At 67.9% G+C, this 57,022-nt stretch carries 47 protein-coding genes and 1 riboswitch (1 of these 48 cut by a window edge); of the genes, 15 read left to right on the forward strand and 32 right to left on the reverse strand.

Translation table 11 applies throughout. The annotated features are described in order from the left end of the window. Nucleotides 1-500: 500 nt before the first annotated feature. Nucleotides 501-1,586: an acyltransferase family protein gene (locus tag ABB34_RS00355; protein WP_057639253.1), complete on the forward strand. Its 1,086-nt coding sequence runs from the start codon at nt 501-503 to the stop codon at nt 1,584-1,586. Nucleotides 1,587-1,777: 191 nt separating this feature from the next. After that, nucleotides 1,778-2,575 carry an AfsR/SARP family transcriptional regulator gene (locus tag ABB34_RS00360; RefSeq protein WP_057639254.1) on the forward strand — a complete coding sequence of 266 codons (798 nt, stop codon included), beginning with the start codon at nt 1,778-1,780 and terminating at the stop codon, nt 2,573-2,575. A gap of 22 nt (nt 2,576-2,597) precedes the next feature. Here the strand turns inward: ABB34_RS00360 and ABB34_RS00365 are convergent, their stop codons facing one another. The 16 genes from ABB34_RS00365 to ABB34_RS00440 all read right to left on the reverse strand — a co-directional run bounded on the left by ABB34_RS00365 (nt 2,598) and on the right by ABB34_RS00440 (nt 22,808). Next, a complete protein-coding gene (locus tag ABB34_RS00365) occupies nt 2,598-3,899 on the reverse strand; it encodes a type II secretion system protein (protein WP_057639255.1) in 1,302 nt (433 codons plus the stop codon). Next, a complete protein-coding gene (locus tag ABB34_RS00370; protein ID WP_083489998.1) occupies nt 3,896-4,990 on the reverse strand; it encodes a prepilin-type N-terminal cleavage/methylation domain-containing protein in 1,095 nt (364 codons plus the stop codon). The genes ABB34_RS00365 and ABB34_RS00370 overlap by 4 nt, the downstream gene beginning before the upstream one ends. Next, entirely contained in the window at nt 4,987-8,373 is a 3,387-nt protein-coding gene (locus ABB34_RS00375; protein ID WP_152979451.1) for a hypothetical protein, read from the reverse strand. Before ABB34_RS00375 ends, ABB34_RS00370 begins: the two co-directional genes overlap by 4 nt. 44 nt (nt 8,374-8,417) lie before the next feature. Further along, nucleotides 8,418-9,143, reverse strand: a complete 726-nt coding sequence (locus ABB34_RS00380) for a type II secretion system protein (RefSeq protein ID WP_083490002.1) — start codon at nt 9,141-9,143, stop codon at nt 8,418-8,420. Nucleotides 9,144-9,157: 14 nt separating this feature from the next. Next, on the reverse strand, nt 9,158-10,411 hold the full coding sequence (locus ABB34_RS00385) for a type II secretion system F family protein (protein WP_057639259.1): 1,254 nt from the start codon (nt 10,409-10,411) through the stop codon (nt 9,158-9,160). Continuing rightward, a complete protein-coding gene (locus ABB34_RS00390) occupies nt 10,408-12,117 on the reverse strand; it encodes a GspE/PulE family protein (protein WP_211258128.1) in 1,710 nt (569 codons plus the stop codon). Before ABB34_RS00390 ends, ABB34_RS00385 begins: the two co-directional genes overlap by 4 nt. Further along, nucleotides 12,104-13,522 carry an ExeA family protein gene (locus ABB34_RS00395; RefSeq protein WP_057639315.1) on the reverse strand — a complete coding sequence of 473 codons (1,419 nt, stop codon included), beginning with the start codon at nt 13,520-13,522 and terminating at the stop codon, nt 12,104-12,106. The genes ABB34_RS00390 and ABB34_RS00395 overlap by 14 nt, the downstream gene beginning before the upstream one ends. A gap of 8 nt (nt 13,523-13,530) precedes the next feature. After that, nucleotides 13,531-14,421, reverse strand: coding sequence for a tetratricopeptide repeat protein (locus ABB34_RS00400; protein ID WP_057639261.1), 891 nt, complete (start codon nt 14,419-14,421; stop codon nt 13,531-13,533). Beyond that, nucleotides 14,421-16,172, reverse strand: coding sequence for a pilus (MSHA type) biogenesis protein MshL (gene mshL / locus ABB34_RS00405; protein WP_057639262.1), 1,752 nt, complete (start codon nt 16,170-16,172; stop codon nt 14,421-14,423). The genes ABB34_RS00400 and mshL overlap by 1 nt, the downstream gene beginning before the upstream one ends. A gap of 49 nt (nt 16,173-16,221) precedes the next feature. Beyond that, the gene (locus ABB34_RS00410) at nt 16,222-17,001 is read right to left on the reverse strand and encodes a type II secretion system protein (RefSeq protein WP_083489999.1); all 780 of its coding nucleotides are present in this window, start codon (nt 16,999-17,001) and stop codon (nt 16,222-16,224) included. Nucleotide 17,002: 1 nt separating this feature from the next. Next, entirely contained in the window at nt 17,003-17,587 is a 585-nt protein-coding gene (locus tag ABB34_RS15095; protein WP_152979452.1) for a hypothetical protein, read from the reverse strand. Next, on the reverse strand, nt 17,584-18,111 hold the full coding sequence (locus ABB34_RS00420; protein ID WP_152979453.1) for a hypothetical protein: 528 nt from the start codon (nt 18,109-18,111) through the stop codon (nt 17,584-17,586). The genes ABB34_RS15095 and ABB34_RS00420 overlap by 4 nt, the downstream gene beginning before the upstream one ends. Then, nucleotides 18,108-19,520, reverse strand: a complete 1,413-nt coding sequence (locus tag ABB34_RS00425) for a hypothetical protein (RefSeq protein WP_057639266.1) — start codon at nt 19,518-19,520, stop codon at nt 18,108-18,110. Before ABB34_RS00425 ends, ABB34_RS00420 begins: the two co-directional genes overlap by 4 nt. Then, nucleotides 19,517-20,062 (reverse strand): hypothetical protein, encoded by a 546-nt coding sequence (locus ABB34_RS00430; protein WP_152979454.1) that lies wholly within the window; start codon nt 20,060-20,062, stop codon nt 19,517-19,519. The genes ABB34_RS00425 and ABB34_RS00430 overlap by 4 nt, the downstream gene beginning before the upstream one ends. Before the next feature lie 6 nt (nt 20,063-20,068). Next, a complete protein-coding gene (locus ABB34_RS00435) occupies nt 20,069-20,890 on the reverse strand; it encodes a prepilin-type N-terminal cleavage/methylation domain-containing protein (RefSeq protein WP_083490000.1) in 822 nt (273 codons plus the stop codon). 352 nt (nt 20,891-21,242) lie between these two features. Continuing rightward, nucleotides 21,243-22,808, reverse strand: coding sequence for a BCCT family transporter (locus tag ABB34_RS00440; protein WP_057639268.1), 1,566 nt, complete (start codon nt 22,806-22,808; stop codon nt 21,243-21,245). 256 nt (nt 22,809-23,064) lie between these two features. Further along, nucleotides 23,065-23,166, forward strand: a riboswitch (TPP riboswitch). 102 nt (nt 23,167-23,268) lie between these two features. Between ABB34_RS00440 and thiC the strand changes: the two genes are divergently transcribed. The 4 genes from thiC (at nt 23,269) to ABB34_RS00460 (ending at nt 31,991) form a co-directional block, all read left to right on the forward strand. Further along, nucleotides 23,269-25,146, forward strand: a complete 1,878-nt coding sequence (gene thiC, locus ABB34_RS00445) for a phosphomethylpyrimidine synthase ThiC (RefSeq protein ID WP_057639269.1) — start codon at nt 23,269-23,271, stop codon at nt 25,144-25,146. 618 nt (nt 25,147-25,764) lie between these two features. Then, on the forward strand, nt 25,765-28,080 hold the full coding sequence (locus ABB34_RS00450) for a winged helix-turn-helix domain-containing protein (protein ID WP_057639270.1): 2,316 nt from the start codon (nt 25,765-25,767) through the stop codon (nt 28,078-28,080). Nucleotides 28,081-28,193: 113 nt separating this feature from the next. Then, nucleotides 28,194-29,096: a helix-turn-helix transcriptional regulator gene (locus ABB34_RS00455; protein WP_057639271.1), complete on the forward strand. Its 903-nt coding sequence runs from the start codon at nt 28,194-28,196 to the stop codon at nt 29,094-29,096. 45 nt (nt 29,097-29,141) lie between these two features. Further along, the gene (locus ABB34_RS00460; RefSeq protein ID WP_211258129.1) at nt 29,142-31,991 is read left to right on the forward strand and encodes a TonB-dependent receptor plug domain-containing protein; all 2,850 of its coding nucleotides are present in this window, start codon (nt 29,142-29,144) and stop codon (nt 31,989-31,991) included. A 289-nt stretch (nt 31,992-32,280) separates the two neighbouring features. On the opposite strand, the gene ABB34_RS00465 is transcribed toward ABB34_RS00460, so the two are convergent. From ABB34_RS00465 to ABB34_RS00475, 3 genes are all read right to left on the reverse strand, one after another. Then, nucleotides 32,281-33,396, reverse strand: a complete 1,116-nt coding sequence (locus ABB34_RS00465; RefSeq protein ID WP_057639273.1) for an HDOD domain-containing protein — start codon at nt 33,394-33,396, stop codon at nt 32,281-32,283. 157 nt (nt 33,397-33,553) lie between these two features. Next, nucleotides 33,554-34,090 (reverse strand): inorganic diphosphatase, encoded by a 537-nt coding sequence (gene ppa, locus ABB34_RS00470; RefSeq protein ID WP_057639274.1) that lies wholly within the window; start codon nt 34,088-34,090, stop codon nt 33,554-33,556. 151 nt (nt 34,091-34,241) lie between these two features. Then, nucleotides 34,242-36,272 (reverse strand): sodium-translocating pyrophosphatase, encoded by a 2,031-nt coding sequence (locus tag ABB34_RS00475; protein WP_057639275.1) that lies wholly within the window; start codon nt 36,270-36,272, stop codon nt 34,242-34,244. 247 nt (nt 36,273-36,519) lie between these two features. Here ABB34_RS00475 and ABB34_RS00480 point away from each other — a divergent pair, with 247 nt between their 5' ends. After that, the gene (locus ABB34_RS00480) at nt 36,520-37,020 is read left to right on the forward strand and encodes a hypothetical protein (protein ID WP_057639276.1); all 501 of its coding nucleotides are present in this window, start codon (nt 36,520-36,522) and stop codon (nt 37,018-37,020) included. 121 nt (nt 37,021-37,141) lie between these two features. On the opposite strand, the gene ABB34_RS00485 is transcribed toward ABB34_RS00480, so the two are convergent. Both ABB34_RS00485 and ABB34_RS00490 read right to left on the reverse strand, forming a co-directional pair. Then, a complete protein-coding gene (locus ABB34_RS00485) occupies nt 37,142-37,780 on the reverse strand; it encodes an RcnB family protein (protein ID WP_083490001.1) in 639 nt (212 codons plus the stop codon). Between the two features lie 98 nt (nt 37,781-37,878). Beyond that, on the reverse strand, nt 37,879-39,135 hold the full coding sequence (locus ABB34_RS00490; protein ID WP_057639278.1) for a 6-phosphofructokinase: 1,257 nt from the start codon (nt 39,133-39,135) through the stop codon (nt 37,879-37,881). Between the two features lie 150 nt (nt 39,136-39,285). Here ABB34_RS00490 and ABB34_RS00495 point away from each other — a divergent pair, with 150 nt between their 5' ends. The 3 genes from ABB34_RS00495 (at nt 39,286) to ABB34_RS00505 (ending at nt 42,199) form a co-directional block, all read left to right on the forward strand. Beyond that, nucleotides 39,286-39,849: an adenylate kinase gene (locus ABB34_RS00495; RefSeq protein WP_057639279.1), complete on the forward strand. Its 564-nt coding sequence runs from the start codon at nt 39,286-39,288 to the stop codon at nt 39,847-39,849. A 299-nt stretch (nt 39,850-40,148) separates the two neighbouring features. After that, nucleotides 40,149-41,597 (forward strand): UDP-N-acetylmuramate:L-alanyl-gamma-D-glutamyl-meso-diaminopimelate ligase, encoded by a 1,449-nt coding sequence (gene mpl, locus ABB34_RS00500; RefSeq protein WP_057639280.1) that lies wholly within the window; start codon nt 40,149-40,151, stop codon nt 41,595-41,597. Then, the gene (locus ABB34_RS00505; RefSeq protein WP_057639281.1) at nt 41,594-42,199 is read left to right on the forward strand and encodes an LON peptidase substrate-binding domain-containing protein; all 606 of its coding nucleotides are present in this window, start codon (nt 41,594-41,596) and stop codon (nt 42,197-42,199) included. Before mpl ends, ABB34_RS00505 begins: the two co-directional genes overlap by 4 nt. 256 nt (nt 42,200-42,455) lie before the next feature. Here ABB34_RS00505 and ABB34_RS00510 read toward each other — a convergent pair whose 3' ends face one another. Beyond that, nucleotides 42,456-44,450, reverse strand: a complete 1,995-nt coding sequence (locus ABB34_RS00510) for a bifunctional DedA family/phosphatase PAP2 family protein (protein WP_057639282.1) — start codon at nt 44,448-44,450, stop codon at nt 42,456-42,458. Nucleotides 44,451-44,536: 86 nt separating this feature from the next. On the opposite strand from ABB34_RS00510, the gene ABB34_RS00515 reads away from it, so the two are divergent. Further along, the gene (locus tag ABB34_RS00515; RefSeq protein ID WP_057639283.1) at nt 44,537-45,193 is read left to right on the forward strand and encodes a protein kinase family protein; all 657 of its coding nucleotides are present in this window, start codon (nt 44,537-44,539) and stop codon (nt 45,191-45,193) included. 222 nt (nt 45,194-45,415) lie between these two features. After that, nucleotides 45,416-46,231, forward strand: coding sequence for an SDR family oxidoreductase (locus ABB34_RS00520; RefSeq protein ID WP_057639284.1), 816 nt, complete (start codon nt 45,416-45,418; stop codon nt 46,229-46,231). A 20-nt stretch (nt 46,232-46,251) separates the two neighbouring features. Here the strand turns inward: ABB34_RS00520 and ABB34_RS00525 are convergent, their stop codons facing one another. Next, a complete protein-coding gene (locus tag ABB34_RS00525; RefSeq protein ID WP_057639317.1) occupies nt 46,252-47,133 on the reverse strand; it encodes an ion transporter in 882 nt (293 codons plus the stop codon). 73 nt (nt 47,134-47,206) lie between these two features. Between ABB34_RS00525 and ABB34_RS00530 the strand changes: the two genes are divergently transcribed. Continuing rightward, nucleotides 47,207-48,433, forward strand: coding sequence for an acetylornithine transaminase (locus ABB34_RS00530; protein ID WP_057639285.1), 1,227 nt, complete (start codon nt 47,207-47,209; stop codon nt 48,431-48,433). 136 nt (nt 48,434-48,569) lie between these two features. On the opposite strand, the gene ABB34_RS00535 is transcribed toward ABB34_RS00530, so the two are convergent. Both ABB34_RS00535 and hemL read right to left on the reverse strand, forming a co-directional pair. Then, entirely contained in the window at nt 48,570-49,166 is a 597-nt protein-coding gene (locus ABB34_RS00535; protein WP_057639286.1) for an HAD-IA family hydrolase, read from the reverse strand. Nucleotides 49,167-49,244: 78 nt separating this feature from the next. Further along, a complete protein-coding gene (gene hemL / locus ABB34_RS00540; protein ID WP_057639287.1) occupies nt 49,245-50,549 on the reverse strand; it encodes a glutamate-1-semialdehyde 2,1-aminomutase in 1,305 nt (434 codons plus the stop codon). 147 nt (nt 50,550-50,696) lie between these two features. Here hemL and ABB34_RS00545 point away from each other — a divergent pair, with 147 nt between their 5' ends. Further along, nucleotides 50,697-51,971 (forward strand): dipeptidase, encoded by a 1,275-nt coding sequence (locus ABB34_RS00545; RefSeq protein WP_057639288.1) that lies wholly within the window; start codon nt 50,697-50,699, stop codon nt 51,969-51,971. 90 nt (nt 51,972-52,061) lie between these two features. Here ABB34_RS00545 and thiE read toward each other — a convergent pair whose 3' ends face one another. After that, complete coding sequence (gene thiE, locus ABB34_RS00550) at nt 52,062-52,685, reverse strand: thiamine phosphate synthase (RefSeq protein ID WP_057639289.1); 624 nt, start codon at nt 52,683-52,685, stop codon at nt 52,062-52,064. Between the two features lie 69 nt (nt 52,686-52,754). On the opposite strand from thiE, the gene ABB34_RS00555 reads away from it, so the two are divergent. Then, nucleotides 52,755-52,946, forward strand: coding sequence for a rubredoxin (locus ABB34_RS00555; protein ID WP_057639290.1), 192 nt, complete (start codon nt 52,755-52,757; stop codon nt 52,944-52,946). Nucleotides 52,947-53,199: 253 nt separating this feature from the next. Here ABB34_RS00555 and thiL read toward each other — a convergent pair whose 3' ends face one another. The 6 genes from thiL to ABB34_RS00585 form a co-directional block, all read right to left on the reverse strand. Further along, on the reverse strand, nt 53,200-54,171 hold the full coding sequence (thiL, locus tag ABB34_RS00560; RefSeq protein ID WP_057639291.1) for a thiamine-phosphate kinase: 972 nt from the start codon (nt 54,169-54,171) through the stop codon (nt 53,200-53,202). A gap of 52 nt (nt 54,172-54,223) precedes the next feature. Then, nucleotides 54,224-54,703: a transcription antitermination factor NusB gene (gene nusB / locus ABB34_RS00565; protein ID WP_057639292.1), complete on the reverse strand. Its 480-nt coding sequence runs from the start codon at nt 54,701-54,703 to the stop codon at nt 54,224-54,226. Next, nucleotides 54,700-55,167, reverse strand: a complete 468-nt coding sequence (gene ribH / locus ABB34_RS00570; RefSeq protein ID WP_057639293.1) for a 6,7-dimethyl-8-ribityllumazine synthase — start codon at nt 55,165-55,167, stop codon at nt 54,700-54,702. The genes nusB and ribH overlap by 4 nt, the downstream gene beginning before the upstream one ends. Nucleotides 55,168-55,376: 209 nt before the next feature. Continuing rightward, on the reverse strand, nt 55,377-56,225 hold the full coding sequence (locus tag ABB34_RS00575) for a SirB1 family protein (protein ID WP_057639294.1): 849 nt from the start codon (nt 56,223-56,225) through the stop codon (nt 55,377-55,379). 65 nt (nt 56,226-56,290) lie between these two features. Further along, nucleotides 56,291-56,743, reverse strand: a complete 453-nt coding sequence (locus tag ABB34_RS00580) for a DUF192 domain-containing protein (protein WP_057639295.1) — start codon at nt 56,741-56,743, stop codon at nt 56,291-56,293. Nucleotides 56,744-56,802: 59 nt separating this feature from the next. Beyond that, a protein-coding gene (locus ABB34_RS00585; protein ID WP_057639296.1) for a hypothetical protein crosses the window boundary here: on the reverse strand, nt 56,803-57,022 show its 3' portion. Its footprint extends 290 nt past the window's final position; the window shows 220 of its 510 coding nt (coding positions 291-510); its start codon lies beyond the right edge, outside the window; it ends in the stop codon at nt 56,803-56,805.

Here is a 57,022-nt window from a genome sequence, read left to right on the forward strand (position 1 = left end):
AGCGGGGGTTGGGGTGAGGGACGGCGAAGTCCCGATGTTCCTGTTGCTGGTTGGAAGTAGGTAAGAGCAAAGGCTTTCACTCCTGCTGCGCAGGAGCGAGCCACCTTTCTTTGCTCGTGCAAAGAAAGGTGGCCCAAAGAAAGCACGGCCGGACGCGAGCCGATGCGGCTGCGCCGCATCGGTTCCCTGCGCTCCTCGCGGAACGAGGGGACGGCGCACAACTCGCTTCGCTCAAACACGTGCGCCTCTTCGCCCCTCGTTCCACTGCGGTGCTCGGCTCGCTCTACGGCAGGGAAGTCAAAAGCCGAAAGGCAAAATCACTGGCAACAGCAACAGCAACAGCAACAGCAACAGCATGCTTTTGCTCGACATGACCGGACATGCGTCCGTTGAATGCCACGCGAAGGCGGGAATCGCTTCACAACAGCCGCAGGCTGGTAATCGCTCTTCGATGGATTGCTAGAAAGCCTCCTGACACTTGATTGCACGGGACACCACCCATGACCAGCTCCCAATCCGGCCAAACACCCACTCGCTACGCCTCGGTCGATGCGCTGCGCGGCATCACCGTCGCGGCGATGCTGCTGGTCAACAACCCCGGCACCTGGAGCCACGTATTCGCGCCGCTGGAGCATGCGCAGTGGAACGGCTGCACGCCCACCGACCTGATCTTCCCGTTCTTCCTGGTGATCGTCGGCGTGTCGATCGGGCTCGGCGTGGTGCCGCGGGTCGAGCAGGGGGGCGACCGCGCCGCGCTCACCCGTACCGTGTTGGTGCGGGCCCTGCGCATCCTCGGCCTCGGGCTGTTGCTGCACCTGCTGGCATGGTGGTGGCTGGACCTGCCGCATTACCGGCCGTGGGGCGTGCTGCAGCGCATCGGCCTGTGCTTCGCCATCGCCGGCATGGCGGCCATCTGGTTGTCCGCACGCATGCAGTGGCTGTGCATCGGCCTGCTGCTGGGCGACTACGCCGCCCTGCTGATGGCCGGTGGCACGCCGCCGTGGCACAACCTGCCCAGCCGCGTGGACACCGTCCTGCTCGGCCCGTTGCTCTACCAGTACGATGCCGCCACCGGGCTGGGGCATGACCCGGAAGGCCTGTTGTCCACGCTGGGGGCGCTGGCCTCTACCCTGCTCGGCTTGCATGCCGCCGCGCTGTTGCGCAGCGGCCGTCCGCTGCGACTGCTGGCGGCAGCCATCGTGCTGCTGGTCGCCGGCGGCGTGTGGTCGCACTGGCTGCCGATCAACAAGAACCTGTGGACGCCGTCCTACGTGCTGTGGACGGCCGGCTGGGCGTATGCCGCGCTATGGCTGGCGCATCGGCTGGTAGACCGCAATGGCTGGCCGGCGCTGGGCCGGCGCTTCGGCGTCAACGCCATCACCGCCTATGCCGGCTCCGGCGTCATGGTGCTGGCGATGCTGGGCACCGGTAGTTGGGGCTGGCTGTACGCGCAGGTGTTCGACCGCTGGATCACCCCGCTGGCCGGCGCCGAAACCGCCTCGTTGGCGATGGCGCTGGCTTTCGTCGCGTTGTGGTGGCTGCCGATGGCCTGGCTGGACCGGCGGCGGATCTACCTGAAGATCTGAATGCGGCGCGTTTGAAAGAAAGTGTGATCGGGTGATCGGATTCGGCCGCTTTTCACGATTGGGTAGGTAAGCGCCGGGGAATCAGGGGCGCCGTCCATCCATCTGCCGGGGAAATGCATGAGCCGTCGTCCTGTCTGCCTGCCGCGGACCGAAAACACGCACCGTCCCGCCCATCTGCCGGAGAAGCGGCAATGAGCGCCTGGATCGGCAACCGGCCGCCGCTGATCCGCCTGCTGGGCGAATGCCGCATCGGCGACGACGACCGGCCGCAGCGGCTTGCCTATCGCAAGGGCTGGGCCCTGCTGGCCTACCTGGCGGTGGAGCGCACGCGCACCCACCGGCGCAGCCAGATCGCGGCCATGCTGTGGCCCGAGCTGGAGCAGCAGGCGGCATTGACCAACCTGCGGCAGGTGCTGCGCGACCTGAACCAGGCGCTGCACGCCGCGGTGGGCGAGGGCGTGCTGCTGGTGGACCGCGAAACCGTGCGGCTGTGCCCGCAGGCATCGCAGGGGCTGCTGGACATCGACCTGCTGGAAAGCGGCGGCGCCGACACCGACTGGCTGCTCGATGCCGGCGAATTGCTGGACGGCATCGTGCTGGACCATTGCGACGATTTCGGCGAATGGTTGCTGGGCGTCCGCTCGTGGACGTGGCGGCGCCTGCTGGGGGCATTGGAACGCCGCCGCGACGACGCGGCCGCCGCCGGCGACTTGGGGCTGGCCGTGCGCCTGGCCCGCCGGCAGGTATCGCTGGACCGCTGGGACGAGGCCGGGCAGCGCGGGCTGATGCGTCTGTACCAGCAGATGGGCAAGCCCGGCATGGCGCTGGAGTGCTACCGCATGCTGGAGGAGCATCTGCGGCGCGAACTGGACGTGGAGCCGCAGGCGGCGACGCGCGCGCTGGCCGCGGAGATCGAAGGGAGTTCTCGGCGAGTGCATCCGCTTGCCAAGCGGGAATGGCAGTGGCCCGTGCCTGCGTGGGCATTCTGACTCACACGCCAGCTGCAGTGCGTCACGGTCCTGTGTAGCGGAAGTCATTGGCAGCCTGGCGTACTTCGTCATCGGGAAAACCACCAAGCATGTCTGCGCGGCGGGCGTTGGTGACGATTTCGGCTTCCAGACGCGTGGCCTCAGCGGGGAAGCGCGCGGCGAATTGGTCGCGGTATTTTTCCGCATTGGCCAGATAGCTGTCGGCAGCACCCTTGGCAACACCAGCCGCGATGGTGCTGCCAACGGCGGTGCCGATGCTGCCGGCGGCAATGGCCACACGCCAGTTCCAGCCGCCATAGGTATCGAACATTTCGGCGATGGTGTCCAGAGTTCCGGCAGTGGTGTTTATCAGTTCGGCGCTGGCATCGATGATCGCGACGGTGGCGTTCATGCTTTCGGCCTTGCCCAGTTCGACCATTATGTCCAGCTGAGTTTTGTGGTTGTGCATGACCGGCGTGGTCAGGCGCGCGGCTGCAGCCACGTTGGCATGGGCGAACAGGGCTGGGCTGTAATGCTCGCCGCAGCGCAGCCGGGTCCACAACTGGTCGATGCCCACCGCGATCACCTTGTCGCGGTAGTCGCCACTGCCGGGCCTGCGTGGTGACTGGAAGGCTGGCGAGCCATCGTCGTGAGTGGGTGTGAGCAGGTCGATGGCGGCCAGTGCGTAGGCGACGTTGCCGGTGTTTCTGGTCAGGTCGTGTTCGTGACGGGTATGCACGTGGCCATCGCTGGCGGGCAATTGGCTTGCATTGCGTAGTGCATCGCAAAAATCCATGCTGTTGTGGTTGAGCCTTGGCAATGCGGTGCAGTCCACATAAGTGCAGTGGTCCCATGCTTGCACCCGGCTGATGACGAAGCTGTCCGCAGCGTTGGCGGTGACTTGCAGTGGCATGGCCTGATCAGGCGGCATGGCCAGATCGGCATCCAGTACGGTCGGTTGTGGCGTTGCCTGCTGGCTGTCGGTGCTCCAGCGTTGGATCATGGCGCTATCACCGGTGCGGCGTAGTACGCCGTAGCGCAGGTGGCCGCTGCGAGCATCGGGTAGGCCCACGGTAATGTAGGGCAGCTTGCCAACCTCGCCGCCGCCGCAGTCTTCGCGGCCATCGTGGTTGGTATCCGGGCAGGGCAGGCGCGACTGGCTGGTGACGAAGCCCATCACCGCGTCGTCGGCGCGTTGCAGCAGGTCGCGCCGCACTGCCTGGCTGCGTTCCTCGGACATGGTGCCGAGCCAACGTGTGAGCAGGATGCCGATGATGCCGAGGATGACCAAGGCCACGGTCAGTTCGATCAGCGAGAAGCCACGTGAGCGGGAGCGGTGATTCATGGGTTCAGTCCGGCACGGTCAAGGCCAATGGTGGTGTCGCGGGCATCGTCGTGCAGGGCTTTGATGCGGTCGCGGAAGATGCTGACCAGATCACGCCGGTGCTCGGCGTCCTTCACGCCGGAGAGAGCGTCGTCGTAGGTTTCCTGTGCCTCGACCAGGCTTTTACTGGCGTCGTAGATGCCTTGCACTGATTGGGCCAGTTGCTTCACGCCGGCACCGATGCTGGCACCGTCAGGCGGCCAGCCCGACGCGATCAGCGTGAGAGCAATGGCCTCGTTGGTGATGGATTCGGCCAAAGCGTAGATGGCGAGATCACGGGCCACCTTGGCCTGGTCGCGGATGGTTTCGGCGATGTGAATGTCGAAACTGCGGAACTCGAGATTGAATTCGGTCATGAGTAGGGCGCTATGGGCAGCATAGGCGCTTTGCGCGCTGCCTTGTGTGCGCGCCAGCCGGTCCGGGCAGGACAGCCGCGTTGCCAGTTCGCCGGGGCCGGTGGCTACGACGGCCAGTGCGCCTGCAGCATCTGCAGTACCCGGCAGAGTTTGTGCCGATGGCTGCCATTGCGCGGCGGCGTCAAGGTGGCCGTGCCCGCTCACGCCGCTATGCCCCAGGTAGTAGGCCAGCGGCAGGTTCAGCCCGGCCATGCCGATGTTGCTGCGCTGGTTCAACAACAGGCGCATGCACAGGTCCAGCCCGTTACTGTTGGGTGCGGGTTGGTCGGCGGGCGGCAGCGCGGGGTCGAACAGATCGTCAGGTAGCGTGGTGGTCAGGTTGGACTGGGCTTGGTAGTACAGGCGCATGCGCGAGGGCAGGCCGAGGTCGGTTACCGGTAGCCAGCCGCTGGCCGCACCGTCGGCGCGGCCGTTGCCGTCGGTATCGGCACTGGGCAGGTGGCCGTGGCTGCGCATGTAGCCGAGCAACGCTTGCTCGGCCTGCGCCAATTCCTGTTGCTGGCGATCGGCGTCCAGTATCTGGTTGCCCAGAGGTAGCAGGTTGAACAACAACACGGTGAGCAGGGCGGCGATGGCCAGTGCCACCGCCAGTTCCACCAGTGAAAACCCACGTTGGCGAAGGTGGCGTGCGGTCATGGCAGTATCGGGGCTTGCGGACCGGTGGAGCCGCGACTATCGGCGTGTTCCAGCGTAGCTTCGGCACCGAAGCTCATCTGCGTGGTGGGGCCACCGCCGGAGCCACCGTCGTCGTTCATGTTGTCCAGTTCCTCTTTCAATTTTTCGAACTGGGCCTTGGTGTCGTTGTAGTTCTTGCGGGCGTTTTCCGCACCCAGTTTGGCGCGCAGCCAGTCCTCGTAAGCACGGCTGTAGGGGTAGCGCTGACAGTACACGCCGAATTTGTAGGTGTCCTTGTTCCACCAATCCACGCTGCTGGCGGATGGCCACCACCAATAGTTGCCGTTCCAGTTTCGATTGGTGAAGTACTGGCACATCTTCTCGGAGATGATTTCATTGACTTCCAGATTTTTGTTGTCCCACCACTGGCGAGGTTCACGCTCAGTGACCAGTAGCGGTGCGGTGGCGTTGCGGTCCTTGTAGTTTTCGGGGGCGTACCACGGCAGATTGCGGGTTGCCTCGCGTTTCTCGGTGCAGGTCTTGGAGACAGTCACCCAGTTGTTCTTCCAATAGCCGGGCGTTACGGGATTGGTCGAGGTGTCTTCCGGCACCCAGATAGGCCTGTTCTCCTGATACGAACAGTCGTATTGGTAGTCGTAGCTGTAGGTCTCGATGAAGCTGGAGCGCACCCAGTCATATTTGGTCGGGGTGCCGTTGGCATCCTCGGTGGTTTCAATGGCCCACTCGAACCAGTTGTAGCCGCTGTCGGCGGAATAGGGTAGTAGTCCTGCAGAGACAGGGCCGGGATAGGCCAGCCACGGCTTGGGCAGAGCGTTGTAGGAGGATTTGGCCGCGTCGCGACTGGCGGCCAGCCCTGCGTGTTCGGCCTTCAGCCTGGCAAGTCGGTCTTCCATGTTGGGTTTGCAGGTGGCCAGCTCGTTCTTGTCGCGCTCGTAGACGCCGGTACTGGTCTCCTGCCAGCCATAGTCCTTGGGCGTGCCGCTGCTGACGGTGCAAGCGTCGTTCGAATAGCGGCCCTTGTCATTGCCGATGAATTCACACTTGGTGACGGTGACGGGCTTTTCGCAGGTTTCGATGTAGCGCACGGCATTGCGGGCGTTGATGCATTGCTGCCGTTCCATGTCGCCGGGAGGCAGGTTCGCATCCGGGTTGGCGGGGTTGCCCCGGCCGCGGCCAGCGCAATGCTGGGCGTCATTCATCTGATTCACCATCTTGGTAAGGATGGAATCACTGCCCTTGAACCAGGTATCGATGTTGTCCTCGAATTGCTTGATTTCCTTGGCAAGTTCCTGCTCGCGTTTGTTCAGGTCGACCCACTGCTCGGCTTTCTTGCGCAGGGCGACGGCCTCGTTGGTGGCCACGTCCCAGTTGAATTCGTAATGCGATTCCAGCACCCGGTCGTGGGTGCCGGCGTTGACCTGCACGGGGTTGCCATCGGCATCATCGACCACGTTGCCATCGGCATCGGTCTGATTTCGGGTGCCGGCATAGCTGCAATCGGCGTTGTACAGCCCGCTGCCGTCGCTGCCGGGCTTGCACACCCATTTCTCCACCAATTTGCGGTAACGCTGCGGCGAGCAGTTCTGCCAGTTGCTGCTGTTGTTGCCGATGCCGCAGGTGCGCTGCGGGTGGATGCGCTGCTGAATTTGTGAGCGGTATTGGCTGTCCTTGCCCAGGCTCGGGATTTCCACCAGCGTGTAGGTGGGCAGGCCATTGACGTCCAGAACCGGCTGGTTGTGAGCGTCCTTGATTTCTTGCGATGACACGCCCCAAGGCGCCAGCCGGTATTGCTCCAATTTGTCCACCTGATATTGCAGCACCTCCCATTCTTTCTTTGCATTTTCGGTCTGCTTGTCCAAACCGATGCGTGGGATCTCGGTTTCCGATTCCACCTCGAAGACCGGATTGCCGTGTTCGTCATAAAGCAGGTTGCCGGCGGCATCCTTCTTCTGGATGGGGTTGCCGTTGTCGTCGCGTTTGTAGATGACTTCTGTTGACGTGTTTTCTTTGCAGTTCTTCGCGTAGAGCGTGCATTCCAGCTCCGCGCGGGCCTCGTCCAGATTTTGCGGTGCCGGCTTTGGCCCGTTGGCGTGTGCAAGATCACGGGCCTTGATCGAGGCATCCAGCGCCAGCGCCACGAAGGGCAGCGAGGCGGCCTTGGCTGCCAGGGTTACGCCCTTGGTGCCGAGACCAACTATTGAAGTAACCACGGCGGCGGTCTTCAGTGGTACCTCCCAGCACGTGGCACCGAGCGAGGCGATGCAGGTGGCAATGGAACGGGTGAGGCTGATGGTGGAGGTAACCAAGGTGGTGATCTGATCAGACAGGCTGACGGCGGTGGTCACCAGTTTGAAGATCAGTGAAATCTGTGCCTTGGCTGCACTCTGCACTGCCGATTCGGTGGCATTGATGTTGTTCTGTTGCAGCAGTGCCAGTGCATCGTGCAAGGTGACGGCGGCGGCCAGTACGTCCATGCCAGCCAGCGCCACGTTGTAGGGCTCGTTGCCGCCGGGCGTGGCCGACAGCTGAGCCACGGTGAACGGGGTAGTGGCGGCGCTGGCGATTGCAGTGGCACTGGACAGGTCGGCCAGCAGGCGGCAGCCGAGCATCTGCCCTGCCGCGTCGAAGCTGCGCACGCGCACGCGGTCATCGTAGTCGCCGTCCCATTCGCGCCAAGGTGCATCCATGTGGGCTGCAGTGCCGGCGTTGCCATCGTCCAGGCGCGATTGTCCTGGTAGCGGGCCGGCGGCGGCAATGCCGTAGGCGACGTTCCAGGGAACGTCATTGACGCTGGCCCGCGTCGTGTCCACGGTGTTGGTGCCGGCCACCTGCGCCAGTTCCAGCGAGCGGCACAGGTCCAAGCCGTTGACGGCGGTGAAGGTGCGGCGGCTGGTTTCCTTGCCGTTCTCATCGGTGCTGATGATCTCGCGGGCCGAGCCGTCAACCAGTGGTGGCTGGTAGGCGTTGCCCGGCGCGGTAAGGTCCAGGTGTGCGGTGGCGTTGCCGCGATAGACCATGTACGCCACCGGGCCGATGGGCATGCCCGAACCCGAGGCGCCAAGCAGGGTGCGCGACGGCAACCAGCCCTTGGCGTTGCCCGGGGTGCAATCTTCTTCGCCATCCAGTGTTTGCGCCGGGCAGGGCAGGCGTGCATGGGTGGCGGCGAACGCGGCAACGGCCTCGTCGGCCCAGCGCAGCGTCTGTTCCTGGGTGATGGCCTGTTGCGGTGCACGCTTGGCTTGCAGTAGCACCGCGCCGGCCGCCAGTGCGCCGCCGACCAGCAGCAGGACCAGCATCACCTGGACCAGGCCGATGCCGGATTGCCTGCCCGCGCGGGGGCGGGCGTGGTGGGAGATGTGCATGTCGAGCGGCTGCATGCTCATGGTGGCGGTCCTGTTGCTATGGCAGGTGTGGTGTTGCGGTGGAATCACTGGTTCATCTTCAGGTAGCCGGTCATCACCCTCGATTGACCATCAGGGGTGCCATCGCGGGTGGCGGTACTGTCCAGGCTCCACGGGTTGTCGTCCGGCGGGCTGCCGACGGCACCGGTGAGGTTGTATTGGGCGGCTCCCGACGTCGCCTCGCGCAGGCGGCCGAAGCGGGCGTCGATGCGGCCGTCGATGCGGTTGTCGAGCTGGTTGGCCAACTCCGGGGTCAGCCCGTTCAGGACCATCACGTTGCGGGTGCGCCCGATGTAAGGAGGGCTGCCGGGGGCGGGTTCGGCCCAGTCGGTGACCGAGGTGAAGCACACCTGCAGGTTCTGCGGTTCACCATTGCTGTCTTGATAGACGTAATGCGACTCCATGCCTTCGGCGCGGCCGGTGGGCAGGGTGATGCCGCGCTTGAGCATCTCGTCGCGCAGTTCCTTGGTGTTGGCGGTGTCGCACAGCGGAGTGGGGCTGCCGGCGCGCACGCGGCCGGTCGGGTTGGCCAGATTGTCCAGCGGCACCGTGCCCACCTGCGCCACGTAGCGGTCGTAGGCGATGATCCAGCCCTGCACGAACTCGGTGCTGATGCGCTCGGCCACGGCGCTGCGGTACACGTCGCGGCCAACGCTGACCGCGCCGATGATCAGGGCGATGATCACCAGCACCACGGACATCTCCAGGATGGTGAAGCCGTTGCAGCGGCGGCGATGGTGCGGGATCGGCATGGGGGTCTTCTCGTTCACAGCTTGGGTCCGGTGATGGCCTGCCGGACCAGGTCGTAGACCGGCAGCAGCAGGGCGACGATCAGGAACACGAACATGCCGCCGGCCAGCAGCACGACGACTGGCTTGATGACTTCGGACAGGTTGGTGATGAGCCGCTGCAGGCGCAGGCTGTATTCGGCGGAAAGACGGGCGAATTGCGAATCGAGCGTGCCGGTTTCCTCGCCCACGCCGATCATGCGCACCATCATCGACGGGAAGCCGCCGACCTGGCGCATCGCCGAGGACACGCGGTCGCCGCGCTCGAGCACCTGGCGGATGGCGATGATGCGGTCGCGGTAGTACTCGTCGCGCATCGCCCGCTCCATCACCTGCAGGCTGCTGACCATGTCCACGCCGGCGCGGATCAGCAGCGACATGTATTCGGTGAAGAATGCCAGCCCCGAGGAATACATGATGGTGCGGGCGATCGGCAGCTTGTGCAGGGTGTAGTGGATGGCGCGGCGGAACGCGCGGCTGTAGCGCCAGGTGACCCAGAACACGAACGCGGCCACCACCAGCCCGGCCAGGATCCACGCGATGTGCGCGATCAGCCATTCCGAGCCGGCCATCACCGCGATGGTCAGCGGCGGCAGCTTGGCGTTCATCTGCTTGAACAGGTCGGCCAGGTTGGGGATGACGTAGTAGATCCAGAAGCCGCCGGCAGCGAAGATGGCCGAGAACACGAAGGCCGGGTAGATCAGCGCCTGGCGGGTGTCGGCGGTCATCTTGGAGATGCGCTCGATGTGGTCGGCCGCCTCGCCCAGCATGCGGTCCATGGTGCCGGTCTCGTCGCCGATCATCACCAGATTGCGCACGGTTTCCGGGAACGAATCGGGGAAGCGCGAGAACGCGTCGCTGAGCGATGCGCCGGCGTCCAGTTCCTCCAGCAGGCGCCGCGCCAGCCGCGCCGGGTTGGAGGCGCGGCCGCCGACCTCGTTGGCCACCGCGCGCAGTGCTTCCAGCACCGGGATGCCGCTGCTGGTCATCACCGCCAGGTCACGCAGCATGCCGGCCAGTTCCGCCGGGCGGATGCTGGGCTTGATCAGGTGCGAGAGCGAGCGCTGGGTCTCGGCCAGCCAGCCCGGCAGGCGGTACAGCGACAGCACCACCGCGTCGAAGTTCTTTTCCAGCCACATCCGCGCCGAGGCGTCGTGCTCGACCGAGAGCTGGGTGACGCCGCTGCGCACGCGGCCGCTGGAGAGCAGCAGGCGGTAGTAGTAGACGTTCATGGCGCCGGCCCCACGCCGGCCACGCGCATCACTTCCTCGCTGGTGGTCTGGCCGGCGATCACGCGTGCCTTGGCCACCTCCTCGATGCCGCGAAAGCCGGCGTTCATCGCCTTGTTGCGCAGCGTCTCGCGGCTGGCGTCGTCGGCGATGGCGTTGGCCAGCGCGTCGTCCACCACCATGATGTCGTACACCGGCAGGCGGCCGTGGAAGCCGCTGCCGCGGCAGCGCTCGCAGCCGGCGCCGCGCTTGCCGCAGCTGCCGGCGGGCAGGCCCAGCCATTCCAGTTCGCGCTCGCTGAAGGGCGCTTCCTGCGCGCAGAACGGGCAGTTCTGCCGCACCAGGCGCTGGTTGACCACCGCAAGCAGGTTGTCGGCGATGACCTGGGCCTCCAGCCCCAGCGGGCGCAGGCGCGGCACCACGCCGAACACCGTGGTCACGTGCAGGGTGGACAGCACCAGGTGGCCAGTGGCGGCCGCTTCCAGCGCCGCCTGCGCGGTTTCGGCGTCGCGCATTTCGCCGAGCAGGATCACGTCCGGGTCATGGCGCAGGAAGTGGCGCAGCGCCGAGCCGAACTCGTAGCCGGCGCGGCGGTTGACCTCGGTCTGGCCGGCGCCGGGCACGCGGTACTCGATCGGGTCTTCCACGGTGAGCACGTTGCGCTCGATCAGCGACTGCATGCGCAGCGCGGCGTGCAGCGAGGAGCTCTTGCCCGAGCCGGTGGGGCCGGTGATCAGGATCAGCCCGGCCGGGCGCGCGAACAGGCGTTCCAGCGCGGCCACGTCCTCCTCGAAGAAGCCCAGCTCCTTCAGACCGTCGAGGTCGCTGTGCTCGGGCAGCAGGCGCATGACCACGCGCTCGCCGGGGTCGGTGATGATGGTGGAGATGCGCACGGTGAGCGCCGAGTCCAGCACCGTGGCGCGGAAGCTGCCGTCCTGCGGCCGGCGCTGCTCGGAGATGTCCATCTCCGCGGCCAGCTTGATGTAGCCGAGTAGGCGGTTGAGCGAGGTGGGCATGGCGAACATCGGCCGCAGCACGCCGTCGACGCGGAACAGCACGTGCAAGCTGTCGTCCGACGGTGCGATGTGGATGTCGGTGGTGCGCTCGCGCACCGCGTAGTGCAACAGGTAGTCGAGCAGTTTCTCGGGGCTGTAGGCGTGGTCGTTGTCGGCCGACAGGCGCTTGATCTCGCGCTCCAGCAGGCTCTCGACCGGGTTCTGCGCGAAGTAGTAGGTATGGCGGATCAGCCGCGCGACCTTGCCGTATTCGCCCTGCAGGAAGCGGCAGCGCAGGCCGCAGCGCTGCAGCACCAGCTGCTGTACCGCCTGCGCGTCGGCGTCGCCGATCAGCACTTCCAGCGCGTCGCCGGTGCGGCGCAGCGGCAGGAACTGGCGCAGTTGGCACAGCTCGCGGTTGAAGATCGCCAGCACCTGCGGATCGGCCTGCGGCAGGGTGTCCACCTGCACGTAGTCGATGCCGTTCATCTCGGCCAGCGCCTGCACGACGTCCGACTCGTTGGCCAGGCCGTGGCGGATCAGGATGCGACCCAGGCGCTGCTTCTCGACCTCGTTCTTCTGCAATGCGTACTGCAGCTGGGTGGCGTCGATCAGGCCGTGGGCCAGCATCCGTTCGCCGAGACGGATGCCGCTTTTCTGGACGGCGTCCTGTGGCTGCGAGCGGGTGGGGGTGGTGGGGTCAACCGTGGCCATGCTGTTGCGTTTCCGAAGGGGTGGGGCGGCTGGCGGTGGCGGGCACGGCCAGCAGCGTGTCGAACAGGAGCAGGGTGGTGGGGTCGGGCAGGCCGCTGGCGGGCAGGCCGTGGCCTTGCTGGAAGCGGCCGATCGCCGCGCGCATGCGCGGGCCATACAGGCCGTCCAGCGCACCGTCGTAGAGGCCGCGTTCTTGCAGCAGGGCTTGCAGCGCTTGCAGGCGCGGGCGGTTGCCGGCGCCGTCGAGGAAGTCTTCGGCGCGCAGGCCAGCCTGCCAGCCGGCTTGCCAGCCTTGGCCCTGCCGACGCAGGCACAGGCCGTCGCGGGTGGGCAGTTGTGCGAGCAGGGCATCGCTCAGGGCCTGCACTTGCAGCGCCTGCCCGCCCAGCCGTTGCAGGCAGGCGTTCCATTGCGCGTCGGTGTCTTCCACGGTGGTGGCGACGTCCGGCGATGGGGATGCGGAGGGGATCTGGTTGCCGGCATAGCTGTCGTCGCTGCGCACGGCCAGCAGCGCCAGCGCGGACACGGCCAGCAGCCCGGCCAGCGAGGCCGCCAGCGCCAGCGGCAGGCGCGGGCGCCGCCGCGGCAGGCGCAGCACGCCGGCTTCGGCGGCGGCGGTGCGCACCAGCGCGGCATCGACGATGCGCCGGCCGGCATCGCGGCCGTACAGCCCGTACAGGCAGCGGTCCATGATCTGGTGGATGCGGCGCGGGTTGCCGGCGCTGGCGCGGTGCAGGGCCAGTGCGGCATCTGCGGCCAGGGTGATGCCGGAATTGCCGGCCGCGTCGAGGCGGAACTGCACGTAGGGGCCGACGTCGCCGGGGGCCAGCGCGTCCAGCCGCATGTGTTTGCAGATGCGGCTGGTCAGCTGGCGGATGCGCGGTTGTTCCAGGTTGTGGTGCAGCTCGGGCTGGCCGGCGAGCACGATCTGCAGCAGCTTTTCCTGCCCGGTTTCCAGGTTGGTCAGCAGCCGCAGCAGTTCCAGGCTTTCCAGGGTCAGGTTCTGCGCGTCGTCGATGACCAGCACGCAGGTGACCTGCGCGCGCCAGCGTTGCACCAGGAAGCGGTTGAGCGTCTCGATGTCGGCGGCGGGGTTGCCCCTGGCCTCCAGCCCGAAGTCGCGCAGCACCGCGGCCAGCAGGTCGGCGCCCTGCAGGAAGGTGTTGAACACCATCGAGGTGACCACGCCTTCGCCATCCAGCGCCAGCAGCAGCCGGCGCAGGAAGGTGCTCTTGCCGGTGCCGACCTCGCCGGTCAGCAGCACGAAGCCGGCGCGGGTGCGCAGGCAATGCGCGGCCTCGACCAGTTCCGCCTCCAGCCGCGTGGTCTGGAACCAGGCGGCGGCATCGGGCGTGGGCGGGAACGGCGCGCGTTCCAGTCCCAGCGTCTGCAGGTGGCGGGTCATGGCCGGGTTCATTGCCGTGCCGCGTCCAGTTCGGCCAAGGCCTGGGCGATCTGCGGCGAGCGCGAGTTGCGCGCGGCCATCCGGTCCAGCCGCGCGCGCGCGTCGTCCACGTCGCCGCGGCGTGCGTCGAGCAGGGCCAGATTGACGCCGGCGTGTTCGTCGTCGGGCACACGGTCGAGGATGGTCCGGTACAGGCGCTCGGCCTCGGCGTAGTCGCCGCTGCCATGCGCGGCCCATGCACGGGCGCGCAGCAGGGTCAGGCTCTGCGCCGGCAGCAGCGCCTGCAGCTGCGCGATGGCATTGGCGGTGGTGCCGGCATCGTGGTCGGCGACGGCGGCGTTGAGGGTGGACATGGCCATGCGCACGGCCACGGCGTTGTTTTCGTCGGCTGTCGCGGCCCTGCTGCCGGCGCTGTCGAGCTTGCGTACCGAAAGCTGGATCTGCGCGGTGGGCGATGGCGTGTTGTCGCGTGTGGGCACATTGTTCGCGATGGCTGCCATCGCGGGGACGCTGACCGTATTCACTGGTGCCGGCGTGTTGTCCGGCTCCGGCGTTGCTTCGGGCACCGGCGTGGGGGCCGGCGCGGGAGCCGAGGCGATGACCGGCGCCGGTAGCACCGGCTCCTGCTGCATGCCGATGGGCTCGGCTGCAACGGGAACGGGCATCACCGCGGTGGTGGGCATCACCGTGACGACGCTGGCCGCGGTGGTGCGGTTGCCCGCATGCGGGCGCGCCAGCAGGAATGCCACCGGCGCGGCAATCAGCATCCCGGCCGCCAGCCATGCCACCGGGCGGCGGTAGCCGGCCAGTTGTTGCGGCCACGACGCGGTGGCCAGCGGCGACGGGCTGCCGCCGGCCGTTGCCGTCGATTGCCGCAGCGCGTCGTGGATCAGGCTCATCAGATCACCCGTACCCGCAGTACCAGCACCAGCTCGCGGGTGCTGTGGGTCTTGCCGCGCGAACCGAACATGCGGCCGAAGACCGGCACGTCGGACAGGCCGGGGATGCCGTTGTCGGTGGTGCCGCTGTTCTGGTCGATCAGGCCGCCCAGCATCACCGTGTCGCCGTCCTTGAGGTTGAGCGTGGTGGTGATGCCCTTGACGTTGATGATCGGCAGGGTGACCGCATTGCCGTTGGGGAACTGCTGCAGGGTGAGGCTGGAGGGCACGACCTCGGTTTGCATCGGGTGCACCAGCAGCTCCACCGAGCCGTTGTCGTGGATCATCGGCGCCACGCCGATCACCACGCCGGAGAACAGCGAGTCGGTCTGGATGTCCGAGGAGGTGAAGCCGGAGCCGGTGCCGGAGCCGCCGGAGAAGTTGGTGGTGGACTTGGTGACGTAACGGATGTTGGTGCCCACGCTCAGGTAGGCCGGGCTGCCGTTGCGCACGCGCACGCTGGGGTTGGACAGGATCTTGACGTTGCCGAACTCGCGCAGCACGTTCAGCGCCGCCGAGAAGGTATCGCTCATGTAGCTCAGGCCGAGCGAGCGGCCGACTGCCGAGCCCAGCGACTGGTTGGGAAAGATGATCTGGCGGCCCTGGTTGCCGTAGCGGTTGCCGCTGAAGTTGGCGCCGTTGCCGCTGTAATCGAGCAGGTTGGGCGCGGTGTCGGTGCCGGCAATGGGCGCGATGGTGGCCGGGCTGTCGCCGTAGATGCCGGCCACGCGGTTGCGCAGCAGGTTCCAGTCCACGCCGTAGTTGGAGCTGTCGTTGAGCGAGACGTCGAGGATTTGCGCTTCGACCAGCACCTGCCGGCGCAGCTTCTTCTTGCTGTGTTCGATCAGTTCCTCGACCGCGCGCATCTGCGAGGGGCGGGCGCGCACGTACAGGGTGCCGCTGCCTGCGTCGAGGTTGAAGCGCGCCGCTTCCGGCGGCGGTGGCGCGCCCGGCACCTGCGCCGCGGGGGCGGCGGCCTTGTCGGTGCCGAGGATGGTTTCCAGCGCGGTGCCGAGCTGCTTGTAGGGGTCGTTGTCCTTGCCGACGCTGCCGGTCATGGTCAGCGTGCCGCGCAGCTGCTGGCCGCCACCGCCGGCGCTCTGCATGCCGGCGCCGAACACGTCGCCGCCGGTGGACAGGTCCAGCGAGGTGTTGGAATCGAGCATGTCGACGTTGAAGATGCGCTCGCTCATCTGCGAGACCACCAGCGTGCCGCCGCGCACCTCGCCGTGCAGGTCGAAGCCTTCCAGGATGTGGTTGTAGACCTCGCGTGCGCTGACGTTGCGCAGGTGCAGGCTGGAGCGCTGGCGTTGTTCCAGCACCTGCGGATCGACGATCAGGTTCATCTTCAGCTCGTCGGCCAGCGCCCACAGCAGCTGGCCGACGTCGGCGTCGTACATGCTGATGCTGACCACGCTGTTCTCCAGCGGGTCGTAGGTGGGGGCCACCGGTGCCACCTCGGTGCTGGCGGTGCTGGTTTTCTCGATGTTCTGGAACAGGGCGTCCTGCTGCGCCTTCAGCTTGGCCGATTCCTCGATGATGGCGGTGTTGGTGCGCTCCAGTGCCTTGTATTCGGTGGGTGGCAGGTCCTTCACGCTGCGGGGAGGCATGTTGGCGCACGAGGTCAGCACCAGCCCGCCGATCGCGATGGCAAGCAGGCGCGGCACGGCGCGGCTGCGAGGCGGGCGGACATGGGGGGCGTTGGAGTTCATGGGTTATATGCCTTGGAAGAATGCGGTGGAGTGGAGTGACGGCATGGCATCAACGCGTGATGGACATCAGCCAGCCAAGTAGGGTCGTGGCGCTTTCGGCCACGACCACGTCGTCGTAACCGGCATCGCCGGGGTAGTCGGGGGGGGTGACGCAGGTACCGCTGCTGCCGGCAAAGGCATGGTGGGCCTGGCCGTCGAAACCGGTGGGTGTGGCGCTGGCGCCGTCGCGGTCGTCCACTGGAGCTACCAGCACGAAGGCCGGGTTTATCAGGGTTGTGCTGGCCTCGTTGGTGCTGCAGTCAGGGGTGCCGCCGAGCAGGTAGTGCGGCTGGTTGGTGGAGGCTGCGGCACTGGCGATTCGTGCCAGCGCAGCGGCAAAGCCGCCAGTGCGTTCAAGGTCTGGTTGGTCGCTGGATTCGCGCCGAGGGGCGACGAGGTCGGTATCGGTGGTGCCGCGATGCACCCCATAGCGCAGTCGCTCTGCACGTACCGGCATGTCCAGCCCGAGGCTGGCGTAGGGAAGCCAGCCGACGTTGGCGTTGGCATTGCAACTGCCGTTATTGCCTTCGAAGCCGGTATCGCCATTGTCCGACAGGTTGGGGCATGGAAGGCGCTTGTTGCGTAATGCGAACGTATGCAGCGCTTGGCGCGCTGCTTCAGCGTGCGCGCGCGCGGCATTGTGCCGGCGTACCTGTTCGAGGTTTTCGAACGCGGACAGCGCGGTCATGGTCAGTACGCCGAGTATTGCAACGACAACGGCCAGTTCGAGCAGCGAGAAACCACCTTGCTGGCCGGGGCGGCGACATGAGTGGCCAAGGTTGCCACGCATGTCATTGCGCCCGCCCCGGCGCGGCCGGCACGGCACCTACGTCGTAGCGCAACTGGCCCTGTAACTGTCGCAGCTCGGCAATGATCTCGGCGTTGCGCAGGCGGCGCTGTGGGCTGTCTGGCAGTTGCGTGGATTCGGCCATTTCGCGGGCCAGCAATTGTGCACGCTTGGCGACGATCAAGTTGTTGCGCAGAGCATCCAGAGGCACGTCGGCTGCAGCCTTTCCGGATTTTTCAAGGGCATCGAGTTGCATCAGCATCTCGTCCGCCATGTGCACGTTCTGTTCGGATTTCCGGCGGATGTCGACGAGTGATTTATCGATGTCGGCTTGCGTCGCCGGGGGCGCGGCGGTGCCGGCCGCAGCTCGTGCGATGGCGGTGCCAGTGGCCCCCCCCTGCATCCATGGCAGAGTTTCTGCACTGGCTGGTGGCGCGGTGGGCACTGCCGTCGCCGGTGTGGTAGCTACTGGTGCGGAACCGGTAGGCATGGGCACCTTGTTGCCGAAGCCGCGCAAGGTAATCGTGCTCAGCAGGCCTGCGACAAGGAGCGCCGCTCCCCACAGCAGTAGTTTGTGTGCAGGTTTCATCGCGCGGCTCCGGTGACTGGCTGGTAAGGCAGCGGTACCGAGTGCGTGGCGCTTTCTCCATCCGCACCCTGAATGCGGACCCAGTCGGGGCCGATGGTGCCGACTCGTGAGCCGTCGCCGAGCCGGGTGCCGGTGCGCACGTGCTGGCCATCGATGATGGCGCTACGCTTGCCATTGGTAACCAGCACCATCGATACGGCGTGGATGGCTGGGTCGCTACCTCTGGTGCCGGTGGTGTGTGCGCCGGGACGGCCTCCTTCCGCTGGTGACGCTGCCGCCACCGGCAGCGCGACCACGTTGCCGGTATCGACGACGGGGAACTGGCTGTCGCGCAGCGTGGCGAGGGCGGCCACGGCTTGGCGGTTGCGGTTGATGGCGTTGCGCAGCTCGGCCATCGCCGCGGTTTCTTCCGCCTGGTTGCCCATGCGCAGCACCGCGGGCTTGGCGATCACCATGCTCGCCAGCCAGCCGGCGACCAGCAGCCAGGCCACCAGGGCGAAGGCGGCGGTGTATTTCATCTTCATGGGGTGGCTCCGGTGGCCGCTGCCGGCACGGGGGCGATGGCGGAAGGACGCTTGAGCAGGTAGGAGAAGAAGCCGCCGGCCGAGCGCGAGGCGGTCGCGCTGGCCTGCGGGTCGAGCGGAACCGGCTCGAACCCGGCCCGGCGCAGGCGTTCGACGAAGGTCGGGATCTGCATGCCGGCGTCGCCGTGGGCGGCGTCGACCACCGCGTCCACGCGCAGGGTGGGCGCGGCCACCACCGGCGCGCCGGGCGCGCGTGCCGGTGCGCCGGCTGGCGACGGCTCCTCCACGCGTACGCGCAGGATCCGCACCTGGCCGGCCGCCGCTTCGCGCACCAGCCCCATGCCGGCGACCGGGTCGATGCCCTGCTGCAGCGTCCGTGCGCGCTCGATGAACTGCAGCGCGTCGTTGAAGTGGTCGGGCATGGCGGCCTTGCCCGCCAGCGACTGGATCCGGGTTTCGAGCTCCCCGAGCTGTGCGCTGATGGCTTCCGAGCGGGTATTGGCCTCGTGCGCGCTCAAGGTCCAGCGTGCGCCCAGCGCACCCAGCACCAGCGCGAACACCAGCGATGCGGCGCTGGCCCAGGGCAATGCCCATTCGGCCAGGTAGGCGGCGCGGCTGCCGCTTGGGTTGACCGCGATCGCGGTGCCGGCGATGCGTTCCATCCACGCCGCGCCGCTGCGGTATTCGTTGCCGGCGTTGTCCAGCACCCGCCGTACCGGCACGGTGGAAACGGTCAGGCCGCTGCGCGCGGAGAAGACCTCGCGCAGGCTGTCGTCCAGCCAGGGCTGGCCTTCGCCGGGGTTGGGCACCAGCAGCGGGCACCATTTCACCTCCAGCGGTTCGAGGTTGTCCTCGCCACGGGCCAGGTCGTCGGCGATCTGTTCGCCCAGCGCGCCGGCGGTCATCGCCAGGTCGTCCGGGGCGTCGCTGTAGGCCAGCGAGCTGCGGTGGAGCATGCCGTGCTTGAGCAGGGCCAGCACGCTGATCTGGCGCCCGGATTGCAGCACCACCGCCTGCCCCGGCTTGAGCGCGTTGAACAGCAGCGAGGTGGCCGGTATCAGCAGGCAGTGGTCCGGCTGCGCCTCGGCCCAGGCGAAGGTCTGCTGCCAGGTATCCAGCGGTACCGCGGTGAACAGGGTCTGGTAGCCGGCGCCGACGGTGCGGGTCTTGTGGATCAGCACCTTGGCTTCGCCGTCGACCATGCCGTCCGAGCGCAGGCGCCGTTCGATCAGGGCCACCGCATGCGCCGGGCTGCCTTCCAGGGCGAGCACGCTGCTGACCGCACCTTCGAAGTCGGCTATCGCCATCGCCGCGCGCGGCAGGCGCGGGCGGGTGTCGCTGCGGGTGACGTGGGCGCCGTCGAAGACCAGCCAGGCGTGCTGCTGCTGGACGGTGAAAAGCAGGCTCATGGGGCGACTCCGGCGGGCAGGGGGGCCGCATCGGTCGCGCCGGTGCGGAACAGGATCGCGCCGCGCAGCGTCAGTTGCAGCGGCGCCGGGGCGCGGTCGCTGACGACGGGAGCGTCGAACAGGCCCTCGTCCGGATGGGTCACCGACAGTTCGAACGCCTCCGCGCCGAACATGCGGTCGCCGCTGCGGGTGACCGCACCGAGTACCGCGGCGATGTCCTCGCGGCCCATCTGGCTCTGGCGCAGGTTGATCAGGCGCTCGCCCCAGGCCTCCGGCTGCAGGCCGTTGGCCTGGACCATGCCGAGCAGCTCGCGCGAGGAGCCGGCGTAATCCACGCGCAGCTGCGCCTCCTGCTCCCGCACCTGCGCCTCGGCCAAGGCCTGGTTACGCTCGCCCAAGCGGGCATAGGCCTCGGCCAGCGCGGAACGTGCGCTGAGGAACCACACCGCGGCGATCACCAATGCGGCTAGGGTGATGCCGAATACCGTCAGCGATGACCGCCGGGACTGGCGCAGGCGGGAGAACAGGGGGGGCAGGTTCATGGCGGTTTACTGGTTCATCTTGTAGTTGGCGACCAGCGTCATGACCTGGTCATCGTCGGTGGCGGTGCCGAAGGTGGTGTCATCGGTGACGGCCGAGGTAATCGAACCGGTGTTGTTGCCGCCCCATTCGGCACCGATGTCGGTGGTGGTTGCACCGCCGGAGGCCGTGGTCGGGCGGGTGGTGATGCCGACTTGGCGGAAGGTGCCGTTGGCGGCGTCGGCCTTGCCGTCGATCATCTGGTCCAGGGCACGGGCCAGGTCGGGAGTCAGGCCGGTGATGTACATCGAATTGCCCGAGCCCCACAGCGTGCCCGGCTTGTTCCAGCCGAAGCAGATGCGGATTTCCTGCGGGTTGCCATTGGTGTCCAGGTAGGCGTAGCGGTCTTCCTTGCCCTCGCCGCGGCCGGGCGGCAGGGTGATGCCCGCACGGCGGACCAGGTCACGCAGGTCGAACTCGGCGCCGCCCTGCTTGGTGCGGCTCAGTCCGGCGGAGCTCGGCAGGCCATCGGCCCCGGAGCAGATCAGGCCGGGTTCGGTGACGCCGCTCATGTCGCCGCCGGAGAAGCCGGAGGTGAAGTTGGCGCCGTTGACCATCAACTGCGGTGCGGCCTGGTTGTCGCCGATCGGCGCGCCATAACGCTGCTGGTAGCTGTTGTAGGTGACCACCCACTGGTCGATGAACTTCTGCTTGATGCGGGTGTATTCGGCGTTGCGCTGCACGTCGCGGCCGATCATCACCGCACCGATGATGACGCCGATGATGACCAGCACCACGGCCATTTCGACAAGGGTGAAGCCGCCCTGGCGGCGCTTTGAAAGCATTTGCATTGGATTGCCCCTTTGATGGAAACCTGCGCGGCCCGGCGGACATGGCTGTTCCGCCGGGCGTGTTCTGTTTCGGAGCAACTAGATAGACGGCCGTCGTAAGAGAAACGTAAGAGGATGGCCAGGCCGGGTTTCGGTTGGGTCTGGCAGGGGAGCGAGAGCCATGTTCGGCAGGGCAGGTGCCATGCCGGAGACGTGGAGAGCAGGTGCGGTCCCGTATGGGGTGGTGTTCGCCGACGGTCCGTATGGCGGTTATCAGGCGATCATGCGCGACCCCGAAACGGGCGTGTACTACGGCGCTTCGGAAAGCCGCAAGGACGGGCAGGCGGCCGGTTACTGACCGGCCGGCCCGACTTCAGCCATCGTCCCTTGCCTGCGCGGCGTCGGCCTGCGCCGCCATCTCGCGTTCGATCCATGCCTGCACCGCGTGCCGCGCACGCTGCGCCTGCCGTCGTTCCAGCAGGTACTCCAGGTCCAGCACGCGGTACAGGCTGACCATCACCAGCACCATCAGCAGCGCGAACGGCAACGCGGCGATGGTGATCATGCCCTGCAACGCTTCCAGCCCGCCGGCCAGCAACAGCACCGCGGCGATCAGCGCCACCGCCACGCCCCACACCAGCTTGCGCGACAGCGGCGGGTCGCCAGCCTCGTCGGTGGACATGCTGGCCAGCACCAGCACCGCCGAGTCGGCCGAGGTGACGAAGAAGATCACCAGCAGCATCAGCGCGATCACCGACAGCAGCAGCGAGCCGGGCAGGCTGTCGAACAGTGCGAACAGCACCGTCTCGTAGCCGCCGGCCAATGCCTGCAACAGGTCGGCATGGCCGGTCAGCTGCGCCCACAGCGCGCTGCCGCCGAATACCGAGAACCACAGGAAGCCGAGCAGGGTCGGTGCCAGCACCACGCCGATCACGAACTCACGCACGCTGCGGCCGCGCGACACGCGGGCGATGAAGGCGCCGACGAACGGTGCCCACGCGATCCACCACGCCCAGTAGAAGATCGTCCAGTCCGCCACCCAGGTGCTGCTGGAAAACGGCGACATGCGCAGGCTCATCGTCAGCAGCTGGTTGAGGTAGGAACCGAGCGTGGTGGTGAAGGTGTCGAAGATGAAGCCGGTCGGCCCCAGCATCAGCACCGCCGCCAGCAGCAACCCGGCCAGCGCCAGGTTGAAGTTGGACAGCCACTTGATGCCGCGATCCACGCCGCTGGTGGTGGAGGCCATGTACAGCACGAAGGCGATGGCGATGATGGTCAATTGCACCGGCACCGTGGCGGTGATGCCGAACACGCGCTGCAGGCCGGCGGCGATCTGGATGGTGCCGAAGCCCAGCGTGGTGGCCACGCCGATCGCAGTGGCCACCACCGCGGCGATGTTCACCACCTGCCCGAACGCGCCGCGATGGTGGCGCCCGATCACCGGCTGCAGCATGTCGCTGATAAGGCCACGGCCGTTGCGGTTGTACTGGAACCACGCCATCGCCAGCCCGATCAGCGCATAGATCGCCCACGGGTGCAGGCCCCAGTGGAAGAACGCGTAGCGCATTGCCGCGCGCGCCGCGTCCGCGCTTTGTGGCGGCAGCCCTTCCGGCGGCTTGGCGAAGTGCGAGATCGGCTCGGCCGCGCCCCAGAACACCAGGCCGATGCCCATGCCGGCGGCGAACAGCATCGACAGCCAGCTGGCGCGGGAGAAATCCGGTTCCGCATCCTCGCCGCCGATGCGCAGGTTGCCGAAGCGGCCGAACGCCAGGTACAGCAGGAAGGCCAGGGTGAGGAACACGATCAGCAGGTACAGCCAGCCGGCGTTGCGCACGACTTCGACAAGCAGGCCCTGCACCACGTCGTTGAACGGGCCGGGGGCGATGCCGGCCAGCAGCACCAGGGCGGCGACCAGCGCGATGGAAACACGAAACACCATGAAGGAGCTTCTCCGATCAGAGCATGAGGGGAGCGAGCCGGGGCTTGCAGCGGAACCGGCCACATGGGCACGGTGGGGAAGGCCGTCGAAGCGGCGCAGGGGCGGCGAAGATGAACAACCACGCCACAGCCTAATGAACAAAACGTCATGGTTTCGTTAATGCATCCCGCACGGCCGTGGCTGAAGATCGGCCGCAATGACGCAAACAACGGCCGCAAGGGCCGAAAGACGCACCTCTGCCTTTGTGGTCTAATGCCGGCCGAAGCGGGGGTACCGCGGCCGCAAGGCCACGGTTGAGACAGTCCCTTGGAACCTGATCCGGCTGATACCGGCGTAGGGAAGCTTTGCAATGTTCGATCGCGCGTGGACACCGCCCGAGGTGCGTCCATGCGCCTGCGGCAATGCGCCTTCGCTTCGTTCAACCCGTACCTCCGTGCGGGATCCCAACAGGACGATGCCGATGAACGCACAGCTCTCCGCCCTGCAGCAGCAGGCACAGCAACTTTCCGAATCCGTGACCCGGCCGATTCCCGGTTCGCGCAAGATCTTCGTGCCCGGTTCGCGCCCGGACCTGCAGGTGCCGATGCGCGAGATCGCGCTGACCCGCACGCCGACGCTGTTCGGTGGCGAGGACAATCCGCCGGTCACCGTCTATGACACCTCCGGCCCCTATACCGACCCGGGCGCGTGCATCGACCTGTCCACCGGTTTGCCGGCATTGCGCGCGCGCTGGATCGAAGAGCGCGGCGACACCGAGCTGCTTTCCGCGCTCAGCTCGGCGTTCGGTCGTTCGCGCGAGGGCAATGCCAGGCTCGACGCGGTGCGCTTCCCCAACCGCACGCTGCCGCGCCGCGCGCGGGCCGGCGCCAACGTCACCCAGATGCATTACGCGCGGCGCGGCATCGTCACCCCGGAGATGGAATACGTCGCCATCCGCGAGAACCAGCGGCTGGAGGCAGTGCGCGAGGCGCATCTGCTTGCGCAGCATCCTGGCCAGTCGTTCGGCGCGAACATCCAGCAGGTCATCACCCCCGAGTTCGTGCGTGAGGAGATTGCCCGTGGCCGCGCCATCCTGCCCAACAACATCAACCACCCGGAAAGCGAGCCGATGATCATCGGCCGCAACTTCCTGACCAAGATCAACGCCAACATCGGCAACAGCGCGGTGTCCTCGGGCATTGCCGAGGAAGTGGAAAAACTGGTGTGGGCGATCCGCTGGGGCGGCGACACGGTGATGGACCTGTCCACCGGCAAGCACATCCATGAGACGCGCGAGTGGATCATCCGCAACTCGCCGGTGCCGATCGGCACCGTGCCGATCTACCAGGCGCTGGAAAAGGTGGATGGCCGCGCCGAGGAGCTGAACTGGGAAATCTTCCGCGACACCTTGATCGAACAGGCCGAGCAGGGCGTGGATTACTTCACCATCCACGCCGGGGTGCTGCTGCGCCACGTGCCGCTGACGGCCAGGCGGGTGACCGGCATCGTCTCGCGCGGCGGCAGCATCATGGCCAAGTGGTGCCTTGCGCACCACAAGGAAAATTTCCTCTATACGCATTTCGAGGATATCTGCGACATCATGAAGGCCTACGACGTGGCCTTCTCGCTGGGCGACGGCCTGCGCCCGGGCTGCATCGCCGATGCCAACGACGCGGCGCAGTTCGGCGAACTCGAAGCACTGGGCGAACTGACGAAGATCGCGTGGAAGCACGACGTGCAGACCATGATCGAAGGCCCGGGCCACGTGCCGATGCAACTGATCAAGGAGAACATGGACAAGCAGTTGCGCGAGTGCGGCGAAGCGCCGTTCTACACGCTCGGGCCGCTGACCACCGACATCGCGCCTGGCTACGACCACATCACCAGCGCGATTGGTGCTGCGATGATCGGCTGGTACGGCACCGCGATGCTCTGCTACGTGACGCCGAAGGAGCACCTCGGCCTGCCCAACCGCGAGGACGTGCGCGACGGCATCATGGCCTACAGGATCGCCGCGCACGCCGCCGATCTGGCCAAGGGCCATCCCGGCGCGCAGGTACGCGACAACGCCCTGAGCAAGGCGCGCTTCGAGTTCCGCTGGCAGGACCAGTTCCACCTCGGCCTGGACCCGGAGAAAGCGCAGGCGATGCATGACGAGACGATGCCGAAGGAAGCGCACAAACTGGCGCACTTCTGCTCGATGTGCGGCCCGCACTTCTGCTCGATGAAGATCACCCAGGACGTGCGCGACTACGCCGCCGAGCAGGGCGTCGATGAAGCCGCCGCGTTGCAGGCCGGCATGGCCGGGAAGGCGAAGGAGTTCCGCGAGCAGGGCGCGCAGGTCTATCGGGTGGAGTGATGGGGGTATCCGCCGACTGCAGGATCGTGCGGGCTGGTGTCGGTCGGCGATGCGTGTGGCATCGGAATGGCGTGAGGGTACCGGCCGGTGGCCGGTACCTCTCGTCCATCGACATGCAGTTCCTGATGCTGCGGAAAAGTGGAAGGTGCATCACAGGACTAGGCGGGAACACGTCGTGCCTGAGGTGACGCTTTATCTTTTCTTCAGCTTGATGACTGCGAAAGCACATGGAACATGATGGCTAAGAGCCTCTGCCATGCAGGACGTCGGTACAAATGACGAACAGGCTTGATGTATCAGGCTTTCATCGCAATGAGTCAGGATGCGATGGGCGCATGTCCGTGCATGCCGATGCATGGGAAGCTGAACACTGCATAAAAAAATCGCGCCCAAAGGCGCGAATCTTGAAGCTGGATTATGTGAGTTCGTCGGCGGGAGAGAGCCTGATGTCGCCAACGCGGGTACATGGGCAACTGCCATAGGCTAATATCCGCGCGCTTCGAAACTTTTGCTTTTTCCGTTGACGCCTTTTGCGGATTCTGGCGATTCACTGGTGGCGGTGCTTCCAGGAGTCGGGCACAGGGACAGTGTCCTCCGGCGCTTCACCTCCTGATCGTTATGGCTTCAGAAATCGACAACGACACGCCGGCCGCGGATAGGCTGCACATCGGTGAGTGCCTGGTGGTGCTGTCCTCGCGCGAGGTGCATGCGCCGGGTGCGCGCCGTCCGGTACGGCTGACGCCGAAGGCGATCAACGTGCTACTGGTGCTGGCGCAGCATGCGGGGCAGGTGGTTACGCGCGACGAGTTGTTCGCACAGGTGTGGCCCGACACGCTGCCCACCAATGACGTGCTGACGCAAGCGGTCACGCAGCTGCGCAAGGCGTTTGGTGCGCACAATGCCGCCGAGGGTGCGCTGGCCTATATCGAGACCATTGCCAAGAGCGGTTATCGCTTGATGGCGGCCGTGGTATGGGAGCCGGTGGAAGCGGAGCTGGATGACGACCGGTCTGCGCTGGAGCCGCAGGCCGCGTCATCGACGGAGCAGGAAGCCGACCTGCTCACCGAGCCGTCGAGCCGCAATGCCTGGCGCAGGGCAAGGCGGCATGTGTTGCTGGTGCTTGGGTTGGTGCTGTTGTGCAGTTGCGTGGTGATGGCGTGGCTTCTTTGGCGGCGACCGGCCGTGGAGACGTTGCCGGAGGCGGTCACCAGCGATGGCACCCGGGTGATCGGCAGCCCCGAGCGTCCCTATCGCCTGATCACCGCTACCGAGGGTTTCGAGACCTGGCCGGCGTTGTCGCCGGATGGTGCATTGGTGGCCTATGTCGACGAGCGCGATGGCGCCTCCATCCTCAAGATGCAGGGTACCGGCAGCAATGCCGCGCCAACGGTGTTGGTGCAGGTGCCCGAAGGCATGCAGGACCGTTTCCCGGCATGGTCGCCGGATGGACGTGAGATCGCCTTCGCCCGTTTCGGCATGCAGGGGCAATGCGAAGTGCTGGTGATGGGCGTCACCGGCGGCAGCATGCGGCGTGCGACGCGTTGCGATGGCGCCGACATGCTCAGCTTCGACTGGACGCCGGACGGGCGCGGCCTGGTATTTGGTTCCATGACCGGCCCCTTTGGGGCGCCGGGTATCCGTGTCCTCGATCTGGCTTCGGGGCGCTGGACGGCGCTGGAGTACAAGCATGGGCCGGATGATTTCGATTACGCGCCGCGCTATTCGCCCGATGGCGGACGTCTGGGTTTCGTGCGCAACCCACAGGTGGGCGACCTGTGGATGATGGATGCCGATGGCAGTGACGCCCGGAGGCTGACCGGGGATGCCGCCGAGATCCGGGGCTGGAACTGGCTGGGCGACGGGACGATGGTGTTCGGTCGACGGGTGGACAGCGAATCGCGGCTGTATCGCCTCGACGTCCGCTCGCGCACTTTGCGCGACATGGGTGTGGACGATGCACAGAGCCCATCGGTGGCGCGGCTCGGGCACATGCTCGCTTTCATGCAACGGCGCCCGCAATTCGGCCTGTTCAAGGTGTCGTTGGAGGGGCATGGGCACAAGGAGCGGTTGTTCGCTTCCTCCGGCCGCGATACGCAGCCGATGGTGTCCCCGGATGGACAGCAACTGGTGTTCACATCCGACCGCTCCGGTGCGTTTGCTTTGTGGTGGGGGCGACTGGATCAGCCCGGATCGTTGCATCCGCTCGAAGGCCTGCGGCCGGAAACGCGACAGGCTCCGGATTGGTCGGTCGATGGCCAGTATCTGCTGGTAAGCGGCCGCGATGATGCCGGCCACGCCGGTATCTACGAGGTGCAGCCGGAGCTGGGGCAGTGGAAGCGCCTGCCGGTCCCGGTGGCGGAGCCTTTGCAGGCGATCCACGGGGCGGAGCCAACGCGGGTCTACGTGATCGAACGCGACTCCGCCAACCGGATGGCGCTGGGCTTGTTCGATCGTTCGCATGTGCCGTGGCGACGACTGGCCAGCGTGCAGGGTGTTTCGCAGGTGCGTTACGACCGCAGTGGTCGAAGGGTGCTGTTCACCCGGCTGGCCGGCGGCGGCTTGTGGCAGGCCGATGCGGACCTGTCCGCGGGCAGCATCCGCGAACTCCATCCGTTGCTGCCGACCCGCTGGCGTTATCGTGCCTGGGCAGTGGCTGGCAATGGCGTGGTGGAATATCTGCATGGCGATGCCGATTGCCCGGTGCGCCTGAGCCGTCTGGATGGCCCGGAGCAGGTACGCAGACGTTGCCTGGAACCCGATGCCTCCAGCAGCAACAATGGCCTGAGCATCTCGCCCGACGGTGGCGCAGCCTACATCGCGCTGGCGGTGAGCGATGGTACCGACATCGGGGTGATGGATGTGCCGGACGAACGGCCGGCATCGTTGCTGGGCGTCCTCAAATGGTTGCCAGCGTTGAGAAAAATGGATTCGTGATTCCTTCGTCCGGTTCTCCTGAAGAATTCGGAGCGATCTCGTGGAACCTTCCTGACGGATGATGCCAAGGCTGGCAAAACCATCGGCCATTGAAGGCAAACAGATGGTGTGTCATGCGGCAGTTGTCCTGGGTCGATCGCGGACAGGTGGTTTCGTTCGAAAAGCAGTACGAGGACGGGCCGAGACCGAATTGCGTGGGCGTGGCGCGGCTGGGCAGCCTGCAGACTTCCGGAACCGTGTTCACGGTTTGGATGCAACTGCGCGGCAGTGCCTGGGTCGAGTCCAAGGAAGGCAAGTTCCGTCTGTACCAGCGCGAGTGGATTGCATTCGAGAAGGAATCGCGGCCGCTGATCCAGGCCGGACGCGACGGCATCTGCATCGGCGTCGCACTGGATGCCGATGCCCTGCGCATGCTCGGCACGCTGGCCGACTGCAGCCTCTATACCGGGCGCGGGCACATGGGCCGTGGCGAGGTACGGATGGCGCTGCGGCTTTGGCGCGAGGCCCAGGCCAGTGGTGGCGACGCCCAGGCGCTGCGGCCGTTGCTGCTGCACGTGGCTTCGCTGCAACGCATCCTGTCCGACGGCGTGCAGCGCTGCCCCGGCCGCTCGCGCCTGCGCAAGCGCCAGGTGTTCGGCCGCATGCAGCGTGCGCGCATGTACCTGGAAGGCAACAGCCACCGGGTGGTACGGGTCGGCGAGCTGGCCGAGTTGACCAATTTCTCCAGTTGGTACCTGTCCAAGACCTTCCAGAGCCTGTACGAGGAAAGCCCGCAGTCGCTGTCCGCGCGCCTGCGGCTGGAGCGTGCGGCGATGCTGTTGCGCGACACCGACATGATGATCGGCGAAGTGGCCGTGGCCAGCGGTTTCGACAATTGCTGCAGCTTCGCCCGCGCCTTCCGTACGCGCTTTGGCGTTCCGGCCAGCCGCTACCGTGAATGCGCCGGAATCCTGCCGCCAGATTCGGCAAAGTCTGCCGGTGGTTCGCGCAAACCCATCGCTTCGGTACGAACGTAACTTTCAGGGGTGTTTAACACACCACTAACGTAACCGGAGAGATTGATGAAATTCCGTACTCCCGCAATGCGGCTGGGCCTGCTCCCGGCCGGCATCGCGATCGCGTTGACCCCTGCCTTCGCCTCGGCGCAGGACAGTGCCCAGGGCACCACCGACCTGGACCGCATCCAAGTCACCGGCTCGCGCATCCGCCAGGCCAGCATGGAAACCGCGCAGCCGGTCATCGCGCTGCAGCGTGCCGACATCGAGAAGCAGGGCTTCACCAGCGTCGCCGACATCGTGCAGAACCTGGCCGCGACCGGCTCGCCGGCGATCAGCCGCGCCGATGCGTTGTCCTCCGGTGAAGAAGTGGGCGGGCAATACGTCGACCTGCGCAATCTGGGGCCCGAGCGCACCTTGGTGCTGCTGGACGGCAAGCGCATGGGCGTCAGCTCCGGTGGCTACACCGACCTGGCCTCCATCCCGACCTCGGTTATCGAGCGCGTCGAAGTGCTGACCGATGGCGCCTCGGCGATCTACGGCTCGGACGCGATCGCCGGCGTGATCAACATCATCACCCGCAAGAACTTCGATGGTCTGGAAGCCAGCGTCTACCGTGGCCAGTACGGCCAGGGCGATGGCGACAAGGAAACCTACAACTTCGTGTACGGCCAGGTTGGCGAGCGTGGCTCGCTGACTTTCGGTGCCGAGTACAGCAAGGAAAAGCCGGTATGGGCCAAGGATCGCCGCTTCAGCCGCTCTCCGAACGGCCAGTGGCACCCGGTTCCCAGCGGTGATGACGCCAATGGCTGGTCGGCTGCTTCCAACAAGGGCATCCTGATCGACGGCGACGACAACTGGTACACGCTGAACGATGGTGGCGATCCGAGCCAGCTCGGCGATTACCACGAAACCGATTTCCCGGATTTCACCAATCCGAGCCGCGAGATGTGGCTGCAGACGCAGATGGAGCGTCGTTCGGTGTTTGCCAACGGCAACTTCGACCTGACCGACAACATCCGCGCCACCGCCAGTGCGCTCTACACCAAGCGCAACACGCTGCAGCAGATCGCCGGCTATCCGTACCAGTCCGAGGTCTACGAGACCCCGCTGTCGGCCGACAGCATCTACAACCCGCTGGGCGAGGAAGCGCACTTCATCCGCCGTACCTCGGAAGTGCCGCGCCAGACCGAGTCGCAGCTGGAAACCTTCCGTTTCAGCGCGGGCCTGGAAGGCTCCTTCGAGTTCGCCGACAGGTACTGGGACTGGGACGTGGGCTACGTCTACAACCAGAACCACGGTGTCAAGACCGGTACCGGCAACCTGTTCATCCCGAACGTGCAGAATGCGGTCGGTGCGTCGTTCATCGACGCCGACGGCATTGCACGCTGCGGTACCGCGACCAACGTCATCGCCGGGTGCACGCCCTGGAACCCGCTGCTGCCGTACGGCTCCACCGGTGAGGGTTCGCTGAGCGATCCGGCGCTGCAGGCCTACCTGTTCCTGCCGAGCCACGACACCTCCACCACCACTACCAAGGTGTACAGCGCGAACCTTTCGGGCTCCGTGGTGACGCTGCCGGCTGGGGACCTGGCCTTTGCCGCCGGTTACGAACACCGTGAGGAAAGCGCCGAGTACAGCCCGGACGCGCTGCTGCAGTCCGGCCTGAGCACAGACCTGGCGGGTGGCCCGACCAAGGGCGGCTACAAGCTCGACGAGTTCTACCTCGAGCTGAATGTGCCGATCCTGGCCGACATGCCGTTCGCCCGGGAGCTGTCGCTGGACATGGCCGGCCGTTACTCGGACTACAACACCTTCGGCAACACCGTGAACTCCAAGTTCGGCCTGAAGTGGAAGCCGATCGACGACTTGCTGGTGCGCGGCACCTACGCCACGGGTTTCCGTGCGCCGACCGTGTCCGACCTGTATGGCGGCACCTCGCAGACCTACGATTCCTACACCGATCCGTGTGATTCGAGCTTCGGTTCTGCTGCCCGCAACCCGGCGGTGGCCGCCGCGTGTGCCGCCCACGGCGTCCCGGCCGACTTCCGCCAGATGACCTCGGGCGGCGCCACCGCCACCGGCCCGGGCGCGCAGTCCTACAGTGCGTTCGAATCCGGTTCCAACGACGAACTGCTGCCGGAAACCTCCAAGACCTGGACGGCTGGTCTGGTGTACAGCCCGAGCTACGTGCAGGGTCTGGACTTGAGTCTGGATTGGTGGAAGATCCGCATCGACAACGTGATCGCGGGTGAGTCGGTGACCTCGATCCTCAACCAGTGCTACGTGCTGGGCATCGATTCGGCCTGCGAGCGCTTCACCCGCAGCACCGAGGGCCGCGACGTCAACCAGGTCGACAGCGTGACCCGCACGCTGATCAACGGCGGCTACCAGGAAACCTCCGGTTACGACCTGGGTGTCCGCTACCGCCTGCCGGAACTGGCGATCGGCAACTTCATGATCGACTGGAAGACCACCTACGTCGATTACCTGGAGTACCGCCGCGACAACGAGGCCAGCACTCCGATCGAGCAGTCCACCAGCTGGGCCGGCAACTTCCGCGTGCGTTCGAACCTGAACGTCGATTGGAGCTACGGCGACTTCGGTGTCAACTGGGGCGTGCGCTACTACTCGGGCATGAAGGAAGAGTGCGCTTACGACGAAGAGTGCAACCTGCCGGACTTCAGCTCGCCGTACACGCAGCTGTCGCCGACCCGCAAGGTGGGTTCGAACACCTTCCATGACGTGCAGGTGCGCTACAACGCTCCGTGGAATGCGACCATCGCTGTCGGCGCGAACAACGTGTTCGGCCATGAAGGCCCGGTCATGTACAGCCAGCCGAACTCGAGCTTCTCGTACTACGGTGGCTTCGACATCGGTCGCTTCGTCTACGCGAAGTACACCCAGCGCTTCTGATCCATCGAAGCCCGGTGCAGGACGAAAAGGGTGGGCCGCAAGGCCCACCCTTTTTCTTGATCCCGATCAGGCCGCAGGTGCCGGACTTGTTTCCCGCAGGAGACCATGCGGCAAGCCCCGCATCCACGACGGTTAGCCCGGAACCTCGTAGGTGCCGGGCTCGCCCGGCACGGACTTTCCCGGTGAAGCCCCAGCGGGACAGGCCCCGCTCTACAAGACCAACCCGAGCCCCAAAACGAGAAACGGCCGCGTCGAGCGCGGCCGTTCGCATGTTCCGCGGGATTCTGTCTCAGGCTTCCGCGGACAACCCTGCGTACTCGTTGGCCAGGTCGCGCCAGCCGTCGAGCCTGGACAATACGCCGGTGCGTTCCAGGTACTGCTCGTCGATCGGACTGCCGCTGGCCAACGCGGTGGCCACGTGCACCGCGCCGCTCACCCAGAAGCTGCGCACGTTCGAACGCTGCGGCTGCAGGTGGAAGGCGACGGCCTCGATGATCGCCATCGGCAGGCCCCACAGGCCCAGCAGGTAGGCGCCGGCCTCGGCGTGGCCGGGGCGGTCGTCGCCTTCGGCCAGCGCTTCGCGCTCGTTGCGCACCCCGGGCAGCAGCAGGCCGATGTCGGCCAGCAGGGCTGCGGTCGCGCCCAGTTCGGCGCTGCTGGCCGGCAGCATCTTCGCCGCCAGCCGCGAGGCCATCAGGGCGCGGGCCTGCAATGCGTTGCGCTCGGCCGGGGAAATGGCCGGCACGGCGAACACTTCGCTGGCCAGCACCAGGTCGCGCAGGGTGGACAGGCCCAGCCGGGTCACCGCGCCGCGCAGGTCGGTGATCGAGCGGCCGCTGTTGAAGAAAGCCGAGTTCGACAGCTGCAGCACCTTGGCGGCGATGGCCGGGTCGGCGGCGACCAGTTTGGCGATGTCGGTGGCGTCGCTGTTCTCGTCCTCCTCCAGCGCCTGCATCAGGCTCAGGTACAGGTGCGGCGGCGAGGGCAGCTTCTCGATGCGGCCGATGGCGCTGCTCAGGCGCGGGCTGTACAGCAGGTCGCGCAGCTCTTCCAGGCTGGTCAGGGCGTCGAGCAACACTTCCGGCGACAGCGGCAGCGGCAGGAAGCGGTGGGCGACGCCGATGATGCGGGCGGCGGGCGCGCGCTGGCTCTGCGCGGACTCGATCAGCGCGATGCGGATCGTCTCCGGGCGCAGGGTGCGGATCTGCCCGAGCAGGGTGGCCGGGGTGAGGTCCGGCAGGGCCGGCGCGACGATGACCGCATCGACCGTGCTGGACGCCACCGTGGCAATGGCGGCATTGCCGTCGGCAACGCCCTGGACATGCCATTCGTCGCCCAGGTCGGCGATGTATTCGAGGAGTTCGGCCGACAGATTGGCATCGTCGCCGACTAGCAGGATACGCAAGGCACATTCCCCCAATGGAACCGCTCGACCATCATGTGGACGGGCCGGAAAATCTGGCCGCCAATGTAGCCGAATGCCCCGGCAAGGTCATGTGCCGGGCGGATGAAACGTGATCGTCGGCACCGGTACCGCCCGGGGCGGTACCGGTGCGCAGGGCTCAGCCCTGCTTGGCGACGAAATTCTCGTGGGCCTGGACCAGGATGCGCTTGGCCTCATCGGCGCCGCCCCAGCCTTCGATCTTGACCCACTTGCCCTTTTCCAGGTCCTTGTAGTGCTCGAAGAAGTGGCCGATGCGCTCCAGCCAGTGGCTGGACACCTGGCCGATGTCCTCGACGTGGGCGTAGCCGTTGAAGATCTTCGGCACCGGCACGGCCAGGATCTTCTCGTCGCTGCCGGCCTCGTCGCTCATCTTCAGCACGCCCACCGGGCGGCAGCGCACCACCGAGCCGGGTACCAGCGACAGCGGCAGCACCACCAGCACGTCGGCCGGGTCGCCGTCGCCGCACAGGGTGCTGGGCACGTAGCCGTAGTTGCAGGGGTAGCGCATCGGCGTGGACAGGATGCGGTCGACGAAGATCGCGCCGGAGTCCTTGTCCACCTCGTACTTCACCGGCTCCGAATCCTTCGGGATCTCGATGATGACGTTGATTTCTTCCGGCGGGTTCTTGCCCGCGGAGACGAGTTCCAGGCCCATGCGCTGCTCCGAATCGTGCGTTTGACAGAAAGGCGGCATTCTACGCCTGCTGCTGGTGCGGCGCACCAAACGGTATCGGCGGACGGGACGGTGTGGTTCCCGGCCGCTCCCTTCCCCCAGGCGGGGGAAGGGAGCCGGGTTCCGGGGCGCCTTACAGCAGGGGCACCAGCAGCAGCGCCACGATGTTGATGATCTTGATCAGCGGGTTGATCGCCGGGCCGGCGGTGTCCTTGTAGGGGTCGCCGACGGTGTCGCCGGTGACCGCGGCCTTGTGCGCCTCGCTGCCCTTGCCGCCGAAGTGGCCGTCCTCGATGTACTTCTTGGCGTTGTCCCAAGCGCCGCCGCCGGTGGTCATCGAGATCGCCACGAACAGGCCAGTAACAATAGTGCCGATCAGCAGGCCGCCCAGCGCCTTCGGCCCCAGCAGCAGGCCGACCACCACCGGCACCACCACCGGCAGCAGCGACGGCACGATCATCTCCTTGATCGCCGAGCGGGTCAGCATGTCCACAGCCCTGTCGTACTGCGGCTTGCCGGTGCCCTGCATGATCCCGGCAATCTCGCGGAACTGGCGGCGCACCTCCTCCACTACCGCGCCGGCGGCGCGGCCCACCGCTTCCATCGCCATCGCGCCGAACAGGTAGGGGATCAGGCCGCCGATCAGCAGGCCGATGATCACGGTGTGGTCGGACAGGTCGAAGGCGAAGGTTTCGCCGGGGTTGGCGGCCTGCAGGTTGTGGGTGTAGTCGGCGAACAGCACTAGCGCGGCCAGTGCCGCCGAGCCTATCGCGTAGCCCTTGGTCACCGCCTTGGTGGTGTTGCCCACCGCGTCCAGCGGGTCGGTGATGTCGCGGATTTCGCTGGGCAGCTCGGCCATCTCGGCGATGCCGCCGGCGTTGTCGGTGATGGGGCCGTAGGCGTCGAGCGCGACGATCATGCCGGCCATCGACAGCATCGCGGTGGCGGCGATGGCGATGCCGTACAGCCCGCCGAAGTGGAACGCGCCCCAGATCGCCACGCACACCGCGATCACCGGCAGCGCGGTGGACTTCATCGACACGCCGAGGCCGGCGATGATGTTGGTGCCGTGGCCGGTGGTGGAGGCCTGCGCCACGTGCTGCACCGGCTTGTACTGGGTGCCGGTGTAGTACTCGGTGATCCACACGATCAGCCCGGTCAGCACCAACCCGATCAACGCGCAGAAATACAGGTTCGTGGCGCCGTAGCTGGAATCGGCCATCAGCTGCGTGGTCACCGGCCAGAACGCGATGGCGGCCAGCACGCCGGAGACGATCACGCCCTTGTAGAGCGCGCCCATGATCGAGCCGCCGGCCTTTACCTTGACGAAGAACGCGCCGATGATCGAGGCAATGATCGACACCCCGCCCAGCACCAGCGGGTACAGCACCGCGTTGCGGCCGACCTCGGCCAGCATCAGCCCGCCCAGCAGCATCGTGGCGATTACCGTCACCGCGTAGGTCTCGAACAGGTCGGCGGCCATGCCGGCGCAGTCGCCGACGTTGTCGCCGACGTTGTCGGCGATCACCGCCGGGTTGCGCGGGTCGTCCTCGGGGATGCCGGCCTCGACCTTGCCCACCAGGTCCGCGCCGACGTCCGCGCCCTTGGTGAAGATGCCGCCGCCCAGCCGCGCGAAGATCGAGATCAGCGAACTGCCGAACGCCAGCCCGACCAGCGCGTGCAGCGCCGCCTCGCCGGTCACGCCCAGGTGGCGGGTCAGCAGCAGGTAGTAGCCGGCCACGCCCAGCAGGCCCAGCCCGACCACCAGCATGCCGGTGATGGCGCCGCCGCGGAACGCCACGTCCATCGCCGCGCCGATGCCGTTGCGCGCGGCCTCGGCGGTGCGCACGTTGGCCCGCACCGACACGTTCATGCCGATGTAGCCGGCCGCGCCGGACAGCACCGCGCCGATGGCGAAGCCGACCGCCGTGTACCAGCTCAGGAACACGCCCACCAGCACGAACAGCACCACCCCGGCGATGGCGATGGTCAGGTACTGGCGGTTGAGGTAGGCGCGCGCGCCTTCCTGGATCGCCGAGGCGATCTCCTGCATGCGCGGGTTGCCGGCCGGCTGCCGCAGCACCCAGCGGGTGGAAATGAGACCGTAGACGATGGCGATGGCCGCGCAGGCCAACGCAATGACGAGACCGTGGTTTTCCAGCATGACCCCTCCAGCACAGGTGGATTCGTCCAGCGAAGCGCTGAACGCGGGACACGCCGGGGGTGAAGCACTGGAACAGACCCGGAGCCAAGCAGCGGCCGTGGTGCGTGTCGCGGTGTTCAACGTTTCCTGGAGCCGTGGCGAGTATGCGGTCAGGCGGCGTTCACTGTCATGACGCAGTGCGCTTGCCGCGCCGTTCAGCGGCGAACCGGCACCGTTCCGGTTCCGCAATGCGAACGAGGCAAAGCCGATGAACAACCGATGCAGGTGGTTGCCCGTCCTGCTGCTGGCGCCGCTGGCCGTGGCTGCGCGGGCGCAGGAAATCCAGCGCCCACCGGCCGCCGCGCAGGCCGTGGACGTGCTGCATACCGTGCGGCAGGTTCCCGAGGCCTGCACCCGCATCGAAGGCCGCTTTACCGGCCAGGACGATGCGCCCTACGACATGCGGCTGGTGCGTCTCGGTGCGCAATGCCAGCCGCGCGCGGCTTGGCTGGATTTCGCGCAGGTCACGCCGGGTCAGGGCGGCTGGAAGCTCAACGACCGCATCCGGATCCCGGCCGCGGAGTGCCCGGGGCAGCAGGCGCTGGTCGAGGTCTGGCGGCGCCCGGTCGAGCAGCCGCTGGACCGCGATGGCCAAGGTCAACTGCGGGTGTATCTGGATGAGGCACGCCAGCAGGCCGGGGCCGGACGACTGGCGGCATTGCCGGCCTACGCGGCACGGCTGGAGATGGAGGGGCGGCCCTGCCGCTGAGCCGGATGAATGTTTTCCGAGAACGCCCGTCCGCAGGTGCCGGGCTTGCCCGGCACGGGGCATTGCCGGGAAGGCCCCAATGCGGGGCAAGCCCCGCATCTACGGCAGGATGCCATCGCGATCAGCGCGACAGCATGTCCACGATCAGCTGGTTGGCGATTTCCAGCAGCAGGTAGTCGCCGCCATCGGTGCGCACCCATTGCTGGCCATGCGCGGGTTGGCGCAGGTGGTGGCGGTCCCAGTCGCGGACCACGTTGACCGGGCCGTCGTAGCGGCGGCCACGCTCCCAATGCGGATGGCTGCCATGACCGACCGGATGGCCCTGCGCCGCGGCACGGCGGCGCTGGATCGCCTCCTGTTCGCGCTGCCACGCCTCGTCGTGCCGGCGTTGCTGTTCGGCCCGGCGGCGCAGTTCCTGCTCCTGGCTGCGCTGCCAGGCTTCATCACGCCGCCGCTGCTGCTCGGCGACACGGCGTTGCTGCGCTTCCTGACGCAGTTGCCATGCTTCGTTGCGACGCTGCTGTTGCTCGGCGAGGCGCCGCTGTTCTTCCTGCCGCTGGCGCTGCTGCTCCTGCTCGCGTTCGCGCCGGGCCTGTTCGCGCTGGCGCTGTTCCTCGCGGACCTGCCACTCGGGTTTGCCGGAGGGGTCGTCATTGCCGTGGCCCTGCCAGCGGCCATCGTCGTGCGCCATTGCCGGGGCCGTTCCGGCAAGGGTGGCGAGTGCGAGGACAAGACCGGCGTTGCGCAGGCTGGGGAACATCGCTGTCTCCTTTCGTGGGGCCGGCGCGTGGCCGGTGGTGCGAGCGTGCGGTGCGGTGGCTGAATGCCCGGCGCATGGCCGGGCGACGAGCGTTCGGCTCAGCCCTCCCACGCCGGCAGCTTCTTCGCCACCGCCACGTTCTTCAGCGTCACGTACTTCGGCAGGCCGTCGCGGCCCCAGGGCAGCGGCGCCTCGCCGCGGATCAGCGGCTGCAGGTAGCGGCGCGCCTTGTCGGAGATGCCGAAGCCGTCCTTGCGGATGAAGCCGGCCGGCATCTTCTTCTCGTGGTTGGCCACCTTCGACAGCGGCGCGGCCTCGATCTTCCAGCGGTAGGGCGCGTCCGAGGTGCGCACGATCACCGGCATCACCGAGTTGCGCCCCTCCAGCGCGAACCGCACCGCGGCCTTGCCCACCGCTTGCGCCTGTTCCCAGTCGGTCTTGCTGGCGACGTGGCGGGCCGAGCGTTGCAAGTAGTCGGGCAGGGTCCAGTGCACCTTGTAGCCGAGCCCGGCCTTCACCCGGCCGGCGAGGTAGGAGGCCACGCCGCCGAGCTGGGTATGGCCGAACGAATCGGTGGCGCCGCCGGCATCGGCGACGAAGCGGCCATCGGCGGTGTGGATGCCTTCGCTGGCGACCACCACGCAGTAACCCACTTTCTCCACCACTTGTTTCACTTTGGTCAGGAACGCGGCCTCGTCATAGGCGCGCTCGGGCAGCAGGATGATCTGCGGCGCGTCGTCGGGGTTCTCCCCGGCCAGCCCGGCCGCGGCGGCCAGCCAGCCGGCGTGGCGGCCCATCGCTTCGTAGATGAACACGCGGGTGGACGTTTCGGCCATCGCCGCCACGTCCAGCGCCGCCTCGCGCACCGACACCGCGGTGTACTTGGCCGCCGAGCCGAAGCCGGGGCAGGTGTCGGTGACGGCCAGGTCGTTGTCGATGGTCTTGGGCACGCCCACGCAGGTCAGCGGGTAGCCGAACTCCTTCGCCAACTGCGACACCTTCAGCGCGGTGTCGGCCGAATCGTTGCCGCCGTTGTAGAGGAACCAGCGCACGTCGTGCGCCCTGAGCACCTCCAGCAGCCGCTCGTACCTGGCCCGGTCCGCCTCCAGCGACTTGAGCTTGTAGCGGCACGAGCCGAACGCCCCGCCCGGGGTATGGGCGAGCGCGACGATGCTGGCGGCCGCTTCCTTCGAGGTGTCGATCAGCTCCTCGCGCAGCGCGCCCAGGATGCCGTTGCGCGCGGCCAACACCTTGATTTTCTTCGCCCGGGCCTCGGTGATCACGGCAGCGGCGGTGGCGTTGATGACGGCGGTGACGCCACCGGACTGGGCGTAGAGCAAGGTGCCTTGGGACATGGGGAGACTCTCCGGGCGGGGGACATTTCCGGGACATTGGCCGGATGCGGTAAGCTGCGATATTGCGGTGCAGCGTGAATGAGCTCACAGGGGGCCCCTGAGTCTAACGCCGCTGTCCGTCCCGTTTCCTCAACATATTGGGAGTCAGGAATGCGATTGGTTCTGTTGGGACCGCCCGGTTCGGGCAAGGGCACGCAGGCAACCCGCCTGAAGGAAGAACTGCGGATTCCGCACATTTCCACCGGCGACCTGCTGCGCGCCGAAGTGGCCGCAGGCACCGAGCTGGGCAAGCAGGCCAAGGCGGTGATGGACGCCGGCAACCTGGTGTCCGACGACATCCTGCTGGGCATGCTCGAAGCGCGCCTGGCCCAGGCCGACGTCGCCAATGGCTTCATCCTCGATGGTTACCCGCGCAACGTCGCCCAGGCCAACGCGCTGGGTGAACTGTTGGGCCGGCTGGACCAGCCGCTGGACGCCATCGTGCAGTTGGACGTGCCGACCGAACTGCTGGTCGAGCGCATCGCCGGCCGTGCCAAGGAACAGGGCCGCGCCGACGACAACCCGGAGTCGGTGCGCCAGCGCCTGCAGGTCTACAACGATTCCACCGCGCCGGTGATCGACTTCTACGCCGCCAAGGGCACGCTGGCCCGGGTCGATGGCGTGGGCGCGCTGGACGAAGTGCTGGCCCGCATCCTGGTCGCGATCAAGCGCTGATGCCGTCGCCGCTCCGGCCCGGCCGGAGCGGTCCGGGTCGGCCCCGTGCACGAAAACGAACGCCCCGGACCAGTGCATGGTCCGGGGCGTTCGTCTTGTAGGGGCCAGCAGGTGGGCGTGCTCAATGCCCCGCAGCATGAGCTCCCTGGGGATGGGCCTCTTGGGGAGTAGGACCTGAGGGATGCTGCGGCTGGCCGGGCCATTGTCCGGATCGGACACCGCGACGGGTATAGGAATTTTCCCTACACGACAGTGGGGAAAAGCGGACGCCGGGGCGCCGCATCGGTGACAATCGCCGCATGAGCAAGATCCACATCCTCGGCATTGCCGGTACTTTCATGGGGGGCGTGGCCGCACTGGCGCGTGAACTGGGGCATCAGGTCGAAGGCAGCGACCAGGCGGTCTACCCGCCGATGTCCACCCAGCTGGAGATGCTGGGCATCGCCCTGTCGCAAGGCTATCTGCCCGGCAACATCGGCGACGATTGCGACGAGGTCGTCATCGGCAATGCGCTCTCGCGCGGCAATGCCGCCGTGGAGGCGGTGCTGGACACGAGCCGCCGCTACACCAGCGGCGCGCAGTGGCTGGCGGAAAACGTGCTGCCCGGCCGCGACACGCTGGCGGTGGCCGGCACCCACGGCAAGACCACGACCACCACGATTCTGGCGTATTTGCTGGAAGCCGCCGGGCGCGAACCGGGGTTCCTGATTGGCGGTGTGGCGGAGGATTTCGGGGTTTCCGCAAGATTGGGGCGGGCTGTTGCCGCACCCTCTTCCGCCCCTGCGGGGCACCTTCCCCCGGAGGGGGAAGGAAACAAGGAGTCGATCCTGCCGGATCGACCGCTTTTTGTGGTGGAAGCCGACGAATACGACACCGCGTTCTTCGACAAGCGCAGCAAGTTCGTGCATTACCGGCCGCTGGTGGCCATCCTCAACAACCTGGAATACGACCACGCCGACATCTTCCCGGACGTGGCCGCGATCCAGCGCCAGTTCCACCATCTGGTGCGCACCGTGCCCGGCCGCGGCCGGCTGGTCGTCAACGGCCATGACGCGCACCTGGCCGAGGTGCTGGCGATGGGCTGCTGGACGCCGGTGGAGCGTTTCGGCTTCGACGCCTCGTTCGAGTGGAGCGCGCGCAAGCTGGCCGACGACGGCAGCCGGTTCACGGTGCTGCGCGGTGGCGAGCCGCTCGGCGTCGTGCAGTGGCCGCTGTTGGGCGACCACAACGTGCTCAACGGCCTGGCGGCGCTGGCGGCGTGCGCGGCGGTGGGGGTGGATGTCGCGGCGGTGATCCCGGCGTTGGCCGGCTTCCACAGCGTCAAGCGCCGGCTGGAAGTGATCGGCGAACACGGCGGCATCACCGTCTACGACGACTTCGCCCACCACCCGACCGCGATCGCGACCACGCTCGCCGGCCTGCGCGCGAAGGTGGACGGGGCGCGCATCGTGGTGGCGATGGAACCGCGCAGCAACTCGATGCGGCTGGGCGCGCACGCCGATGCGCTGGCGCCGTCGCTGGATGTCGCCGACGCGGTGGTGTTCCTCGCGCGGCCGGAACTGCCGTGGGAGGCGGCCAAGGTGATCGCCGCGGTGCGTGGCGATGCGCAGGCGGTGGCCGATACCGATGCCCTGCTGGCGCGGCTGGGCGAGGTGGCACACGCCGGCGACCACGTGGTGTTCATGTCCAACGGCGGCTTCGACGGCGCGCCGCGGCGCTTCCTGGCGCAGTTGCAGGGCGGTCGATGACGGTGCAGGCGCTGCCGCTGTTTCCGCTGCACGCCACCTTGCTGCCCGGCGCCGCGCTCGGCCTGCGCGTGTTCGAGGCGCGTTACCTCGACCTGGTGCGCGAATGCGGGCGGCAGGGCAGCACCTTCGGCGTGTGCCTGATCCTGGAGGGCGAGGAGGTCGGCGCGCCGGCCACGCCGGCGGCGTGGGGCGTGGAAGCGCGCATCGAGGATTTCGACATGGGCGCCGACGGCGTGCTGCAGCTGAAGCTGCGCGGCGCGCGGCGCTTCCGCGTGCTGAAGACGCACGTGCGCGACAACGGGTTGGTCATCGGCGAGGTCGAGTGGCGCCTGCCGGACGATGACGGCGAACTGCAACCCGAGCACGCACTGCTGGCGGTCCTGCTGGAACACATCCTCGAACAGGCCGGCAGCGAACTTGCCGGCGCCGGACAAGCGCAGATGGACCAGGCCGCATGGGTCGGCTGGCGGCTGGCCGAACTGCTGCCGCTGGAAGAAGAACAGCGCCTGCTGCTGTTGCAGGAGGACGACCCGTGTCGGCGGCTGGACCACCTGCTGGCATGGATTCCCGAATTCGACCCGCCCCCGGAAACCGATTTGTAGTGGTGGGGCTGGCCCGACCGCATCACGCGGTGCCGGGCTTCATCGGGAAGGCCCCATGCGGGGCGAGCCCCGCATCTACGGAAGGCAACGGCCGCATCTCTTAGGTGCCGGGCTTGCCCGGCACGGGGCTTCACCGGGAAGGCTCCATGCGGGGAAGCCCCACATCTACGGAAGGCAACGGCCGCATCTCGTAGGTGCCGGGCTTGCCCGGCACGGGGCTTCACCGGGAGGGCTTCATGCGGGGCAAGCCCGACATCTACGGTTCGCTGCGGATCATCAACAGCGGCACCCCGCTTTCCGGCAGCACCTGCTCGCGCGTTTCCACACCGTCCAGCGCCTGCCGCAGCGCCGCCAGCGCCGGCTCGGTGCCGGGCAGCGGACGCCATAGGCCGAACAGCCGGAAATGGCGCTTGTAGTGCAGGGTCTGCGCGCTGCCCAGCCACAGCGGTGCCTGCCCGGGTTGCAACTGCGCCGGGGCCGGCCACAGGCGCAGCGCATACAACTCGTCGGCCCGGCTGCCGGGGCGCAGCATCAGCAGCGATTCGACGTGGGTGTCCAGCGTGGCCGGCAGCACCGGCACCTGTCCGGGCGCGGCCTTGCTGTCGAGCATAGCCAGGGCCTCCTGCCAACCGGCTTGGGCCTGCAGCTTCCAGCCGTGGCGTTCCAGTTGATGCTGCAGCGGCGCCAGCGGGCCGGCCACCTGCACGTCCAGCGGCCAGCGCAGGTCGTCGTCGAACTCGTTGCGGCGCGCCGGCAGTTCGCGCCAGCCGTCCTGCCACCAGTGCGCGGCATCCATCATCCGCGGCGCCTCGGCCACCGGCTCGAACTTGGCCAGCTTGCTCGGCACGTTGCGTGGCGCGTACCAGAACCCCGCCAGCAGGAAGACGCCGTAGAACAGCCACGCCACCGGCTTGACCCAGAACGAGCGGTTGAAGCGGCGGCGGTAGGCGATGCCCAGCACCAGCAGCCAGAAGATGCCGAACAACATGCCGCCGATGACGTCGCTGACCCAGTGCGCGCCCAGGTAGATGCGGGCAAAGCCAATCACGGTGGCGACGATGCCCGACAGCAGGTACGGCCACACGCGGGTGCGGCCGGGCAGTTCACGGCCGATCAGCACCGCGAAGAAGCCGAAGGTGATGGTGGCCATCGTCACCGACACCGACGGGAAGCCGAAGCCGCTGCTGGCCGCCGGCGGCCGCACCACGTCCACGGTGGCGCCGAGCAGCTTGGTCAGCGCCAGGCCGAAGGCCAGCGCCGCCAGCCAGTGCGCGGCGGCCATCCAGCGCCGGCGCCACATCAGGTAGCCCATGCCGGCGGCGATGGCCGGCAGCAGCACCTGCCAGTCGCCCAGCGCGGCCAACGCCGCCATCGGGTAGTCGGCCAGCGGGTTGCGCAGGGTCAGCATGAAGCGGTGCACGGCCAGGTCCAGCGCCAGCGGCTCGCCGTGGCCGACCACCACCATCAGCAGCGCGAACCAACCCCAGCCCAGCAGCAGCAACATCAGCGCCAGCATCGCCAGCGGCACCGACTCGCGCCGGCGCGGGTCGAACAGGTCGTTCCACCAGCGCCCGAGCAGGTGCGGGTGGCGCTGCGACCAGTGCAGCAGGCGCGCCAGCCAACCGTCCATGCGCGCGGCCGACCAGCGGTAGCCGTACAGCACGGAGGCCCATACCAGCGCCAGCACCGCGCCGAGCAGGCCCACCACCAGGAACAGCCGCCCGGCCACCGCCGCCACCGCGTCGTAGGCCTGTCCCAGTGCCCAGCCCGGCAGCAGGAACAGCACCGCCCACGACAGGCAGGCGATGCCGCTGGCCTGCGCATAGCGCGCCAGCGGCATGTGCGCCATGCCGGCGATGGCCGGCACGAACGGGCGGATCGCGCCGACGTAGCGGGCCACGAGGATGCTCTTGAAGGCATTGCGCCGGAACAGCAGTTCGCCGCGTTCCAGCAACTGCGGGTAGCGGCTGAACGGCCACACCCCGCGCAGCCGTTCGCCCCAGCGCCGGCCGACCCAGTAGCTCAACCCATCGCCGGCGAACGCACCGAGCGTGGCGCAGGCCACCGCGTAGGGGCCGGACAGCTCGCCCATGCCGATCAGCACGCCCACCGCGATCATCAGCGGCAATGCCGGCACGATCGCGCCGAGGATGATGACCGCGTCGCTGAAGGCGATGGCGAAGACGACCACGCCGGCCAGCGCGGGGTGTGCGGCGATCCAGGCCAGCAGGGAGTCGATCCAGGAATTCATCGCCGGATTATAAAAGGGCGGCGGTGTCGATCCGGTGGCAGGCGGCGATGATCCAGTCAGCGCACGTCTAATAAAATGCCGGGGTGATGAACCGCGACGACGACACCCGCATCCTCAAGTCCGACAGCTTCGGCCGCATCCTGCTGGTGCGCGACGGCGGGCGCCGTTTCGTGCGCCGCGACCTTGGCGCCACGCCGTGGTGGCTGCGCCTGCCGGCGTGGTGGCTGGCCCGGCGCGAGGCGCGCGCGCTGCGCAGGCTCGACGGCATGGCGGCGACCCCGCGGCTGCTCGGCTGGGACGGGCGCTGGCTGGACCGCAGCTACATGGAGGGCGCGGCCATGCACCAGCGCCCGCCGCGCGGCGACGTGGCCTGGTTCCGCGCCGCCCGGCGCCTGCTGCAGCAGGTGCACCGCAAGGGCATCGCCCACAACGACCTGGCCAAGGAAGCCAACTGGCTGGTGCGTGCCGACGGCTCGCCGGCGCTGATCGACTTCCAGCTCGCCGTCTGCGGCAACCCGCGCTCGCGCTGGATGCGCCTGCTCGCCCGCGAGGACCTGCGCCACCTGCTCAAGCACAAGCGCATGTATTGCCGCGACGCGCTGACGCCGGTGGAGCTGCGCCTGCTCAAGCGCCACTCGTGGGTGCGCGAGCTGTGGTTCGCCACCGGCAAGCCGGTCTACCGCTTCGTCACCCGCCGCATCCTGCATTGGGAAGACAACGAGGGGCAGGGGCCGAAGGCGTGATGGCTCCCGCAAGGCGGGAGCCATCACCCCAAAGTTGCTTCGCAACTTCGGGCCCCGGCCTTTGCCTTGCCTATCCCCTTAACAAAGGGGGCTCCACACCAGGAAGTAGGTCGGGGCTACGCCCCCGACGCTCCGGGCACCGCGGGAAAAGCACGTCGGGGACGTGGCCCCGACCTACGGTTGCTACTCTTCACGTTCCCTGTTGCCACGGTTCCCATGCCCATGTCCCTCGCCGGCAAAACCCTGTTCATCACCGGTGCCTCGCGCGGCATCGGCCTGGCCATCGCGCTGCGCGCCGCGCGCGACGGTGCCAACGTCGCCATCGCCGCCAAGTCGGCGGTACCCAATCCCAAGCTGCCCGGCACCATCCACAGCGCGGCCGAGGCGGTGACCGCGGCCGGCGGCACCGGGCTGGCGCTGAAATGCGACATCCGCGACGAGGACCAGGTGCGCGCGGCGGTGGCGGCCACGGTCGATGCCTTCGGCGGCATCGACATCCTGGTCAACAACGCCAGCGCGATCTGGCTGCGCGGCGCGCTGGACACGCCGATGAAGCGCTTCGACCTGATGCAGCAGGTCAACGCGCGCGGCAGCTTCCTGTGCGCGCAGGCCTGCCTGCCGCACCTGCTGCGCAGCGCCAACCCGCACATCCTCACCCTGGCGCCGCCGCCGTCGCTGGACCCGAAGTGGTGGGGGCCGCACACCGGCTACACCCTGGCCAAGATGGGCATGAGCTTCGTCACCCTCGGGCTGGCCGCCGAGTTCGGCCCGCAGGGCGTGGCGGTCAATGCGCTGTGGCCGCGCACGGTGATCGCCACCGATGCGATCAACATGATCCCCGGCGTCGATGCCGCCGGCTGCCGCCGCCCGGAGATCATGGCCGATGCCGCCCACGCGGTGCTGACGCGCCCGGCCGCCGGCTTCGGCGGGCAGTTCCTGATCGACGACGAGGTGCTGGCGCAGGCCGGCGTCACCGACCTGTCCGGCTACGCGGTCGATCCGTCGCGGCCGCTGCTGCCGGACCTGTTCCTCGACTGAGCCGGGTTGCCCGCCGCGGGTTATGGATCCATCGGCTCGGGCAGCCCGTGCCCGCAGCGGTTGCAGAAGCGTGCAGCCGGCTCGTGGCCCTCGTGGCCGCAGGCGGGGCAGCCGCGGTTGTCATGGCGGTGCCGTTCCGCCTCGGCCTCGGCCCTGCGCATGCCGCTGGCCAGTTCGGCGGTGTAGATGCCGGTGGGCACGGCGATGATGCTGTAGCCGATCAGGATCAGCACCGAAGTGATGAAGCGGCCCAGCGTGGTCTGCGGCACGATGTCGCCGAAACCCACCGTCGCCATCGTCACCACCGCCCAGTACATGCTGGCCGGGATGCTGTTGAAGCCGTGGCCGGGCCCCTCGACCACGTACATCAGCGCACCGGCGATGATGGCGATGGTGACCACCATCGACAGGAACAGCAGCACCTTGCGGCGGCTACGCCACAAGGCCTGCAGCAGCAACCCGCTTTCCTCGATGTAGCGGGTTAGCTTGAGGATGCGGAACACGCGCAGGATGCGCAGCGCCCGCACCACCAGCAGGCTCTGCGCGCCGGGGACGAAGACCGACAGGTAGGTCGGCAGGATGGACAGCAGGTCGATGATTCCCCAGATGCTGAGCGCATAGCGCAACGGCCGCCGCACCACCGCCAGCCGCAATGCATATTCGGCGGTGAACAGCACGGTGAAGGCCCATTCGACCATGTAGAACCACGTGGCCCAGGCCTGGTGGATCCGTTGCACGCTGTCCAGCATCACCACCGCCACGCTGGTGACGATGGCGTAGACCAGCAGCAGGTCGAAATTGCGCGAGGGGCGGGTGTCGTGGCGGTGGATGATGTCGAACCAACGCTTGCGCCAGCCGGTTTCGCTGGCGGGGTTCAGCTGGGGAGCGGAGAACAGGCGCATGCCCGGCATTGTGCCGCAGCCGTCGCAATGGGGGACAATGCCGGCTTCGCCCGCAACCACCCACTCGAACGCCATGACCGCCGTCGCCGAACCGTTGCTGTCCCTGTCCCGGTACTACCTGCCGGTGTACCGGCCCCGCCAGCTGGTGCTGGAGCGCGGGCAGGGCGCCCGCCTGTGGGACACGCAGGGCCGCGAGTTCATCGACCTGGCCGCCGGCATCGCCGTGTGCAGCCTCGGCCACGGCAACGCCGAGCTGAAGGCGGCGCTGGTCGAGCAGGCCGGCAAGCTCTGGCACACCAGCAACATGTTCTACAGCGAGCCGCCGCTGCACCTGGCGCAGGAGCTGGTGGCGGCCTCGCGCTTCGCCGAGCGCGTGTTCCTGTGCAACTCCGGCGCCGAGGCCAACGAGGTGGCGATCAAGCTGGTGCGCAAGTGGGCCGCCGCACAGGGCCGGCCGCCGGAGCGGCGCGTCATCGTCACGTTCCGCGGCAGCTTCCACGGCCGCACGCTGGCCACCGTCACCGCCACCGCGCAGCCGAAGTACCAGGAGGGCTACGAGCCGTTGCCGGGCGGTTTCCGTTACGCCGACTTCAACGACGTGGCGCAGCTGGAAGCGGCGATGGCCGGCGGCGACGTGGCCGCGGTGATGTTCGAGCCGGTGCAGGGCGAGGGCGGGGTGATGCCGGCCACGCCGGAGTTCATGCGCCGCGCCCGCGAGCTGTGCGACCAGCACGACGCGCTGCTGGTGCTGGACGAAATCCAGGTCGGCATGGGCCGCACCGGCGAGCTGTTCGCGCACTGGCACTGGGGCGTGACCCCGGACATCGTCACCCTCGCCAAGGCGCTGGGCTGCGGCTTCCCGATTGGCGCCATGCTCGCCGGACCCAAGGTGGCCGAGGTCATGGGCGTGGGCGCGCACGGCAGCACCTTCGGCGGCAACCCGCTGGCCGCGGCGGTGGCGCGGGTGGCGCTGCGCAGGCTGGCTTCGGATGAAATCCGCGCCAACGTCGCCCGCCAGTCGGCCGCGCTCCGCGCCGGGCTGGAAGCCATCGGCGCCGAGTCCGGCGTGTTCGAGCAGGTACGCGGCATGGGCTTGATGATCGGCGCGGTGCTCAGGCCGGAGTACGCCGCGGACATCGGTACCCTGCTGGACCTGGCCGCCGACAAGCAGGTGCTGATCCTGCAGGCCGGCAGCAGCGTGCTGCGCTTCGTGCCGCCGCTGAACATCACCGACGAAGAGCTGGCCGAAGGCCTCAAGCGCGTGCGCGAGGCGATCGCCGCGTTCGTCGCCGCGCGCTGACCGAAGGAGCAGATTTTCGCAGGAGCGACGCCAGTCGCGATGGGGCTTTCCGGTGAAGACCCCGTGCGGGGCAGACCCCGCACCTGCGCAGGGACCGGCACCATACGACGTGGCGCCGGGCCTTGGCCCGGCGGATTCAGAACATCCGGTAACGCCGCAGCACGCGTTGCAGCGACTGCGCGTGGAAGGCGGTGTCCGCATGCAGGCCGGCGTTGCGGGCACCGCGCACGTTGCGGAACAGGTGGTCGATGAACAGCGTGCGCGCAGGCTCGCCGCCGAGCCGGGCGGTGGCGGCGAGATAGGCCTGCGGGTCGGGTTTGCGCACGCCGAGCGTGGCGCTGTCGAGAAGGACGAAACCGGGCAGCAGCGCGGCGATCGCGGCCACGCTCAGCGGGCCGTTGTTGGTCAGCACGGCGATGCGGACGCCGGGGCGGACCTGCTTCAGCACTGCCAGCGCGTCGCGGCGCAGTTTGCTGGCGGCGGTGCGTGCGGCGAACCAATGCCGTGCATGCAGCTGGCTGCCGAGGCGGATGTTCAGTGCATGCAGCAGCGCGTCGCCGTCGAGTTCGCCGCGGGCATGGGCCAGTTCCAGCCCGTCGCCACGCAGTGCCGCATCCACCTGTGCCGGGGTGCAGCCGGCGGCATCGGCCAGATGCCGCAGGTGGATGCGGTGATCGTAGTCGGCTAGCAGGCCGTCGAAATCGAGCAGCAGTGCGTGCAGGACAGGAATCATCGGGGCTGTTCGTAGGAGCGCACCTTGGTGCGCGATGGGGCTTTATCGATAAGGCCCCGTGTGGGGCAAGCCCCACACCTACAAGAGCGCTTGGGCGGCGACCTTGAACGCTTCGCGCGCGGCCGCCAGCGTGGCCTCGATCACCGCATCGTCATGCGCGCTGGACAGGAAGCCGGCTTCATACGCCGACGGTGCCAGGAATACGCCGCGCTCCAGCATCGCGTGGAAGAAGCGGTTGAACGCGGCGGTATCGCAGGCGGTGGCCTGTGCATACGTCTCCACCTTCTCGTCGGTGAAGAACAGCCCGAACATGGCGCCGACGCGGGTGGTGGTAACGGCCACGCCGGCCTCGCGCGCGGCTGCTTCCAGTCCTTCGCACAGGCGCGCGGTGGCGGCAGTCAGGCGTTCGTGGAAACCGGGCTGCTGGATCAGCTCCAGCATCGCCAGGCCCGCCGCCATCGCCACCGGGTTGCCGCTCAGGGTGCCGGCCTGGTAGATCGGGCCGGCCGGGGCGATCTGCTGCATCAGTTCGCGGCGGCCGCCATAGGCACCCACCGGCATGCCGCCGCCGATGATCTTGCCGAAGGTGGTCAGGTCCGGGGTGATGCCGTAATGCGCCTGCGCGCCGCCCAGCGCGACGCGGAAGCCGGTCATCACCTCGTCGAAGATCAGCAGTGCGCCGTGCCGCGTGCACAGTTCGCGCAGGTGTTGCAGGTAGCCCTCGCGCGGCGGGATGCAGTTGGCGTTGCCGACCACCGGTTCGATGATCAGGCCGGCGATCTCGCTGCCTTGCTGCTCGAACAATGCAGTGGCCGCGTCGAAGTCGTTGTAGGGCAGGGTCAGGGTGAGTTCGCTCAGGCCGGCCGGCACGCCCGGTGAGGTCGGCACACCCAAGGTCAGCATGCCGCTGCCGGCCTTGACCAGGAACGAGTCGCCGTGGCCGTGGTAGCAGCCTTCGAACTTGACGATCTTCATGCGCCCGGTGGCGCCGCGCGCCAGCCGGATCGCCGACAGCGTGGCCTCGGTGCCGGAGTTGACCATGCGCACCATCTCGCACGAGGGCACCAGCCGGGTGATGGTTTCGGCCATCGTCACCTCGGCCGCGCACGGTGCGCCGAACGACAGGCCATTGCCGATGGCTTGTGCGACGGCCTCGCGCACCGCCGGGTGGTTGTGGCCGACGATCATCGGGCCCCACGAACCCACGTAGTCGATGTAGCGGTTGCCGTCCACGTCGTACAGGTAGGCGCCGTCGGCGCGCTGCACGAAGAACGGCTCGCCGCCGACCGACTTGAACGCGCGCACCGGCGAGTTGACGCCGCCGGGCAGCAGCTGCTGCGCGCGGGTGAACAAGGCGTGGGACTGGTCATGGTTTAGGGACATGGCATCGGTGCGTGCGGGGAATTGCGCCCATTGTCCGCTTTCGCGCCGGGGCCTGCCACGCGCACCGGAATCCATGACCTATGGCCTGCATGGCGCGTCCGCACCGCGTGCCAGAATGCCGGAGCCATCCATCCCGAAGGGAGAGCCATGAAGTTCGTTGCAACGTTCAAGACCGGTGCACTGGCGAGCGCGCTGCTGCTGGCCGTTGCCGCCGGCGCACAGGCCGGCACCGGCCCGGCGGAGATCTCCGCGCATGCCCGCGCGCTGCAGGCGCAGGCGATCAACCTCGACACCCACCTCGATACGCCGGCGCTGTTCTCGCAGCCGGGCTGGAAGATCAGCGACCGCCATGCGTTCAAGGACGACGGTTCGCAGATCGACTACCCGCGCATGGTCGAGGGCGGGCTGGATGGCGGTTTCTGGGTGATCTACACCGGGCAGGGCGCGCGCGACGAAGCCGGCAATCTGAAGGCGCGCGACGCCGGCCTGGCGCGGCTGGCCGAGATCCGCGAGATGGTCGCGGCCAATGCCGGCACCTTCGAGCTGGCCACCACCGCCGACGACGCGGCGCGGATCAAGGCGGCGGGGAAGAAGTCGGTCTACATCAGCATGGAGAACGCCTACCCGCTGGAGCACGACCCCAGCCTGCTGAGTTTCTACTACAGGCAGGGGCTGCGGATGATCTCGCTGGCGCACATCGGCCACAACGATTTCGCCGACTCGGCGGGCATGGGCGTGGCGCCGGAAGGCGAGCATGGCGGCCTGAGCGAGAAGGGTCGCGCGCTGGTCGCGCAGGCCAATCGGCTGGGCATCGTCCTCGACCAGTCGCACGCCTCCAACGCCGTGTTCGACCAGATGCTGGAGCTGAGCAGGGCGCCGATCATCCTCTCGCACAGCGGTGCGTATGACGTGTTCGCGCACTCGCGCAACATCGACGACGCGCGCATCCGCGCACTGGCGAAGAAGGGCGGGGTGATCCAGGTCAACTCGCTGGGTGGCTACCTGATCGACACCGGCGCCACGCCGGAGTACCGCGCCGAGCGGCGCAAGGTCTACGCGTCCTTCGGCGACCGCCACGAGCTGACGGCCGAGGAACGCGAGCAGGCCAAGGCGAAGCTCGCCGAACTGGATGCGAAGTACGGCATCCGCAAGGCCGATTTCGACGACTACATGCGCCACCTGCTGCACATCATCGAGGTGGCCGGCTGGGAGCACGTCGGCCTCGGCGCCGACTGGGACGGCGGCGGTGGCGTGGACGGCTACGAGGACATCACCGCGCTGCCGAAGGTGGTGCAGGCGCTGCTGGACGCCGGCTACGACGACCGCCAGGTCAGCGCGATCCTCGGCGGCAACACCGTGCGCCTGATCCGCGAGGTGCAGGCGCTGGCCGACCCGGAAGCGGTCAAGGCGGCACTGGAGTAACCCATGCGCTCCTGCGGGAAGCATGGGTAGGTCGGGGCTACGTCCCCGACGCGCGGAACCGGCGATGTGCGTCGGGGGCGTAGCCCCGACCTACGCAAAATAAGCCTGGTAGGCGCGCAGCGCAGCCACCGGGTCTTCGGCCGCGAACACGCCGCTGATGACCGCCACCAAGTCGGCGCCGGCCTCGACCAGCGGCGCGATGTTGTCCACCGCCAACCCGCCTATCGCCACGCGCGGCACGCCCAGCGCGGCGGCATCGCGCAGCAGCTGCGGCTGCGCCCGCCGCGGGGTGGCCTTGCTGCGGCTGGGGAAGAACGCGCCAAAGGCGACGTAGCTGGCGCCGGCGGCCACCGCGCGCTGCGCCAGTTCCAACTGGTCATAGCAGGAGGCGCCGATGATCGCGCCGGGGCCGAGCAGCGCGCGCGCGGCGGCGATGTCGCCGTCGTCCTCGCCCAGGTGCACGCCGGCCGCGCCGACCTCGGCGGCCAGCGCGGCATCGTCGTTGACGATCAGCGGCACCCCGGCTTCGGCGCACAGGGCCTGCAACGCATGCGCCTGTTCGCGGGCGGTGGCGGCATCGACCGCCTTGTTGCGGTATTGCAGCCAGGTGGCGCCGGCCAGCAGCGGGCGCACGCGGGCGAGCAGGCGTGCGGTGTCGGGTTCGTCCGGGGTGATCAGGTAGACGCCGCGGGGCGCGTGGGAAGCGTGGGGCATGCAATGGCTACCTGTGCGGCGGCGGGAGTGGGACAATCGGCAACCGTCCCGTATTGCCGTGATTATCCGATGTCCGATGCCTCCGCCTCCACCTTCCGCACCTGGATGTGCGTCGTCTGCGGCTTCATCTACAGCGAGGCCGATGGCCTGCCCGAAGAGGGTATCGCGGCGGGCACGCGTTGGGCCGACGTGCCGGATACGTGGACCTGCCCGGATTGCGGCGCGACCAAGGACGATTTCGAGATGGTGGAACTGGATTGAGTACGTAGATGCGGGGCTTGCCCCGCATGAAGCCTTCCCGGTGAAGCCCCTGTGCCGGGCAAGCCCGGCACCCCCGGTCGTTGCGCCGAGAATTTCGTGAGTACGTAGGTCGGGGCTACGCCCCCGACGGCGGTACGCACGAAGCGTCGGGGGCGTGGCCCCGACCTACGGTTGGCTGTTGTGGATGCGGGGCTTGCCCTGCATGCAGCCTTCCCGGCGAAGCTCCCGTGCCGGGCAAGCCCGGCATCCACGGTCATTGCGCCGCGAAGTGGCGGTAGCCGGCGGCGTGCCCGGTATCCGCACCGCCTTCGCAGGAGACGCCCCGGCCTTCGACGACGTGGCCGATGCGGGTCAACGGCAGCGCCAGCCGCGATGACAGCGCCTGCAGCGCATCGCGCCGTTCCGGTGCGGCGGTGAAGCACAGTTCGTAATCGTCGCCGCCGCGCAGGGCGCAGTCGCGCGCGGCATCGGCGCCGAGCGCGTCGCGCAGCGCCGACGACAACGGCACGCGCCCGGCCTGCACCACCGCGCCGACGCCGCTGCGCGTGGCGATGTGGCCGAGGTCGGCGAGCAGCCCGTCGGACACGTCGGCCGCGGCACTGGCCACGCCGTGCAGTGTCTGCCCCAGTTGCAGCCGCGGCGTCGGCCGTTGCAGGCGCTGGCGCAGGATTTCGTGGCCGGAATCGGCCGCGGGCGCGCGCACGGCCAGCGCCCCGCGTTGCCACAGGCGCAGTGCGCCGGCTGCCTCGCCGGGCATGCCGCTGATCCAGATGTCGTCGCCGACGCGGGCGCCGTCGCGGCGCAGCGCCTGCCCGGCCGGCACCGCGCCCATCGCGGTGATCGACAGCGACAGCGGCCCGCGCGTGGTGTCGCCGCCGACCAGGGCGATGCCGCTGGCGTCGGCCAGTGCGAAGAAGCCGTCGACGAAGCCCTCCAGCCAGCCGGCGTCGGCCTGCGGCAGGGACAGCGACAACGTGCACCACAGCGGCGCGGCGCCCATCGCGGCCAGGTCGGAGAGGTTCACCGCCAGCGCCTTCCAGCCGATGTCGGCCGGCAGGGTTTCGGCGGGGAAGTGCACGCCGGCATTGAGCGTGTCGGCGGTGACCGCCAGTTGCCGGCCCGGCGGCGGTTGCAGCAGGGCGGCGTCGTCGCCGATGCCCAGCACCACGTCGGCGCGCAGGCGCGCGCGGCGGGCGATGTGGTCGATCAGGCCGAATTCGTCCATGGGGGAGTGAAGCGAGGGAAGGCCGGAGCGGCTTGCGCTCGGGCCGCGTTCCTCACTCCTTGGCCTCGACCTTGCGCCATTCCAGCGCGGCGCGGTCCAGCACGCCGTTGACGTAGGTGTGGCCGTGCTCGGAGCCGAAGCGCTTGGCGGTTTCGATGGCCTCGTTGATGACCACGCGGTACGGCACGTCCGGGCGGTGGTGCAGTTCGTAGGCGGCCACGCGCAGTACCGCGCGTTCGATGGCGTCGACGTCCTCGACCGGGCGGTCGACGAACGGGGCCAGCGCCTCGTCCAGTGCGCGGCGGTGGTCGAGCACGCCGCGCAGCAGGTTCTCGAAATAGGCCAGGTCGGCCACTTCGTGCGCCTGTTCGTGGGCGAACTGGGCCAGCAGCGATTCGGCGCTGCCGCCGGAAATCTGCCATGCATAGACCGCCTGCAGGGCGCGGCGGCGCGCGCGCGAGCGCAGCACCGGGTCGATGCCGTCGTGGCGGCGGGGCTTTCCGGCAGGCTTGCCGTGGTGCTTGTTGTTCATGGCAGCTGCTCCAGGAGGTTGACCATTTCCAGCGCCGTCAATGCGGCTTCCTCGCCCTTGTTGCCGTGGCTGCCGCCGGCGCGGGCCTCGGCGTCCTCCACGCGTTCCACCGCCAGCACGCCGTTGAGCACCGGCACGCCGAAATCCAGCTGCACGCGCATCAGGCCCTCGGCGCAGCGGTCGGCCACGTGTTCGTAGTGGCGGGTGTCGCCGCGGATCACGCAGCCCAGGGCGATGACGGCCGCGTGCTTGCCGGTGGCGGCCAGGCGCGCGGCGACCAGCGGGATTTCCCACGCGCCGGGCACGCGCACCACGTCGATGGCGTCCTCGCCGATGCCGTTGCCGGCCAGGCTCTGCCGCGCGCCGGTGACCAGCACGTCGGTGATACGGGCGTTCCAGCGGCTGGCGATGATGACGAAACGGGCCGATTCGGCCGGGCGGAGGTCGCCTTCGTAGTGGCTCATGGGGTGTGGCGGGGCAAAGGGTGCGCCAGTTTAACGCGTGGGCGCGCCAGCGGCTTTTGCTTTCCTTCTCCCGCCGGGAGAAGGTGCCCCGAAGGGGCGGATGAGGGTATGGGCGAAGCCTCGTGCCGTCAGATGTTGAGAGGCTTCGCCCGTACCCTCACCCCAACCCCTCTCCCGGAGGGAGAGGGGCTCAAGTGGGAGCTGTCCATTCAGTGCAGCCGCGGGCGCCCGCTGCCCAGTCCGACCAGCCTGTCGCGCACCTGGGTGGCGTCGTCGGCGTCGGGTTCGCGCTGGAGGTAGCCGGCCAGGTCGCTGCGCGCGCCGGCGTCGTGGCCCAGGTGCAGGTAGGCCATGCCGCGGTCGCGCAGGGCGTCGTTCTGCCTGGGGGCGAGGGTGAGGATGCGGTCGGCGCTGCGCGCGGCGCGGTCCCATTGCCCGGCCTCGGCATAGACGCCATGCAGGTTGCGCAGGATGCGGACCAGGATCGCGCGGTGCGGGGCGGGGTCGAGTATCCGCGCCAGTATCTGGTCGTCGGGGGTGCGCCCGCCGAGGTTGCTGCGCGCGCGCTCGCGCAGTTCATCCACGCCCAGCGGGCGGCCGCCGTTGAACGGGTCCATGACCAGTACGCCCTCTTCCACCGGCAGGCGCACGAGGAAATGGCCGGGGAAGGAAATGCCTTCCAGCGGCAGGCCGAGCCGGCGCGAGACCTCCATCTGCACCAGCGCCAGCGAGATCGGGTTGCCGAGCCGGCGCGCCACCACTTCGTTGAGGTAGCTGTTGCGCGGGTCGTAGTAGGCGTCGTGGTCGCCGCTGTAGCCCAGTTCGTTGAACAGGTGGTGGTTGATGGCGGCCACCTTCAGCGGCCATTCGCCGATGGCCGAGACTTCGGTGCGCAGGTGGTCGGCGTGGGCCTGCAGCAGGCGGTCGCAGCGCGCCGGGTCCAGCTCCGGGTATTCGTCGCGGGCGATCAGCAGCGCGGTGGCGAACAGGGGCAGGTCGGCGTCGGCCAGGCCGGCAAGGGTGTTCCAGCTCGGCAGGGTGAAACGGGTGTCGGGCATGGCCCAAGACTGGCGGCAAAGCGCGGCCTATTCAAGGCACGGCCAAGGCCTGGCGTGCCGCGGGGTCATTCGCCCTTGGGAATGCCGGGGCCGAAGGTCAGCTCGGTGCCGTCTTCCAGCTTCAGTTTCGCCGCCTGCCCGGCGTTGAGTTCCAGCACGTAGCGCGCCGGCTTGAAGCTGGGGTAGGGCGGGCAGGCGTCGCCGGCCGAGCAGGGCGGCACGTCGCGCTGCTGGCTGACCAGCCGGCGGGCATCGTCGAAATAGAGGATGTCCAGCGGGATCTTCGTGTTCTTCATCCAGTACGCCTGCGGTTCCAGGCGGTCGTGGACGAACAGCATGCCGCGGTCGGCGTCCATGTGCTCGCGGAACATCAGCCCGCGCGCGCGGGTGGCGTCGTCCTGCGCCAGTTCCACCTGGTAGCGGGTGCCGGCCAGTTCCACCCAATGGCCACCGGCGCTGGCGCAGCCGGCGAGCAGCAGGAGCAGGGCAAGGCAGGCGGCGCGGCGCGGCAGGGACATTGGCGGTATCCGGAAGAAGGGGACGGCGCTGCGCACCTTCGGGGATGCGCCGGATGGCGTCAAGCCGGGGAGGACGCCGGCGTGGCGCAGGCGGCGAGCATCCGCGCGAACAGGTGGCGGGTTTCGGCCTGCAGGTAGGCGCGTGCGATCGGCGGCGCCTGCACGAACAACTGGCAGGAAAGCGCCAGCGCCGCGGCGTCCAGCCCCTGCGGGTCGGCGGCGTTGTGGCCGAGCAGGACGAAGCGGTCGTACAGCTGCAGCCGGCTTTCCAGCAGCGGC

It is taken from the genome of Stenotrophomonas daejeonensis (assembly GCF_001431505.1).
GTDB classification, from domain to species: Bacteria; Pseudomonadota; Gammaproteobacteria; order Xanthomonadales; family Xanthomonadaceae; genus Stenotrophomonas; species Stenotrophomonas daejeonensis.

Coding starts and splice junctions, on each gene's coding strand:
- ABB34_RS00355 (WP_057639253.1), top strand. CDS start 501: ATGACCAGCTCCCAATCCGGCCAAACACCCACTCGCTACGCCTCGGTC.
- ABB34_RS00360 (WP_057639254.1), top strand. CDS start 1,778: ATGAGCGCCTGGATCGGCAACCGGCCGCCGCTGATCCGCCTGCTGGGC.
- ABB34_RS00365 (WP_057639255.1), bottom strand. CDS start 3,899: ATGAATCACCGCTCCCGCTCACGTGGCTTCTCGCTGATCGAACTGACC.
- ABB34_RS00370 (WP_083489998.1), bottom strand. CDS start 4,990: ATGACCGCACGCCACCTTCGCCAACGTGGGTTTTCACTGGTGGAACTG.
- ABB34_RS00375 (WP_152979451.1), bottom strand. CDS start 8,373: ATGAGCATGCAGCCGCTCGACATGCACATCTCCCACCACGCCCGCCCC.
- ABB34_RS00380 (WP_083490002.1), bottom strand. CDS start 9,143: ATGCCGATCCCGCACCATCGCCGCCGCTGCAACGGCTTCACCATCCTG.
- ABB34_RS00385 (WP_057639259.1), bottom strand. CDS start 10,411: ATGAACGTCTACTACTACCGCCTGCTGCTCTCCAGCGGCCGCGTGCGC.
- ABB34_RS00390 (WP_211258128.1), bottom strand. CDS start 12,117: ATGGCCACGGTTGACCCCACCACCCCCACCCGCTCGCAGCCACAGGAC.
- ABB34_RS00395 (WP_057639315.1), bottom strand. CDS start 13,522: ATGACCCGCCACCTGCAGACGCTGGGACTGGAACGCGCGCCGTTCCCG.
- ABB34_RS00400 (WP_057639261.1), bottom strand. CDS start 14,421: ATGAGCCTGATCCACGACGCGCTGCGGCAATCGACGGCAACGGCCGGC.
- mshL (WP_057639262.1), bottom strand. CDS start 16,172: ATGAACTCCAACGCCCCCCATGTCCGCCCGCCTCGCAGCCGCGCCGTG.
- ABB34_RS00410 (WP_083489999.1), bottom strand. CDS start 17,001: ATGCGTGGCAACCTTGGCCACTCATGTCGCCGCCCCGGCCAGCAAGGT.
- ABB34_RS15095 (WP_152979452.1), bottom strand. CDS start 17,587: ATGAAACCTGCACACAAACTACTGCTGTGGGGAGCGGCGCTCCTTGTC.
- ABB34_RS00420 (WP_152979453.1), bottom strand. CDS start 18,111: ATGAAGATGAAATACACCGCCGCCTTCGCCCTGGTGGCCTGGCTGCTG.
- ABB34_RS00425 (WP_057639266.1), bottom strand. CDS start 19,520: ATGAGCCTGCTTTTCACCGTCCAGCAGCAGCACGCCTGGCTGGTCTTC.
- ABB34_RS00430 (WP_152979454.1), bottom strand. CDS start 20,062: ATGAACCTGCCCCCCCTGTTCTCCCGCCTGCGCCAGTCCCGGCGGTCA.
- ABB34_RS00435 (WP_083490000.1), bottom strand. CDS start 20,890: ATGCAAATGCTTTCAAAGCGCCGCCAGGGCGGCTTCACCCTTGTCGAA.
- ABB34_RS00440 (WP_057639268.1), bottom strand. CDS start 22,808: ATGGTGTTTCGTGTTTCCATCGCGCTGGTCGCCGCCCTGGTGCTGCTG.
- thiC (WP_057639269.1), top strand. CDS start 23,269: ATGAACGCACAGCTCTCCGCCCTGCAGCAGCAGGCACAGCAACTTTCC.
- ABB34_RS00450 (WP_057639270.1), top strand. CDS start 25,765: ATGGCTTCAGAAATCGACAACGACACGCCGGCCGCGGATAGGCTGCAC.
- ABB34_RS00455 (WP_057639271.1), top strand. CDS start 28,194: ATGCGGCAGTTGTCCTGGGTCGATCGCGGACAGGTGGTTTCGTTCGAA.
- ABB34_RS00460 (WP_211258129.1), top strand. CDS start 29,142: ATGAAATTCCGTACTCCCGCAATGCGGCTGGGCCTGCTCCCGGCCGGC.
- ppa (WP_057639274.1), bottom strand. CDS start 34,090: ATGGGCCTGGAACTCGTCTCCGCGGGCAAGAACCCGCCGGAAGAAATC.
- ABB34_RS00475 (WP_057639275.1), bottom strand. CDS start 36,272: ATGCTGGAAAACCACGGTCTCGTCATTGCGTTGGCCTGCGCGGCCATC.
- ABB34_RS00480 (WP_057639276.1), top strand. CDS start 36,520: ATGAACAACCGATGCAGGTGGTTGCCCGTCCTGCTGCTGGCGCCGCTG.
- ABB34_RS00485 (WP_083490001.1), bottom strand. CDS start 37,780: ATGTTCCCCAGCCTGCGCAACGCCGGTCTTGTCCTCGCACTCGCCACC.
- ABB34_RS00490 (WP_057639278.1), bottom strand. CDS start 39,135: ATGTCCCAAGGCACCTTGCTCTACGCCCAGTCCGGTGGCGTCACCGCC.
- ABB34_RS00495 (WP_057639279.1), top strand. CDS start 39,286: ATGCGATTGGTTCTGTTGGGACCGCCCGGTTCGGGCAAGGGCACGCAG.
- mpl (WP_057639280.1), top strand. CDS start 40,149: ATGAGCAAGATCCACATCCTCGGCATTGCCGGTACTTTCATGGGGGGC.
- ABB34_RS00505 (WP_057639281.1), top strand. CDS start 41,594: ATGACGGTGCAGGCGCTGCCGCTGTTTCCGCTGCACGCCACCTTGCTG.
- ABB34_RS00510 (WP_057639282.1), bottom strand. CDS start 44,450: ATGAATTCCTGGATCGACTCCCTGCTGGCCTGGATCGCCGCACACCCC.
- ABB34_RS00515 (WP_057639283.1), top strand. CDS start 44,537: ATGAACCGCGACGACGACACCCGCATCCTCAAGTCCGACAGCTTCGGC.
- ABB34_RS00520 (WP_057639284.1), top strand. CDS start 45,416: ATGTCCCTCGCCGGCAAAACCCTGTTCATCACCGGTGCCTCGCGCGGC.
- ABB34_RS00525 (WP_057639317.1), bottom strand. CDS start 47,133: ATGCGCCTGTTCTCCGCTCCCCAGCTGAACCCCGCCAGCGAAACCGGC.
- ABB34_RS00530 (WP_057639285.1), top strand. CDS start 47,207: ATGACCGCCGTCGCCGAACCGTTGCTGTCCCTGTCCCGGTACTACCTG.
- ABB34_RS00535 (WP_057639286.1), bottom strand. CDS start 49,166: ATGATTCCTGTCCTGCACGCACTGCTGCTCGATTTCGACGGCCTGCTA.
- hemL (WP_057639287.1), bottom strand. CDS start 50,549: ATGTCCCTAAACCATGACCAGTCCCACGCCTTGTTCACCCGCGCGCAG.
- ABB34_RS00545 (WP_057639288.1), top strand. CDS start 50,697: ATGAAGTTCGTTGCAACGTTCAAGACCGGTGCACTGGCGAGCGCGCTG.
- thiE (WP_057639289.1), bottom strand. CDS start 52,685: ATGCCCCACGCTTCCCACGCGCCCCGCGGCGTCTACCTGATCACCCCG.
- ABB34_RS00555 (WP_057639290.1), top strand. CDS start 52,755: ATGTCCGATGCCTCCGCCTCCACCTTCCGCACCTGGATGTGCGTCGTC.
- thiL (WP_057639291.1), bottom strand. CDS start 54,171: ATGGACGAATTCGGCCTGATCGACCACATCGCCCGCCGCGCGCGCCTG.
- nusB (WP_057639292.1), bottom strand. CDS start 54,703: ATGAACAACAAGCACCACGGCAAGCCTGCCGGAAAGCCCCGCCGCCAC.
- ribH (WP_057639293.1), bottom strand. CDS start 55,167: ATGAGCCACTACGAAGGCGACCTCCGCCCGGCCGAATCGGCCCGTTTC.
- ABB34_RS00575 (WP_057639294.1), bottom strand. CDS start 56,225: ATGCCCGACACCCGTTTCACCCTGCCGAGCTGGAACACCCTTGCCGGC.
- ABB34_RS00580 (WP_057639295.1), bottom strand. CDS start 56,743: ATGTCCCTGCCGCGCCGCGCCGCCTGCCTTGCCCTGCTCCTGCTGCTC.